Below are 57,671 nucleotides of genomic sequence, written 5' to 3' on the forward strand. Positions count from 1 at the left end.
TGTCGGCCGCGTTTGCCGGTCGGCGCAGCATCCCAGATCATCTCGGGATCGAACCAGATTGTCAGCGAGCCTCGACGCTTGAGCGCTTCATTATAGGCTGGCCAGTTCCTGGTCTTGTAGGTCGGGGGTGTGGGTCTGCTCATGTCGTCCAGCTACCACGCTGGATTCACGACATGAATCCCTCACAGGATTTGTGCAACAGAGCCCCAAGAAGGGGCAGATCGACATCTGCCAATGGCGAGCGCTCTGCCATTGCTGCTTCACCCGTCCCGCCGGGAGTGTCCCGACCTTGTCGTTCAGATCGGTTTCGCCTCAAAGTCATGCCGCGCGTCTCGCCTGTCTGGATCATTCACCTGCAGAGCGTTGGCGGTAAGCACGGGGCCCGCCAATCAACCCTGAGGGTAAAGAGCGCACTCAAGCACGACCTGATAGCGCGAAAATCGCGAAAAAATCCGTGATTCCGTGCGACGTGGTCTCGAAGGCCGCTTGCTTGGAAGGCCAAATTTAAAGCATAAATTAGGGAATTTTTTGACTGACGGCGCCGTGGTTGTGTTTTTTTTCGCGCCTGTTGGAGGACATTCCATTGACGACGATTACCCAGGCTCAGATCGACGAGCTGCGCAGCAGCGCATCCACCGCTCTCTCCGCCCTGAACTCCGCCTATGCCACGCAGGCCCTGGCAGAGACGCTGCCCCTGATCGGCACCAGTCTTGGCGGATCCGCCAATGATGCGACGCAGGTTGTGGGCGATGTGCGCACGGCGCTGCTGGCGGCACTCGATACGCTGTCCGGGGCGGCGGATTACACCGCCGCGCAACTCGAGATCGCCGTCACCAACCAGCTGTCGTCGCTGGGGCTGTCGGGCGTCGTGGTCTCGGCCAACGTCAACGGCGATACCGTCACGCTGACGCTGGGCGCGTCGGGCGAGGAAACCGCGTCGATGGCCATTGCCAGCGATCTGGCGATGCCGGGGATCGACATCTCCGTCTCCGGCACGACCGAGGTCGCCGCTGCCGCAGCGCTGGCCCTGACGCTGGGTGTCGATACCTCCGGGTTCTTCATCGAAACCGCGACCTCGGGCCTTGACCTGTCGCTGGGGACGACCTCGGTCAGCTACGGGGCGACCGCCTCGCTGGGCATCCTGAACTACTCCGTCGCGGATGCGGGCACCGACCTGACGCTGGACTTCGACGTCAACCTGATCGACCCGAACAACGACGGCAAGCTGCGCCTGTCCGAGCTGGGGCAGGACTTCCTCGACGTGTCGCTGACCGGCGACGCCGATATCGTCATGGACCTGACCGCCGATTTCGGCACGGGCGCCCTGCCCTCGGTCTCGGCCACGCTGGACGTGGACTGGCAGTTCATCTCGGCCGAGGTGAACCCGACCGACCAGAACATCACCTTTGGCGAGCTGCCGACGGTCGTCATGCGCGACGTGACGCTGGACCTTGGCACCTTCCTCGAAAACGTGATCCTGCCGATCTTCGACGCGATCGAACCGCTGATCGAACCGGTCAAGAAGGCGCTGGATGTACTGACGGCCGAGATCACCTTCCTCAAGTACTTCCCCGATTGGCAGACCTGGCTGGATTTCAACGACGACGGCACGGTCAACCTGCTGGACCTCGTCGAGCTGGCCGCGCCGAATATCGACCTGCAACCGCTCTATGATTTCATCGACCTGGCGCAGGATGTGGTGGATTGGGCCGCCTTCCTGTCGGACGCCAACCTCGGCGAGGCCGGGCTGAATTTTGGCGACCACGAGCTGTCCACCGGGCAGGACATGCGCGCGCTGGCGTTCAAGCTGGCCGATGCCGGGTTCGACCTGCAAGGCACGGCGGACAACCTCGTCGAGGTGGTGGATACCTTGTCCGGAAGCGGCTGGGGCGTCGCGGGGGTGGATGGCACCACCCCGCAGGAGATGCTGCAAGAGATGGTCAACGGCGCGACCTTCTCGCTGCCGATCCTGCAGGACCCGACGCAGGCCCTGTCGCTGCTGCTGGGCGGCGATGCCGATCTGGTGGAAATCTACTTCCCCAAGGTCGGGTTCGGCATCAGCAACGACAGCATCATCAACCTGCCGATCTTTCCCTTCGTCACCGTCAATATCGGCGGCGAGATCGGGGCGGATTTCGACCTGGCCTTTGGCTATGGCACGCGCGGCCTGACGCAGCCGGGCGCGACGCTGCTGGATGCGCTGAACGGTCTCTACATCATCGACGGCACCGGGCCGGAGGTGTCTGTCCGCGCCTCCGTGGATCTTGGCGTCTCGCTCGACGCCTATTTCGCCAGCCTCTACGGCGGCGGGCACATCACCGGGACGATCAACCTCGATATCGCCGATGACATCCAGTCGGAACAGGGGCGGCTGTACTACGACGAATTCCTCGTGGCGGTGACCTCGAACCCGTTCAGCGTCTTCGATGCCTCGGGCTCGATCACGGCGGGGTTCAAGGTGGCGGCGAAGATCCTCGGCGGCGACGTGGGCCGTCTGGAGACGCCGGAATTCACCCTGTCGAACTTCAACTTCTCGGGCCGGTCGGAACTGTCCTCAACTGCGGCGCCGCTGGGCCTTGCGGTGCTGTCGGGCAGCACCCTGACGCTGAACGTGGGCGCGCTGGCGGGCAACCGTCTGGTGGGCGCGGCCACGGACGGCGCCGAAATCGTGCTGGTCACCGATGCTGGCGGCGGCATGATCTCTGTCACGGTGGACGGCTACACGGAACTCTTTGCCGCCCCGACGCTGGTCGTGGCCGATGGCGGGGCCGAGGCCGACCAGATCATCTGGAGCGAGACCCTGGCGCTGGCGGCCTCCATCGCGGGCGGTGACGGCGACGACATGCTGGCGGGCGGCGCGGCGGCGGACACGCTGGACGGCGGCGACGGAGCCGATACGCTGTTCGGGCGCGACGGCGCTGACGTGCTGCTGGGCGGTCTGGGCGACGACCTGTTCTACGGCGGCGCGGGCGGCGACACCATCGACGGCGGCGGTGGCGAGGACATGGTAACCTATGTCCTGTCGGAGGCGGCAGTGAACGTCGACCTGACGGCGGGCACCGGCACGGGTGGCGAGGCCGAGGGCGACGACCTGACCTCCATCGAGGTGCTTCAGGGGTCGAACCATGACGACACGCTTTCGGGCAGCGCGGCGAACGAGATGTTCATCGGCCTCGTGGGCAACGACGAGGTGTTCGGCGCGGGCGGCGACGACGTGCTGCTGGGATCCGAAGGCGACGATACGCTCGACGGCGGCGAAGGCGCGGACATCCTGGTCGGGGCCACGGGCAACGACATCTACTACGTGGATAACGTGGGCGACGTGGTGGACGAGGACCGCTACGGCGAGATCGGCACCGGCGGCGACGGCGGCGTGGACGAGGTCCGCGCGGCGATCAGCTGGTCCATCGCCACGGGCACCCAAGCCAGCCAGATCGAGAACCTGACGCTGATCGGCGCGGCCATTTCCGGCACCGGCAACGACAAGGCCAACGTGCTGACCGCGAACCAGCTGGGGCTGGAGGATGGCTCACTGTTCGGCGGTGGCGGGAACGACACGCTGATCGGGTCCGAGGCCGGGGAATACATGGACGGTCAGGCCGGGGCGGACAGCATGACCGGCTTTGGCGGCGACGACCAATATGTCGTGGACCATGTGGGCGACGAGGTGATCGAGGTCGCAGGCGGCGGCAACGATGTGCTCTATTCAAAACTGCAAAGCTTTGCGTTGGACGCTTCGCAGGACATCGAGGTTCTGCTGGTCGATCTGTCGGTGACGGACGGCGACCTGACCGGCAACCAGCTGGACCAGACGCTGTTCGGCGCGCTGGGCGATGACACGCTCGAAGGCAAGGGCGGGGCCGATGCCTTCATCGGCGGTCAGGGCCGCGACCGGGTGACCTATCGCAGCTCGGCGGCCGCCGTGGCCATCGACCTGACGCTCGCCACGCAGGCGGGCGGCGAGGCCGAGGGCGACAGCTACAACAGCATCGAGGAAATCGAAGGCACGGGTTTCGACGACACCCTGACGGGCGATGCAAACGACAACGAGTTCTTTGGCCTTGCAGGCAACGACACGCTGTTCGGCGCAGAGGGCAGCGACACGCTGTGGGGCGGCACCGGGGCGGACAGCCTTGATGGCGGCGCGGGCGTGGACACGCTGGTGGGCGGTGACGGCGACGACACTTATGTGGTCGACAACGCCTTGGAACAGGTGACGGAACTCGGCACCGGCACCGATCTGGTCGAGGCCTGGGTGGACTGGACGCTGGACACGCCCAGCCAGCAGCAGGTCGAAAACCTGTCGCTGTTCGGCGATGCGCGCGTCGGCACGGGCAACGCCTTGGCGAACATCCTGACGGGGACCGCCGGCAATGACCGCCTGAACGGCCTGGCGGGCGCGGACACCATGAACGGCGGCGACGGCGATGACACCTATGTCGTCGACAACGCGCTGGACCTGGTGCAGGACAGCGACGGCCATGACCTGATCGAGCTTCTGTCGGCGGGCACCAATACCTTTGACATGGCCGCGCAGGCCCCCGGCGTCGAGGACCTGACCGTCACCGACAACGCGCGGGCCGTGACGATCACCGGCAACGCGCTGGACAACGTCATCACCGGCAACGGCTACGGCGACACCATCAGCGGCGGGTTTGGCAACGACACGATCATCGCAGGCGCGGGCGGGTCCGAGAACCTCAGCGGCGACGAGGGCGACGACGACCTGCGCATGACGCTGGCCTCGCGCGGGACGCATTACATCCACGGTGGCGACGGCGCCGCCGACATCATGCGCATGGACTGGTCCACCGCGACCAGCGCGATCACCTACAACGTGACGTCGACGACCACCTACTACCGTGTCTACGAGGCCTATGCCTACACCTACGCCTATTTCGACGGCATCGAGTCCTTTGACCTGCGCGGCGGCACGGGCGGCGATTCCCTGTATGGCGCGGCGCTGGACGACACGCTGCACGGCGGCGCGGGCCATGACCGGCTCTATGCCTATGCCGGGGCGGTGAATGCCTCGGGCGGCAGCGGGCATGACCTTGTCGTCAGCACCCTGCTGACCGCCGCAGGAGCGGACCTCGGCCTCGATTTCTCGCTGCGCCTGATCGACACGCAGGCGGGCACCGTGACCACCAACGCAGGCACCGCCATCGAAAGCCACTGGGAAGGGATCGAGCAGATCCAACTGACCACCGGCGCGGGCAATGACCTGCTGGATACGCGCGGCGTCGTCTCTTACAGCACCTATTTCAGCGCGTCGAACCGGTTCGACGCGGGCGCGGGCGACGACACCTATGCTACCGATTTCCTCGCGCTGGGCAGCGCGAATTTCATCGCGGGCGAAGGCTATGACACGCTGATCCTCGACTGGGGCGATGCCACGGGGGCGGTGGATTACAACGCCACCTCGTCCTACTACCGGACCTACAAGAACGGCTACAACTGGATCTACCAGAGCTTCTCGGACATCGAGGAAATCGACATCACCACCGGCGCGGGGGCCGACCTCGTCTATGCCGTGGGCGGGCGCGACCGGTTCGTCACCCAAGGTGGCAACGACCAGATCTTTGGCACCGACAAGGGCGACACGATCCTCGCGGGGGACGGCCACGACTGGGCCGACGTCGACCTGCGCTTTGACGCCACGGCGGGCGAAACCGACCCGGCCGAGGATATCGTGCTGGTACTGGCCGACACCCAGACCGACGCTGCGGTGTTCTTTGCAGGCACCGAGCACGAGACCCACGTGCAGGGGCTGGAGCAGATGACCCTGCGCACCGGCGCGGGCAATGACACCTTCGACACGCGCGGGGTGTGGTCCTACAGCAGCTACTGGGGGCGCTCGAACCTCTTCGACGCGGGCGCGGGCGACGACACCTATGCCACCGACCGCCGCGCGCTGGGCAGCGCGAACTTCGTCGCGGGCGAAGGCTACGACAAGCTGATCCTCGACTGGTCCACCGCCACGCAAGCCGTGGATTACAACAGCACCAATTCCTACTACCGCACCTATTACGAGGGCTACAACTGGATCTACCAGAGCTTCTCGGACATCGAGGAACTGGATATCGAGACCGGCTCGGGCGCTGACAGCGTCGAAGCGGTCGGTGGGCGCGACCGTTTCGTGACGCAGGGCGGTCACGACCGCATCTTTGGTGCGGACAAGGGCGACACCATCCTCGCGGGCGACGGCCACGACTGGGTGAGCCTCGATTTGTCCTTCGATACGGCGGCGGGCGAGGTCGAGATCGTCGAGGACATCGTGGTCGACGTGCTGGCCCTTCAGACCGACACGGCGGTCTACTTCGAAGGCACCGCGTATGAGACCCACCTGCAAGGCATCGAGCAGATCAACCTGACCACTGGCGCGGGCAACGATACCTTTGACGCGCGGGGCGTGGCGTCCAGCAGGACCTATTGGAATTACTCCAACCGCTTTGACGCGGGCGACGGCGACGACCGCTACCTGACCGACCACCGCGCGCGCGGGGCGGCGAACTTCCTTGCCGGGGCGGGCTATGACCGCCTGACCATCGACTGGAGCGGCACCGACCAAAGCACGGAGCTGCTGGGAGGCGGCGCCTACTACCGCACCTACATCAGCGGTTACGATTACATCTACCAGTACTTCTCGGACATCGAGGAGTTGGACATCACCACCGGCAATGGCGCGGATGACGTCTGGGCCGTGGGCGGGCGCGACCGCTTTGTTACCAATGGCGGCGACGACCGCATCCATGATGCGGACAAGGGCGACACCATCCTCGCGGGCGAGGGCCACGACTGGGTGCGCCTCGACCTGCGCTTTGATCCGGCCACCGAAACCGAGGTGGTCGAGGACATTATCGTCGACCTGTCCGACCTGCAAACCAATACGGCGACCTTCTTTGCCGGGACGGAGTACGAGACCAAGTTGCAGGGCATCGAACAGGCGCACCTGTGGACCGGATCGGGCGATGACGTCTACGACACGCGGGGCGTCTATTCGACCGTGTCGCGCTTCAACTACTCGCAGTATTTCGACGCGGCCGACGGCGACGACCAGTACCTGACCGACCACCTGTCGCGCGGCAACGCGTTCTTTGCGGCGGGCGACGGCTACGACAAGCTGACCATCGACTGGAGCGGGACAGACCAGTCGACCGAACTGTTCACCCCCTCGGGCAGCGCGCAGTATTACCGCACGCATATCAGCGGCTACGGTTACATCTACGTCCGCTTCACCGATATCGAGGAACTGGACATCAAGACCGGCAACGGCGGCGATGACGTCTGGGCCGTGGGCGGGCGTGACCGGTTCGAAACCCAAGGCGGCAACGACCGCATCCATGGCGCCGACAAGGGCGATACGATCCTTGCGGGCGACGGCCACGACTGGGTCAGTCTGGACCTGACCTTCGACGCGGCGGCGGGCGAGGTCGAGATCGTCGAGGACATCGTGGTCGACCTCTCGGCGCTGCAATCGGGCACCGCGACCTTCTTTGCCGGGACCGAGTTCGAGACGCAGTTGCAGGGGATCGAGCAGGCGCATCTGTACACCGGGTCGGGCAATGACGTGTACGACGCGCAGGGCGTGTTTTCCTACGTCGGGTACTTTGGCTACTCCCACTACTTCGACGCGGGCGATGGCGACGACGCATACCTTGGCGACCACCTGTCGCGCGGGACCTCGTGGTTCGTGGCGGGCGACGGCTATGACAAGCTGACACTGGACTGGAGCGCCACGGGAAGCAGCACAGAGTTCTACAGCAACGCGACAAACACTTGGTATCGCACGCATATCAGCGGCTACGGCTACATCTACCAGTACTTCTCGGACATCGAGGAGCTGGACCTCACCACCTCGGACGCGGGCGACGATGTCTGGGCCGTGGGCGGGCGCGATCGGTTCGTCACCAACGGCGGCAATGACCGCATCCACGGCGTCGACAAGGGCGACACGATCCTCGCGGGCGACGGCCACGACTGGGTGCAGCTGGACCTGCGCTTCGACGCGGCGGCGGGCGAGGTCGACCCGGTCGAGGATATCGTGGTCAATCTCTCTGCATTGCAGTCGGAAACAGCGACCTTCTACGCCGGGACCGAGTTTGAGACCCAGTTGCAGGGCATCGAGCAGGCGCATCTGTACACCGGCGCGGGCAATGACACCTACGACACACGGGGCGTGTTTTCCTACGTCGGGTACTTTGGCTATTCCCACTATTTCGACGCGGGCGAGGGCGACGACCGTTACCTGTCGGACCACCTGTCGCGCGGGACCTCGTGGTTCGTGGCGGGTGACGGCTATGACCGTCTGACGCTGGACTGGAGCGGCTCGGGCAGCGCCACGACCCTGCACACCAGCGGGTCCAGCACCGGCTACCGCACGCATATCAGCGGCTACGATTACATCTACACCTATTTCTCGGATATCGAGGAGCTGGACCTCACCACCTCGGACTCGGGCGATGACGTCTGGGGCATCGGCGGGCGCGACCGCTTTGTCACCAACGGCGGCCATGACAAGATCCACTCCGTCGACAAGGGCGACACGATCCACGGCGGCGACGGGCGCGACTGGGTGCAGCTGGACCTGACCTTTGGCGCAGGGGAAACCGAGGTGGTCGAGGATATCCTCGTCGACCTCTTGGCCTTGCAGTCCACCACTTCGACCTATTTCTCGGGCACCGAATTCGAAACCGAGCTGTCCGGGATCGAGCAGATCCATCTGTATACCGGGTCGGGCGACGATACGCTGGACGTGCGCGGCGTCTATTCGCACCAGACGACGTTGGGCTATGCCAACTACTTCTCGGCCGGGGACGGTGATGACGCCTACCTGACCGACCTGAACGCCATCGGCAACGCGACCTTTGCCGCCGGGGCGGGCTATGACCGGCTGACGATCGACTGGTCCGGGGCCTATTCAGCGGTCACCAACATGAGCGCGACCAGCTACCGGACGCACATCAGCGGCTACGACTACATCTACCAGTATTTCTCGGACGTCGAGGAACTGGACATCCGGTCGGGCGCAGGGGGCGACACCCTGGTGGCGCTGGGCGGACGCGACCGGTTCGACACGGGTGCGGGCCACGACCGCGTCGAAGGCGCGGACAAGGGCGACACCGTGCTGCTGGGCACCGGGCAGGACTGGGCTTCGCTTGACCTGCGCTTCGACCCGGCGACCGAGACCGACCCGGCAGAGGACATCACCATCGTCCTCGCCGAACTTCAAGGCACCGAGGGCGTGTTCTTTGCCGGAACCGCGGACGAGACCCGGCTGGAAGGCGCGGAACAGCTGTGGCTGTACACCGGGGCGGGCAACGACACCTTCGATGCGCGCGGCGTCTATTCGCACACCAACACGACGGGCAAGTACAACTACTTCCTCTCGGACGCGGGCGACGACAGCTTTGCCACCGACCTGAACTACGTCGGCAACGCCTATTTCTACGCGGGCGAAGGCACCGATACACTGATTATGGACTGGAGCGCGGCGAGCAACGGGATCTCGCGCGGGTCTACCTCGGGCGGCACCCCCTATTACCGCGTCATCCATGCCAGCGACTACCGCTACATGTATTACACCGATGTGGAACGCTTTGACCTGACGGGCGGCAGCAGTCACGACGATCTCGTGGGCGCAGCCCTGAACGACACCCTGTCCGGCGGCGCGGGCAACGACACGCTGACCGCAGGCGACGGCGACGACCTGGCCATCGGTGGCGCGGGCAATGACCGCATCCTGCTGGGGCTGGGCAACGACACGGCGACCGGCGGCGCAGGCAACGACTCGATCTACGGATCGACCGGCGCGGACGATAACGTCGCCACTTATGCCGACGATGCCTCGGAGATCTTTGTCTTTGACCTTGGCGGCGGCGTGTTCGAGGTACGCACCGCCACCGAAGGCACCGACCGGCTGGAGAACATCCAGACGCTGCGGGTCGGCACCGATGGCACCGCGACCGACCACGCCATCGCCGATCTGGTAAACCGCGCGCCGCAAATGCCGGACCACTCGGAGCCGCCCACCGCGACGCTGGTCGAGGGCCTCGGCGGCGTGGTCTTTACCGCGCTGGCCGTCGATCCCGATGGCCACGCGATCACCTACAGCCTGTCCGGCCCGGACGCGGCACTGTTCACCATCGACCCCGCGACCGGAGAGATCGCCTATGCGGGCGACATCCTCGCGGCCCTGCCGCTCAGCGCGGCGGGCACGCTGGACTACAGCCTGACGGTGACCGCCTCGGACGGCTATGCCAGCGACAGCCATCCGCTGACGGTGAACGGCGTGCTGAACGGCGCGCCCACCGCTGTGGATGATACCGCGAGCCTGCGGCAGGACACGGCGCTGACCATCGACGTGCTGGCCAACGACACGGATCCGAACGGAACCGCGCTGGTGCTCGACGGCTTTGGCCAGGGCAGCAACGGCACGGTCACCCAAGAGGGCGACCAACTGGTCTACACGCCCGATGCGGGCTTTGTCGGCACGGACAGTTTCACCTACGACGTGGCCGATCCGCAGGGCTTGCGCGACAGCGCCACCGTCACGGTGACCGTGAACCGCGTGGTGCAGCAGCTCGACGGCGAAGGCGCAGCCAGCCAGTTCGTCTGGCAGGCGCGCAGCTTCGTCTACACGCCGGACGGTGCGCTGGTCGAGATCGAGACCCTGTTCGACACCGGTCGCCTGCGCACGCAGACCTTCGCGGACAGCCTACCCACCAGCACCCACGCCGAGGATCTGACCGATCTCTACAGCTGGGACACCATCACCGAAACCTTCGACGCCACGGGTGCGCTGGCCTCGCGCAGGCTGGTCTTTGACGATGGCATAACGTCAGAGCTGACCTTCACCGCCGGCGTCCTGACCAGCACCACGACGCGGGACACGCTGGATGCTTATGATTGGGACAGCTGGACGCTGGTGCTCGACGCCACCGGGGCGCGCAGCAGCTTTGTCACCGTGCAGGACAGCGGTGTGACGCTGACGCAGACCTTCGCCGCCGGGGTTCTCGCCAGCTCGGTCTCGACCGACCCGCTGGATGCGGAGGACTGGACCAGCATCACCGAAACCTACGATGCCACGGGCACGGTCCAGCAGCGGACGCAGGTCTTCGACGACGGGCGCATTGCCGAGACGACATACCTGAACGGTATCCAAAGCGCCTATGCCGTCACCGATCCCGACGACGTCATGCCCTGGCAGCAGATGTCCCGCAATTACGACACGAGCGGCGCGCCGGTGCAGTTCCAGACCAGCTACGACGACGGTCGCATCTGGACCAAGAGCTTTGTCGATGGCGTCGTCTCGACGGTGGAAACCCTCGATCCCGACAACGCCCATCCGTGGACCAGCATGAGCGACAGCTACGATGCGAGCGGCACGCTGCTGACCCGGCAGACCGTCTACGATGACGGACGCACCGCGCTGACCAGCTACTCCGGCGGAACGCGCACGGCCTTCCGGCTGGAGGACGCGGGCGACGCCTACGACTGGACCAGCACGGACCTCAGCTATGATGCCAGCGGCGCTCTGGTGCAGTCGGCGACGCTCTATGATGACGGGCGGACCTTCACCACCAGCTTCACCGCCGGCGTCCGGTCGTCCATCGTCCAGCTGGACCCCGAAAACGCCGCGCCCTGGACCAGCATCACCGACAGCTTCGACGCCTCGGGGACGGTGATCTCGCGGCAGGAGGTCTTTGACAACGGCAGCACCGCAACGACCACCTATGTGGGCGGGCAGATCGCCAGCTACGTGGCCACGGATCACGATGACGCCTTCGACTGGCAGACGCAGACGCGCAGCTACGATGCAGGCGGCCTGCCGACCCAGTTCGAGACCGTCTTTGACGATGGTCGCATCCGGACGCAAACCTACGTGGACGGTGCGCTGAGCGAGGTGTCCTTTACCGATCCGGACGATGCCTACACATGGAGCAGCTACACCGACAATTATGACGCGGCGGGTGACCGGGTGTCGCGTCATCTGATCTTTGACGATGGCAGCGACCTGTTCCTGACCTACTGAGAACGGGGACCGAGAACATAAAAGCCATAGGGCGGGGTCACCATGGCGTGGCCCCGCCCTTTTCCATTTCCGGGTTCGCTGCCGACCACAAGCCACCGTCCCTTGAACGCCATCCTTGAACCCGGCCCGCCATATGGGGATTCCCCCCCATACAGCCAAAAGGCCTGAACCGGCATCCTGACTGCAACACAAACGCTTGCAGCCAGGAGCCCGCCATGACCTTTCACACCGCCCTCCCCTCCATCGCCGAGGCCCGGACCGCCACCTTTGCCGCTTTGGGCGAGGCCGTGGCGCTGCTGTCCGAAAGCCCGCTGCACCGCGACCGCTCCATCGGCCAGATCGCCGCGCTGATCCTGCCGCCGCTGATGGAGGGGCAGCTGCGCCTGTGGCATCGCGGTGGGCGTCCGGTGGCGCTGGCCACCTGGGCCTGGCTGGACGCCGAGACCGAGGCCCGCGTGCTGCTGCGCGACCACCTGCCCGGCGCGGACGAATGGTCCGGCGGGCCGAACCCCGTCATCATCGATTTCGTCGCGCCCTTTGGCGATGCCTTTGCCGTGGCCCGAGACCTGAAGCGCACGGTCTTCCCGGATCGCGCCATGTCCTCGGTGCGCCGCGATGCCTCCGGCCGCCGACTGCGCATCGTGCAGCACCCGGGCCGCGACGCCCTTGGCCGCCCGGTCAAGGCCAGCGCCATCGCCGCCTGACCCCTTCCCCCACTGATTTCACCCAAATTCATCAGGAGACAGACCCATGGGTTCCACCAGCATTCACCAGACCTTCAAGCTCTACGGCCTTTACGGCGACAAGAACGCCGGCGACGGCAATGACAAGCTTTACGGGTACTCCGCCATACAGAACAAGCTCTGGGGCGGCTCGGGCAACGACTATATCGAGGGCTGGGCGCCAAAGAACTACCTCTATGGCGGCACCGGCAACGACACGGTCAAAGCCTACGGGGCGACCAACTACGTTTACGGCGACAGCGGGTCGGACAAGCTGTACGGCTACGGTGCCTACAACCGGCTCGACGGCGGGTCGGGCAACGACACGGTAAAGGGTTACGGCGCGCAGAACGACCTCTACGGCGGCAGCGGCACGGACTACCTGTATGGCCACGGTGCGTCGAACAAGATGCGCGGCGGCACGGGAACCGACAATTTGTATGGTTATGGCGGCTACAACGACATGGACGGCGAGTCGGGCAACGACGTGGTCAAGGGTTACGGCCTGAAGAACGTCCTGAAGGGCGGCAGCGGCGATGACCGCCTGTACGGCCACGGCGCGTGGAACGACATGCGCGGCGGCGCGGATCAGGACAAGCTCTACGGCTACGGCGCGTATAACAGGATGGACGGAGAGTCCGGCAACGATACGCTCGACGGTCAGGGCGCGGTGAACGACATGTATGGCGGCACCGGCAACGACGCGCTCTATGGCAAGGGTGCCTACAACAACATGCACGGCGAGGACGGCGACGACCGCTTGTACGCCATCGGCGCGCGCTCGGATGTCTACGGCGAGGCGGGCAACGACACGGTCGAGGCCAGCGGCGCGTCCAACATGGTGCGTGGCGGCGCGGGCAATGACCTGCTCAAGGGCAGCGGGTTGCACAACGACCTGCACGGCGACGAAGGCAACGACGAAATCATCGCCGAAGGCGGGGCCAGCTGGGGCCACGGCGGCGCGGGCGACGACACGCTGCGCGCCGAGGGTGGCGTCAACGTGCTGCACGGCGACGACGGCCACGACCTGTTGGAGGCGACCGGCGGCGTCAACGTCCTGCACGGAGACTCGGGCGACGACGTGATCCTCTCGCTCGGCGGGGTGAACGTGCTTTGGGGTGGCGACGGTCAGGACACCATCGAGGCGCGCGGCGCGTCCAACATCGCCTTTGGTGGCGCGGGCCATGACGTGCTCGAAGGCTACGGCCTGCACAACGAGCTGAACGGCGACGAAGGCGACGACGTGATCCTCGCCGTGGGCGGGGCCAGCTTTGGCGACGGCGGCGCGGGCAACGACACGGTGCGCGCCATCGGCGGCGTAAACGTGCTGCACGGCAATGACGGCGACGACGTGATCGAGGCGGCAGGCGGTACGAACGTGGTCTTTGGCGACGCGGGCGACGACGACATGGTGGCCCTGGGCGGCATCAACACCATGTTCGGCGGCGCGGGCGCGGACCGGATGTTCGCGGCCGGCGCGGGCTCCATCCAGTCCGGGGGCGAGGATGACGACGTGATGGGCGCCACCGGGGCCAACAGCCTGCAATTCGGCAACGCGGGCGACGACCTGCTGTTCGGCGCGGGCCAGAACGTCGGCCAGTTCGGCGGCGACGGGCAGGACGTGCTGGTCGGCATCGGCGGCGTGAACCTGCAACACGGCGGCTCGGGCGATGACACGCTCTTTGCCGTGGGTGGCCTGAACATACAGATCGGCGGCGACGGTGACGACCTTCTGGTGGCGGGCGGCATGAACAACATCCAGTTCGGAGACCACCTCTGGAGCGCCCTGCCCTCCGACCTCGACATCAGTGCCTTCGAGACGGTTCTGGAAACCTTCGACGACTGGTTCGATGCCGAAGGCGGCGGCACCAACGTCATGATCGGAGGCGGTGTCGGCAATGTGCAGTTCGGCGGCGCGGGCACCGACTATGCCTTTGGTGCGGGAGCGGCGGTGGTTCAGATGATGGGTCAGGGCAATGACGTCATGATCGGAGGCGGGCTGGGCGTCATGCAGTACGGCGACGCCGGGAACGACATCTTGGTCGGCGGCGGACAGGGCATTGCGCAGTTCGGCGCTGATGGCAACGACATCATGGTCTCGGTCGCCAAGGTGCTGGCGGAGAACGTCAAGACCGCCGTCTCGTTCCAGTACGGCGGCGCGGGCACCGATGTGATGCTGGGCCTCAGCCTTGGCGGGGACGTGTCGTGGTCGCTGTCGCGGTCGGCCCCGGACGGCGAGGCCTCGTACAAGGTGACGGGCCCGCAGGACCTGACCGTCACGGCACAGCTGGGCGGCGAAGGCGCGGACCTGATGGTCGCAGCGGGTCCGGGCACGATCCTGCACGGCGGAGCAGGCAATGACGTGGCGCTGGGCCTGACCACGGGCAATTCGCTGGTGATGGGCGGCGCGGGTGACGACCTGATCGTGACGGCGGGCGATGCCGAGGACCTCATGGGCCTCGCCATGGCGGTCCGCAAACGTGAGGCTGTCAGCAATCCCGACCAGCCGATCCTGAGCCTTGGTCTTGGCAACTACTACGCCGGAGGGGACGGGGCCGACGTTATCATGGACGCGGGCGCCATGCTCGACCTGATGATCCATGACGTGCTGACCGACATCGCACCGGTGCAGGAGGCGCGGGCGGCGCTGGCCGGACTGCTGGAGGCGCTCGGCGTGTTGACCGGACCGCTGGCCGAGATGATGGCCTCCATGCCGGACTGGCTGCCGGACATTGCCTTGTCAGAGGTGATCGAGGGCGCGGAGGTCAAGCCGACCCTCGTCATGGGCGGCGCGGGAAACGACCTGCTGAACGGCGACGGCCTGCTGTCCGGAGAGGCGGGCGACGATATCTACAGTGTCTGGCAGGGACACAGCTACACTATCGCCGAGCGTGCCAGCGACGGGGTGCAGTCCTTCCTTGAGCAATTCGGCGTCACCCTGCCGGGTCTGGACGACCTTACCCAGGCACCCGACGGCGAGGACATGATCGAGTTGCGCACCCGCGAGATCCTGCCGCTCGACGCCGATGACTTTGTCTTTTACGCGGAAGGCGACAGGCTGGAGATCGTGCTGGACGCAGAGACCAGCATCACCGTGCACGGCATGGACGAGGTCGGGACGGCGGTGGAAACCCTGCGCATCGTGCAGGGCGCGGACAGCTTCGAATTCGACCTCGATGCGATTTACGCGGCAGCGCAGGGCCTCGAGAACGGGCTGACGGATGTGGACGCAACCCATGTGGTCGCCGCGCAGGACGCCTCGGACCGGCTGATGGCGCATATGGGCAACATGGCCGAGGTTCTGCAGGCCTTTGGGGCCGATCAGGGCCAGCAGGCGGCGGACGACATCGCCCTCGCGGCCGCCCATGGCAGCGGCGGACAGGCTGAAGTCGCCCCGGAGTATCTGTTTGGCTGAACCGGGCCATACACCGGGCTGAGGGGGCGTTGCCCTCTCGGCTTATGTGTCGTGGCATGCTGTGCATGACAGGTGGGGGCTCTGCCCCCACACCCCCGAGGGTATTTGGATCAAGATGAAGGGAAAGGGGGCGGTGGTCCTTTTGCTGCGTGCGGAGGGGGCAAGCGCCGGGGCCCTTCGGATCGGAAGGTCAGGCCCTGCCGCCCTCGCTGGACAGCATCATCGGGCTGACCCCCATGCTTTCCAGCGCCGCTTCCCATTTGTCGGCGTCTGCAAGATCGAAGATCAGCCGCGGCGTGGCTTCGCAGACCAGCCAGGCATTCTCGGCGATTTCGTTTTCCAGCTGACCGGCGCCCCACCCCGCGTAGCCCAGCATCATCAGCCAGCGGTCGGGACCTTCGCCGCGCCCGAGGTCTTCGAGGATGTCGAGAGTGGCGGTCATGCGCAAATCGGGAGTGACTTCCAGCGTTGTGACCACCGAGGCGTAATCCGGCGAGTGAAGCACGAAGCCGCGCCCCATCTCGACCGGGCCGCCAAAGCGCACGCGCTGGCGGGACAGGCCCGCCGTGTTGTCGATGTTCAGCTGTCCCAGCAGCGCGCCCATATCGATGTCCTGGGAGGGTTTGTTGATGATGAGCCCCATCGCCCCCTCGTCGGAGTGATCGCAGAGGAAGACCACGCTCCATTCGAAACGCGGATCGCCCATGCCCGGCATCGCGATCAGCAGATGCCCCGTCAGGTTGGTCGTTCCGTCGTCCGGTCTTTGCGTCATTCTTTGTGTCCTGCTCATTGGTCCAACAATGCGCCAGCCCCGGCGCATGTGCAAGAACGTGACCGTAGGGTGCCGGGGGACAACCCCATGTTGGCCTTCTCACTGCAAGGTGACTTCCATTTCAGCGCGTTCCGGCCCATTTCCTTGGATATGAAAAAGCTGCTTGCCGCCCTTCTGCTGAGTCTCCCCACCGTTGCCGCCGCCGAGGATTTCGACGGCATGGTCCGTGCCACCCTGCTGCCCGGATGGCGCTTGCCCAATGGCGACCACATGGCGGCCCTGCATCTGGAGCTTGCCGACGGCTGGAAGACCTACTGGCGCAGTCCGGGCGATGCGGGCATTCCGCCCAGCTTCGACTGGCGTGCCTCGACCAACCTGCAGGGCGTGGCGGTCAGTTGGCCCAGCCCCGACGTGTTCTGGCAATCGGGGATGCGCTCGGTCGGCTACAAGCACGAGGTCACCCTGCCGCTGCGGCTGCGGTTGCAGAACGGCAAGCAGGACGCGCATCTGGACGGTGTGATCGACATCGGCGTCTGCAATGACGTGTGCCTGCCGCAACGGCTGGCGATCTCGGCGGAATTGCCAGCCGGCAATCGCAAGCCCGACCCGCGCATTGCCGCCGCCATGGCGGATATGCCCTATGATGCCGAGGACGCCGGGATCACCGGGGTGAATTGTACGGTCGGTCCGGCCCCGCGCGGGCTGGGTCTGACGGTTGCGCTGGACCTGCCCGGCGCCACCGGGCGCGAGGAAACGGTGATCGAGTTCCGCGATCCCGACCTGTGGGTGGCCGATCCGCAGACCTCGGTACAGAACGGTCGGCTGGTTGCTCAGACGCGCGTGGCGCACAACAGCCGCGCGGCCTTTGCTCTGGATCGGTCGTCGATGACCATCACGGTCCTGGGTGGCCGGATGCCGGTGGAGATCAAGGGCTGCGATTGACGCCGCCGCGACGGGTCACGCCCGGCGCCTGAGCGCCACGGCCCCCGCCGCCACCGCGTAGAGCACCAGCACCACGACCAGCGCACCGCCAAGGAACAGCCCAAGCGCCGCGCCTGCCGCTCCGCCGCCCAGTGCGGCGGGCAGCGCGCCCGTGACGGCGACCCAGCCCAGCGTCACCGCCAGCCAGCCCAGCACCGCCGCCGTGCCCGCCAGCAGCAGCCCGCGCACAGGGGCGGCGCGGAACCGCCAGCCCTTCTTCAGCGCGGCCCAGGCCTGCGTCACGTCATGCTGCACTGCCACCAGCGAGGGCACGACCAGCAGCACCAGCACCATGCCGAACCCCAGTCCATAGACCAGCGTCACCACCGTCGGCTTCAGGAACTGCGCATCGGCCGACCGTTCATACAGCAGCGGCGCCAGCCCGAGCACCGTCGTCGCCGTGGTCAGGAAGACCGCGCGCAGGCGGTCCGCCGCTCCGTCGATGATCGCGGGGATCAGCCCTCGATCCTTGCCGTATTCGTCGATCTGCGTCACCAGCACGATGGAATCGTTGATGATGATCCCGGTCATCCCCAGCAGACCCACCACGGTGAACATGCTCGCCGGAATGTCCCACAGCCAGTGGCCATAGATCGCGCCCACCAGCCCAAAGGGGATGATCGCCATCACCACCAGGGGCCGCGTCCAGCTGGCAAAGACCCAGGCCAGCACGAGGTAGATGCCCAGAAGCACCATCATCAGACCCAGCTGCGCATCGGCAAGGAACCGGTCCTCCTGCTCGCTGAGGCCCGCCATGCGCCAGTCCACCTGCCGGGTGTCGGCGATGCGCGGCAGGATCACTTGCTCCAGCGCGTTGGAAATCTCGGTCGCGCGGGCGGGGTCGTCCTCGGAGATGTCGCCGGTGACCGAGATCAGCCGGATGCCGTTCTCTCGTCGCACCGTACTGAACCCCGTCCGCTGTTCGACCCGCACGATATCCGCCAAGGGGACGTATTCGCCCGTGGGCGTCCGCAGCATCATGCGTTCTATGAAATCCGCCGTCAGCTCGCCCTCGGGCAGTTCCACGCGGATCTCGGCCGACCGCGGCCCGACCGGAAAACTCGCCGCTTCGATCCCGCCCAGGCGGTTGCGCAGCACGCGCCCCAGCCCGTCGATGTCAAAGCCCAGCGCCTGCCCCTGCGGCGTCAGTTCGAGGATCAGCTCGGCCTTGTCGTAGGCGAGGTTGTCCTCCACCGCCGAGACCTCGGGGAATTGCGCCACGGCGGCTTTCAGGTCCTCGGCAGCGCCCTTCAGCGTCTCGGCATCGGCGCCGTAAAACTGCACGTCCAGAGCATCGCCCCCCGGCCCGCCGCGCCAACTGCGGAAGGAGATTTCCTCCACCAGCGGGTGCTTATTCACGCGTTCCTGCAATTCGCCCACAAAGGCGAAGGACGAATAGGGCCGATCGTCTGCCGGGATCAGTTCGATCGAAATCGCCCCCAGCTGGTCGGCATCCTTTGTGTCCGCCCCCGCAAGGCTGCGGCCCGAGTTGCCGCCGATCTGAGCCATGACGTAGTCCAGCGGGTTCGCCCCGTAGCGCTCTTCGTATTCGCGGCCCAGTTCCTCGGTCGACTCCTGCAACAGCCGCATCTGCGCCAGCGTGTCCTCGCGCCCCGCGCCGGGGGCCATGGCGAAGTTGGCGGTGATCGAGCCTTGTTCCGGCGAGTTGAAGAAGCGCCACTGCACCTTGCCGTCGATGAACAGCACCGCCACGCCCGCCAGCGCCACCACGGCCCCGGCCAGCACGACGTACCGCGCGGTGATGACGGCGCGCATGAGCGGGCGGAACAGGGTCTCGCGCAGGTAGCGAAAGCCCCGGTTCACGGTGCGTGAGGCACTGTCGATCCCCATGTCGGACAGGGCGCGCAGTTCCTCGGCGCGCCGCTCCGGTGCCATGCGGGCAAGGCGCAGCACCAGCAGCCCGGCCATGACCGCCGCCAGCACCAATGCGCCCAGCCATGTGGTGCCGATCAGCCAGCCGCGCGCCGCCACGGCCTGCGCGTGCAGTCCGGTGATCCATGCGGGGGACTCGCCCGCGAAGGTCGCCCATGTCCCGTCCAGCACCCCCGGCAGGGACAGCACGGTCAGCAGGATTAGCGCGGCGGCCAGCATGGCCACCAGTGTCTCTCCCACCAGACCGAACCCGGCCCGCCATGCGCGGAACCCCAGAACGGGGCGCGGCTTCAGGGCGTGGGCCATGTGGCTGGGAAGGATAAAGAAGCACTCCACCAGCGAGGCCAGCAGAACCGTGATGACGGTGAAGGGAATGTCCGCGATCATGTCCCCGAAGCGCCCGCCAATGGCCGTCAGGCCGAAAAACGCGATCACGGTGGTCAAGGTGGCCGAGAATACCGGCAAGGACATGCGCCGCGCGGAGGTTTCAGCCGCCTCGTATGGCCCAAGCCCCCGGCGCGCCAGCGAATCCGCATGTTCGCCCACCACGATGGCGTCATCCACCACGATGCCCAGCGTGATGATGAGCGCGAAAAGCGAGATCATGTTGATCGTCAGCCCGCCCACGTACATCAGCGCAATCGCCGCCAAGAGCGAGGTCGGGATGCCCGCCGCCACCCAGAAGGCCGTGCGCGTATTCAGGAACAGGAACAGCAGTGCCACCACCAGCGCGAGGCCGGTCAGCGCGTTCTCCGTCAGGATGTTCAGGCGGCCCGTGATGGCCTCGGACCGGGTGCGGATCAGGTCGATGGTCACGCCCTGCGGCAGGGTCGCCTGATAGGTGCGCGCGACCTCTTCGACTTGGGACTGGATGCCGATGGCATCGCCCTGGTCGCTGCGGTCCACCCGCACGGCAATGGCCGCGTTCGGGCCGACGAAATAGCCCTGTTCGCGGTCCACGCCGTCCTGCCGGACGCGGGCGACGTCGCCGATGGTCAGCTTTGTCCCGTCTGGCTGCGACCGCAAGGCGATGCCCGCGATGTCAGAGGCAGAGCGTTTCTCGATCCCCGTGCGCACCCGCGCGCCTGCGCCCTCGACGTCGCCTGCCGGGTCGGCGTCGACCTCGGCGGCAATGGCGCTGGCGATCTCGGCCATGGTCACATCGTGTTCGATGAGGCTGGCCACCGGGACCTCGACCACGATCTGCGGCGCGGCGATGCCTTGAATCGTCGTACGTGTCACGCCCTCCGCGAACAGCCGCACGGTGAATTCATCGGCAAAGCGCGCCAGTTGGTCCACGCCCACCGGCCCGGTGATGACCACGTCGGTCACCCGGTCACGCCAGCCGCCGCGCCGGACCTCGGGGTCCTCCGCGTCGTCCGGCAGGCCCGTCGCGCCGTCCAGCGCCTGCTGCACCTCGTCGGCGGCGCGGCCCATGTCCCAGCCCGGTTCGAATTCCAGATCGATGCTCGCCCTCCCCTCGCGCGAGGTGGACTCGGACGAGGCCACGCCCTCGACCGTCAGCAGCGCCGGTTCCAGCACCTGCACGATGGCGGCGTCCACGTCCTCGGCCCCGGCGCCCTCCCACGCGACCGAAACGGTCAAATCGTCCACGATGGTATCGGGAAAGAACTGCGCGCGCATGTTCGGGACGGCCAGCAGTCCCGCCGCCAGAAGCATCACGAGGATCAGGTTCGACACCGTCGGATGGCGGGTGAAGTAGCTGAGGATGCCGCCGACCTTCGACATGTCGCGCGCCATCTCAGCCTCCCATCCGCTGTTCGATGCGGGCGACCACCTCGGCCGGGACCTTGTCCTGTTGCAGCTGCGCCAGCACGCGGGTCTTGGCCTCGGCGGGCATACGCTGGTTGCCCTCGACAAAGGCCACGAGCGCCGCGCGGCGTTCGGCGGTCAGTTCGACCATCTCGGGTTCAGGCGCGGGCGCGCCGTCCGGGCGGATCGGCTGCACCTTGATCCCCGCACCCAAAAGCGGCGTGCGTTCCGCCACCACCTCGCGCCCGGCCAGCGCGGAGGCGCGCACCAGCACGTCGTCGCCCTGACGGCGTTCCAGCGTCACGGGGACGACCTCCAGCCGCTGTTCCGTGTCCAGCGCCAGAACTGCCCCGTCCGCGCCCAGCGCGGTGGCCGGCAGGCGGGCGACCCGCTCCAGTGGCGGTTCCTCGATCTCGACCGTGACGAAATCGCCGGGTTTGAAGCCCCGCGCCGCGTCCAGCGTGGCAAACAGCAAGCGCCCCGTCTGCCCCGCCCCGACCGAGGCGCTTTCGCGCGACAGCCGCCCCGTGGCCTTCAGCGATGTGCCGTAAAGGTCCATCACCACAGACACCGGCGCATCACGCAGCCGCCCGGCCTCGTCGATCAGCCGCGCGTATTGCGGGGTGGACACGCGAAAGGCCACCTCCAGCGCCGCCGGGTCCACCAGCTGCGCCAGTTGCTCGTTCGTGGACACGAGCCGCCCGGCCACCACGGTCACATCGGTCAAAGTCCCGGCAAATTCGGCGCGGATCTCGGTGTCGGCGACGCGGCGCTGTGCCTCTTCGCGGGCGATTTCGGCACGGCGGAGCGCCGTGGCGGACTGGTCGATACGCGCCTCGGCGCTGGCCACCGCCTGCCGCTGGTTCAGCACCGACTGCCGTGCCGAGGACAGCGCCAGTTCGGCGGTCTCGACAGCCGCCTCGGTGCCGACGCGGCGAACCAGCAGGTCCTCGGCCCGCTTCAGCGCCTGCGCGCGCAGGGTGACCTGTTCCTCGGCGGCGGTCAGTTCATCGCGGGCGATGTCGATGGCGCGCGCCGCCTCGCGCCCCTCGGCCTGCGCGTCCAGCAGGTCGCTTTCCGCGCGGTCCAAGGCCGCCTGTGCATCCGCCGGGTCGATCCGGCCCAAGAGTTGCCCCGCAGCGACTTGCCCGCCCTCGACAAATTCGGGCGCGAGGTCGATGAGCGCCCCCGAGGCCGCCGCGCGCAGTTCCAGCGTCCGGGTGCTTTGCACCTCGCCAAAGACCGACAGAACCGGGACCGCCGTCTCGGGGGTCACGGTCACGGTGTTCACGCTGAACACGCGTTCCTGAGCCGGGCGCTTGCGCGGCTCGGCGTTCATCTTGGCTTGCACGGACTCGCGCACCATGATGCCCGCCCATGCCAGCAGGCCGAGCGTCAGGGCAAACAGGAAGAGCCCCGTCAGGCTCTTGCGGAAAAAGCGCATGCGTCTCCTCCTCGGGTCCGGCAGCGTCGGTCAGCGTCGGGCGGGTACGGCCCCTCACACATTCCATGTACAGAATGCCCGGCCCCTGCCAAGACTTTACGTCATTATACGCACAGGCGGATCACTTCCGTCGCTTGTGCTCGTCCAGCCTTGGAAAGATTTCGACAAAGTTGCAGGGGCGGTGGCGGTAGTCCAGCTGCCACTTCAGGATCTCGTCCCAAGCATCCTTGCAGGCCCCGGTCGAGCCCGGCAGCGCGAACAAGTAAGTCCCCCCGGCGACACCGCCCGTGGCGCGGCTCTGCACCGCGGATGTGCCTATTTTATTGAAGGAAACCATGGTGAAGACCGTGCCGAAGGCGTCGATCTCCTTCTCGTAGACATCCCTGTGCGCCTCGACGGTCACGTCCCGCCCGGTCAACCCCGTCCCACCGGTGGAGATCACCACATCGACCGCCGGATCGGCGATCCACGCGCGCAGGAGGTCCGCGATCTCGGTCCGCTCGTCCTTCACAATCTTGCGATCTGCGAGGATATGACCCGCCTCGGTCAGCCTTTGCACCAGCGTGTCGCCGGAACGGTCCTCTGCCAGACCGCGCGTGTCGCTGACGGTCAGCACCGCGATGCGGACCGGGATGAATTCCTTGCTCTCGTCGATACGCGACATGTGTGCTCCTTCACAGGCAGGGTTGCGACACCGGCAATCTCGGCACCGACAGCGCGGTGTCAAGCACAGCGCCGAATCCCTCAGACGCCAGCGCGCCCGCGAAGCCCTGCAAACCATGGCCCGGATCGGCGCAGGCCTGCGTCCCGATGTCCCGCTGCCAACGGGTCATTTCCGCTTCGAGAAACGCCTCCACCCCATCGGGGTCCTGCGCGGGCACGCCGTTAACCATTACAAAGCGCGCGATGCGGCGCAGACGCGCCTCCAGCACGGCGCCTTCGGCCTTCGGCGGGGTCCAGGGGCAGTAGCGCCCCATGGCCACCAGTTCGAAATACATCTCGTAAAGACACCCCACCGCACCCAGACCGCTGGAGTCGATGCCGGTATAGCTCACCTCGCCATTCGGCCCGTTGAGGCGGCGCAGCTCGATCCCGCCGGGCATGCTCAGCAGGTCCACCGCGCGCCCGTCGATGTCACCGCCGGGCGCGACCTCGGCCTCCTGCTGTTCAAAGATCGCCGCGTAATCAATCTGTTGTGCGGGCGCTGCCAAGGGCCAAAGCGCCACGGCAGCGATCCATAGCCTCATGCAGCCAACCGCAGCGCCAGCCCGCCGAACAGCGTACCGCAGGCATAGCGCAGGCCCTTCTCGGTCTTTGTCCCACCTTGCAGGTAGGTGCGCAGCTTGCCCGCGAACTGGCCAACGAGGCCATTCACGATAAGCCCGCCAACGCCCATCATCGCGCCAAAGATCATGAACTGCGCCAGCACGTTGCCCGCCGGGTTCACGAACTGCGGCACGAAGGCGAGGACAAACAGGATGAACTTCGGGTTGGTCAGGTTCACAAAGAACCCCTGCCGCGCGGCCTTCAGCGGCGACAGCGTCGGCGCGTTCACCCCGGCCAGCGGCGTGCGAAAGGTCTTGTAGGCGATATAGGCGAGGTAGGCCGCCCCCGCCCAGCGGATCACGTCGAAGGCACCGGGGATCGCGGCGACCAACGCGCCAAGGCCCAGGCCCGCCACCAGCACATGCAGCATCCCCGAGGCCGTCACCCCCGCCGAGGCCGCCCAGCCACAGCGCGGCCCGCCCCGCAGCCCCTGCGCCATGCAGAACAGCATGTCCGGGCCGGGAGCGATGTTCAGCGCCAGTCCGGCGGGCAGGAAGGCAAGCAGCATCACGGGATCGACGATCATGTCTCGGGTCTCACATCAGGGGCGGTCATGCGCCCAGTTTCGCCTTCAGTTCCAAGAGGTCCGCCCAGGCCTCGCGCTTGGCGGCGGGGTTGCGCAGCAGGTAGGCCGGGTGGAACATCGGCAGCGCGGGCTTGCCGCAGGCCTCCGCCCATTGCCCCCTCAGCCGCGTGATGCCCCGTTTGCCCAGCAACGCCTGGCACGAGATATTGCCCACGATCACCAACACGTCCGGTTCCGCCAATGCGATGTGCCGCTCCAGGAACGGCTTCATCATGGCGATTTCCTCGGGCTTCGGATCGCGGTTCTGTGGCGGACGCCACGGCATGACATTGGTGATGTAGACGGATTCGGCCCGGTTCAGCCCGATGGCCGCCAGCATGCGGTCCAGGAGCTGCCCCGCCTTGCCGACAAAGGGTTTGCCCTGCAGGTCCTCGTCGCGCCCCGGCGCTTCGCCCACGATCATCACCCGTGCCCCCGGCACCCCGTCCGAGAACACGAGGTTACGCGCCCCGCGCTTCAACTCGCAATGCTCGAAGGACGCCAGTGCCGCCTTCAGCGAGTCCAGCGTGCCGACGGCCTTGGCCGCCGCTGCCGCCTCGGCGACCGGATCGACCTCGGGTTCCTGAACGATCGGCGCTGCAACACCGGTGCCACCGCGCTTCTTTTGCTCGCGGGCGGCCTTCGCCTCCACCTCGATGGCAAAACGGTCCACCGGCCCCTCCGAGATCACCTCGAAGACGCCCATTTCCATCTGCCATTCCAGCGCCGCGCGGGCGGCGTACCAGTCCAGTCCGGTGTGCATTGCCGATTCCATGAGCACCACCCTACCCCCGCCAGCGGCAAAGGAAAATCACTCCTGCGCGGGTCACGAATGACGGCGGTGTGTCGCCTCCTGCACAAAGGTTGACCACGCCGCACTTGCGGCATCCGCACGCGCTCCGTAAACACGTCTCCGACCAAAGCAGGAGTCCCCATGCGTTTCGACCACCGCCACCTTCTGGGCATCGAACCCCTGCGCCCCGACGAAATCACCACCCTTCTCGACCTCGCGGACAAATACGTGGCGCTCGGCCGCTCGCGCGAGAAGCACGCAATGGCGCTGGCGGGGCTGACGCAGATCAACATGTTCTTCGAGAACTCGACCCGCACGCAGGCCTCGTTCGAGCTGGCGGGCAAACGGCTGGGCGCGGACGTGATGAACATGTCGATGCAGGCGTCCTCGATCAAGAAGGGCGAGACGCTGATCGACACGGCCCTTACGCTGAACGCCATGCACCCCGACCTTCTGGTGGTGCGTCACCCGCATTCCGGCGCGGTCGACCTTCTGGCGCAAAAGGTCAACTGCGCCGTGCTGAACGCCGGTGACGGGCGGCACGAACACCCGACGCAGGCGCTGCTGGACGCGCTGACCATCCGCCGCGCCAAGGGCCGCCTGCACCGCCTGACCATCGCCATCTGCGGCGACGTGGCCCACTCCCGCGTGGCCCGGTCCAACCTGCTGCTGCTGCACAAGATGGAAAACCGCATCCGCCTCGTCGGCCCCGCCACGCTGATGCCCTCAGGGATCAACGAATTCGGCGCCGAGGTCTACGAGGACATGCGCGAAGGCCTGAAGGACGCAGACGTCGTCATGATGCTCCGCCTGCAAAAGGAACGCATGGACGGCGGCTTCATCCCCTCCGAGCGCGAATATTACCACCGCTACGGGCTGGACGCCGAGAAGCTGTCCCATGCCAAGGATGACGCCATCGTCATGCACCCGGGCCCCATGAACCGCGGGGTCGAGATCGACGGCACCATCGCCGACGACATCAACCGCTCGGTGATCCAGGACCAGGTGGAAATGGGTGTCGCGGTGCGCATGGCCGCCATGGACCTGCTGGCCCGCAACCTGCGCGCCAACCCGAAACAGCTCAGCGCCTGATGTCCGCGACGGGGCGCACCGCGCGCACCGTATCATTCGCCCAAACCCTTTTCGACGAGAGGCCCCATGACCCAGGTCCAGATCAACGGTTCCGACACCAGCACGGTGCACCTGCTCCACATCGACCTGCCTGCGCGCGCCATCGAACGGTTCACCACCATGGCCGGCACCGGCGAGTGGCCGTTGAAATACGGGCTGGGCGCGACAAAGCTCTCCCCCGCCTTCGTCGAAACGGTGGATCTGCGCGACCTCGGCAACATGTCCCTCTCGCAGTACCTGTCCGAGGCCTACGACCTGCCGCCCAAGGCACTGGGTTCCGACCGCGCCCGCGTCGACGGGCTGGACGGCCACGTGGTCATCCTGCCGCCACAAGCCTTCGAAAACACCTCGCAGGAGTTGCACGTCAACACGCCGCTCAGCTACATCGGCGGCTGGTCCGCCGCCGGGGCCAAAGGCCGCTCCGCCAGCATCCGCTCGTCCGGCGCCAAAGGCCAGGGCAGCGGCGGTGCCCCCGCCGCCATGGGCAGCCTGTCGAAACCGATCATACTCGCCCTGATCGGCCTCGCTGTTTTCGTCGCCGCGGTGCTGGCCCTCGTGCTGTGAGCGCGGGCAGCGACCTCAAACACCTGCTCGACCCGTCCGAGCGCGTCCTCTGGACGGGCCACCCCGATGTCCGCATCACACGACAGGATGTCAGCCTGCCCCGGATACTGATCGGCATCCTCGTCACCGGCTTTGCCCTCTTCTGGATCCGCATGGCCCTCTTCCTGACAGAGGGCATCCGCGAGGCCCCCGTTCAACTCTTCCCACTTTTCGGACTGATCTTCGTGGCGATCGGGCTTTACAACATGGGTCTGCATGTCTTCTGGGACAGCTTTCGCCGCTCCCGCACCGTCTACGTGCTGACCGACCGCCGCGCCTTCATCATCACCAGCCTGCCGCTGCAAAGCCGCCGCCTGAAGGACCACAGCATCGGCGAACTGACCCGCGAGCAGCACGGCGAAGGGCTGGGGTCCGTCTGGTTCGCGGAACGGGTGTCACGCCACAAGAGAACCACCACACGCACACCGGTAGGCTTCGAACGCATCCCCGACGCGCCCGAGGTGCACCGCATGATGCAACAAGCGCGACAGGACCGCTCATGACCTTCACCCCCGACCGCGCCACCTACATCAAAACCCACTGGACCATGGCGGCCATCGCCATGGCTGCGGGCATGCTGGTGCTTTGGCTCATGGGAAACCTGCATGTCTGGACCGGCGCCGTGGGTGGCCTCGCAGCGGTTGTCCTGCGAGGGTGGTTCCTCATGGACGAAACCCTGACGCAAAGCTGGACCTTGACGGACACCCACCTCGATGGCCCGCATGACCGCACGATCCCCCTGACCGACATCGCCAAGGCCCGCGCCATCGGCAGCGCAGTGCAGGTCATCACCCGCGACGGCCACAAGCACCTGGTGAAATTCCAGCGCGACCCCCAAGCCACCGCAAACACCATCAACGCGGCGCTCCCACGAGCGCTGTAAAGTTTGAGTATTTGAGCCAAGAAGAAACCCAAAGCGCACCGCATCTGCTTCTTTGGTTTCACAAATACCCTCGGGGGGGTCCCCGCAGGGGACGGGGGCAGAGCCCCCCTCGCACCGAAGGTGCTGACCCTGTGGCGCGCGCAGCGCGCCGCCTTTGGTTCACGCGGGTTTCCCAGCCGCAAAATATGCCGTAGAGCATGTGCAAACCGTTCAAGAGCCGCTCGTCATGCCCCAGACCCTTTTTCTCAACGCCCGCCTGATCGACCCCGAAGGCGACAGCGACACGCTCGGCGCGCTGCTTGTCGTCGATGGCCGGATCACCGGCATCGCGGCGCAGACCTCGGACATCGAAGCCTTGAAAGCAGCCATGACGGACTCCGCCGACATGGTGGACTGTGGCGGCAAGTGCCTCGCGCCCGGCATTGTCGATATCGGCGTCAAGGTGGGCGAACCCGGCGAGCGGCACAAGGAATCCTACGGCACAGCCGGACAGGCCGCCGCTGCGGGGGGCGTGACCACCATGGTCACCCGCCCCGACACGCTGCCGCCCATCGACTCGCCGGAAACGCTCGATTTCATCCGCCGCCGTGCGAAGGACGAGGCCAAGGTCCACGTCCTGCCCATGGCCGCCCTGACCAAGGGCCGCGTAGGCCGCGAGATGACCGAGATCGGCTTTCTGATGGACGCGGGGGCCGTGGCCTTTACCGATGGCACCCATGTGGTCACCGATACCAAGGTGCTGAGCCGCGCCATGACCTACGCCCGCTCTCTGGGTGCGCTGGTGATCGGCCACCCGCAGGACCCCGGCCTGTCCAAGGGCGCGGTGGCGACCTCGGGCAAGTTCGCCTCGCTGCGCGGGTTGCCCGCCGTGTCGCCCATGGCGGAGCGCATGGGGCTGGACCGTGACATCGCCTTGGTCGAGATGACCGGCGTGAAGTACCACGCAGACCAGATCACCTGCGCCCGTGCCCTGCCCGCGCTGGAACGGGCCAAGGCGAACGGCTTCGACGTCACCGCAGGCACCTCGATGCATCATCTGACGCTGAACGAGATGGACCTGGCCGACTACCGCACCTTCTTCAAGGTCACGCCGCCGCTGCGATCGGAGGACGACCGCAAGGCGCTGGTCGAGGCGGTACGTTCGGGCCTGATCGACATCATCGGCTCCTTCCACACGCCGCAGGACGAGGAATCGAAACGCCTGCCCTTCGAGGAGGCCGCGCCCGGTGCCGTGGGGCTGGAGACCATGCTGCCGGTGCTGCTGCGCCTCACCCATGCCGACGACCTGTCGCTTCCCTGTCTGTTCCGGGCGCTGTCACTGAACCCGGCGAAACGGCTGGGTCTGGACTGCGGGCGGCTGGCGGTGGGTGCGCCTGCCGATCTGGTGCTGTTCGACCCGGACAAGCCCGTGGTGATCGACCGCTTCAAGCTGAAGTCGAAATCCAAGAACACTCCCTTTGACGGAGCCCGCCTGCAGGGCAAGGTGCTGGGCACATGGGTCTCCGGCGCCCGCGTTTACGAGGCCTGACCATGACACTCGCGCTCTGGATCGTTGTTGGCTACCTGCTGGGATCGGTGCCGTTCGGCATCCTCATCACGCGTGCGATGAACCTTGGCGATCTGCGCCAGATCGGGTCGGGCAACATCGGTGCAACAAACGTGCTGCGCACCGGCAACAAGGGCGCCGCGCTGGCGACGTTGCTGCTGGACGGCGGCAAGGGCGCGGTGGCGGTCCTGCTGGCGCGGTGGCTGGCGCAGGATGAAAGCGCCGCGCAACTGGCGGGGCTGGCAGCCATGGCGGGGCACTGTTTCCCGGTCTGGCTGAAGTTCAAGGGCGGCAAGGGCGTGGCGACCTTCCTCGGCACCATGCTGGCGCTGGCCTGGCCCATCGGACTGCTGTGCTGCGCCACATGGCTCGCGGCGTTTTACCTGTCCAAGATCTCTTCGGTCGGGGCCATCGCGGCGGCGGCCTCCGTCGCGCCGTGGACGCTGCTGCTGGGGCGGACCGACCTGACGTTCGTGGCGCTGATGCTGACGTTCATCGTGCTGTATCGCCACCGCGAAAACATCAACCGGCTACGCGAGGGCACCGAGCCGAAGGTGGGCAAGAAGTCCTGAGGGATTTCACCCCGGCTGCGCCGGGGCGACCGGCGCGCACCTGCGGTGCGCGCGAGGGGGCGTTGCCCCCGTCCTACGGCCCCCCCCCAAGGTATTTTCAAACCAAAGAAGCCGGGGACGGCATCCGTTCAGCTTCCCCGCTGCGGGCCAGAAGGTCGGTCACACCATCGGCCACCGCTTGAGGATGCGACAGAACCAGCATGTGGCCTGCGCCATCGACCACGGTTTCCCGTGCATTCGGCAAGCGCGCCAAAAGCCCGGCGTGCACCTGCGCGATGATCGGGACTGTGCGTCCGCCACGGATCAGCTGAACGGGGCAGGACAGCGCCTCCAGACCGCCATGGCGGAGCATCCCGGCGCGGTCGCCCCACAGGCTGGGTTCGGTCGCAAACACGAAGGGCATCTGCGCCGCCATGGTCTGCTGCACCTGCTCGGGGAACTTCGCCCAAGGCACACCGCCCCCCCACAGTCGGTTGAACTCCTCCGCTGTGGCCATGCCGTCACCGGCCTGCGCGATGGCGAAGAAGCCTTCCTCGGCGGCACGGTGATCGGCCTTGACCGGGCCATCGGGCGCGGCAGCAAAGAACACCGGTTCGATCAGGGTCAGCGACCGGATGCGCGTCGGGGCCTCCAGCGCCAGCCGCAAAGCCACGGTCGCGCCAAAGCTGTGGCCCACGAGGTGCATCCCGTCGGACAACAGCGGGCGCACCGCGTCCGTGGCCGCGTCATGGACGTCGACACCTTCGGGAAAACCGGGGCTCTTGCCATGGCCCGGCAGATCAGGCGCCGTAACGTGGACGCCGGGCATGTCGCCGAACACGCCGCGCCACATGCCCGACTGTCCCAGACCACAGTGCAGTGCCAGCACGGGGGTGTCCCCCTGCCCCATCTCGCGAATGAACAGCTCCATCACAACGACCCCGCCAGATGCGCGTCGAGATCTTCCAGCCGGTCACGGCCCCAGAAGCGCTCTCCGTCCTCGCAGACCCAGAAGGGCGCACCGAAGACGCCTGCGTCCACCGCCTCTTCGAGGTTGTGCGCATAGGTTTCCGCCCCGGACAGCATCCCCGTGAAGGTCAGCCCACGGTCAAACCCCGCCGCCTCGAGGCAATCGCCGATCACCTCGTCCTGCGAGATGTCCTTCTCCTCGGCCCAGCAAGCCCGCAGGATGTAAAAGATGAGGCCCGCCAGATCGCCCTGCCCGTCCGCCTGATGCGCCTTCTGCGCCGCGATCACGGCGTAGGACGCGGGCGCGGCATTGGCCGGGAAATACAGCGGTTGCGGATTGTACGGCAGGCCGGTCTTCTTCGAGGTGCGGGCCAGTTCCTGCAGGCGGTAGTCCTTGCGCGCCTGAGGCCGCTCCGACAGCGCCACCCCGCCGGTGCGGGCAAACAACGCCGCAATATCGAGCGGTTTGTAGACGAGTTCGACGCCATGCTTTGCGGCGACCTCGGCAGCGCGCGTTCCGGTAAAGTAGCAGTAGGGTGAAATCACCGACAGATAGTAGTCAACCCGCGCCATATGTCGCGCCTCCCTTTCCCGTGCCGCACGTATGCTGGTGCAGCACCCTAGGCCCGTGTTAACGGGTGCGCAACTCGTCACGAATCCGTCATCCTCCCTAGCAAGGACGCTGCCCATGCCCACCGTCATCGAGCCCAAGCTGATCGCCGGAAATGCCAACCGCCCGCTGGCCGAAGCCATCGCCCGCCGCATGTCCCTGTACCGCGGCATGTCCGTGGGACTGGTGGACGCTCGCGTCGAGCGGTTCAACGATCAGGAGATCTTTGTCGAGGTCTACGAGAACGTGCGCGGCGAGGACATGTTCATCATCCAGCCGACGTCGAACCCGGCCAACGACAACCTGATGGAACTTCTCATCATGGCCGACGCGCTGCGCCGGTCGTCGGCGGCGCGTATCACCGCCGTGATCCCCTATTTCGGCTACGCCCGGCAGGACCGCCGCACCAAGGCGCGCACGCCGATTTCGGCCAAGCTGGTCGCCAACATGATGGTCACCGCAGGGATCGAGCGCATCCTGACGCTGGACCTGCACGCGGCGCAAATCCAGGGCTTCTTCGACATCCCGGTGGACAACCTCTATGCCTCGCCGATCTTCGCGCTGGATATCAAGAAACAGTTCGACAACCTCGAGGACGTGCTGGTGATCTCGCCGGACGTGGGCGGCGTCGCGCGGGCGCGTGAACTGGCCAAGCGGATCAACGCGCCGCTGGCCATTGTCGACAAGCGCCGCGAAAAGCCGGGTGAAGTGGCGGAAATGACCGTGATCGGTGACGTGACCGGGAAGAAGTGCATCATCGTCGACGACATGTGCGACACAGCCGGGACGCTCTGCAAGGCGGCGGAGGTCATCATGGACCACGGCGCGACCGAGGTGCACGCCTATATCTCGCACGGTGTCATGTCGGGCCCGGCGGTGGAGCGCATCACCAAGTCCGTGCTGAAGACGCTGGTGTTGACGGATTCGATCCAGCCCACCGGGCCGGTGTCGCAGGCACCGAACATCCGCGTCCTGCCGACCGCACCGATGTTCGCCCAATCGATCCTGAATATCTGGAATGGCACCTCGGTGTCGTCGCTGTTCGAGACCGAAACGCTGGGTCCGATCTACGAAGGCATCCTCTGAGGAAGGCGGGGCGCACACAGCCCCGACTACCAGCTCATCCAGCAAACCAAAGGGGCCTCGCGGCCCCTTTTTCGTTGCATCCGGCCCGAGACCGCAACCGTTCAGTACAGATCCCAGTCGTCCTCGGAGGTGACTTCGCCGATCGCCATCCAGTTCATGCGCACGCGGGCGACCTTTGTATCCGCCCAGGTGCGGAACACCAGTTCGAACCCGCGTTCGGTGACCTTGTCAGCGGTCAGGTCGGCGCGCACATTCGAGCCCTGATCCATGTCCCACAGCGACAGGGCGACATGCACGACGGGACGGCTCTTGAACGGTTCGCTGAACACAACGGGACAACGCCGCTCGCGCGCGCCGCTCCCGGTCCACATCTCGCCGCCATCCATGAAGTCGGAAAAGACTTCCTCGTTACCCTGTTCAACGCCAATGCTTGCGCTGTTGAATTTGCGCATGTCCGCTCTCTCGTCTTTTCCAAGGCTATAGCGGCATTCTATCCCGGAATCACTCCGAAATCGTGACCGCCGCCCCCGGTGCCGCCTCGACCTGCATGACGCCCACAGCGTCCAGCCCACCCAGAACGGCATCCACCGCCACGGTGGCGAGGATGATCCCCATCACCCGACTGATGACACTGGCCCCGGTGCTGCCCAACACCCTTTTGAGACGCGCCGCCAGCAACAACAGCCCGAGGGTCAGCGCCAGGACCGCCGTCAGCAGCAGCCCCGTGACGATCTGGTCCGGGATCGAATGGGCGTGATTGTCGGTCAGGACAACGATGGCCAGCATCGCCCCCGGCGAAGCGATGGAGGGCATCGCCAAGGGAAAGACCGCGCCCGCAAGATGGCTTTTCTCGGCCTCCTCGATCTCGTGCTCGGGCTTGCTCTCGCCAAAGATCATGGTCAGCGCGAAGAGGAACAGAACGATGCCTCCCGCGATCTGGAACGACCCGAAGCGCAGCCCAAGGGCTTCCAGCAGGAACTGGCCCGCGATGAGAAAGCCGATCAGCACACACCAAGCGACCAGAACGGCGCGCACGGCGAATTTCCAATGCAAGGCTGCGGGGACAGCGGCGGTGGCAAAATAGAACACCGGCAGCGTTCCGATGGGATCCACCACGACAAACAGGGTGACGAATTCCCGGACAAGGGCCGTGAGGTCGATGTTGAATTCCATGGCTGTCTCCTGCGGCGCAGGGCTGGCTTACATCAGCCGCGAAAGACGGGAAACTGAGAAACGCGTACCGTGGCATGGCAACGCCTGCAATGCCTCCAAACCTATCGCAAATCACCACACTGGGGCTTCTTCCTGGCCAAAATACCTCGGGGAGTTTGAGGGGCAGCGCCCCTCATCCGCGCCGAGGCGCAGTCTCGGTGTTGCCCTGTCACGCCGCAGGCGTGGCCGCTGGATAACCGGAAACGAAAAACCCCGCCGAGGGGGCGGGGCTTTCCTTGATACGGTCTGAAAACCTCAGAGCGAGGGCTGCATCGGGTCAAGCCCGATATGCGTGCCCACGGCCACCATGTCCTGCAGCAGCTTGGCTGCCTCGTCCACCGGGCCGGGCTCGTTGACGTAAGTTTCCTTGGTCTGCTTGTAGGCCTCGTGGGCTTCGGCAACCAGGGCTTCGTAGGTCTTCTGGTCCACGTCCGCCTTCGGCAGGGCCTTCTCGGCGAGCACGGAAATGCTCTCGCCGATCTCGGCGAAACCGCCGGTCACGACGAACTGCTCGGTCCCCTTGGTGGTTTCCACCGTCAGGATGCCAGGGCGCAGCGTGGTGATGGTCGGCGCGTGGTTCGGCATGGCGGTCATGTCACCATCCGCACCGGGGATCTGCACCGACGTGACCTCGGTCGACAGGAGCTTGCGCTCCGGCGAGACCAGGTCGAACTTCATCGTGTCTGCCATGTGAAACTCCTTCTTCTATCGAGGGGCCAGCAGAGGCCCCCCGAAAGGGTTCGATTTAGGCAGCCTCTGCGGCCATCTTCTCGGCCTTGGCGATCACCTCGTCGATGCCGCCAACCATGTAGAAGGCGCCTTCCGGCAGGTGGTCGTACTCGCCGGCCACAACGGCCTTGAAGGACGAGATGGTGTCCTCGAGCGGAACCTGCACACCGTCGGAGCCGGTGAAGACCTTTGCCACGTCGAACGGCTGCGACAGGAAGCGCTGGATCTTGCGGGCGCGGGCCACGGTCAGCTTGTCCTCTTCGGACAGTTCGTCCATCCCGAGGATGGCGATGATGTCCTGGAGCGACTTGTAGCGCTGCAGGATACCCTGAACGTCACGTGCCACCTGGTAGTGGTCGTCACCCACGATGGACGGGTCCATCAGGCGCGAGGTCGAGTCGAGCGGGTCCACGGCCGGGTAGATACCCAGTTCGGAGATCGCACGCGACAGAACCGTGGTTGCGTCGAGGTGGGCGAAGGTGGTTGCCGGAGCCGGGTCGGTAAGGTCGTCCGCGGGAACGTAGACGGCCTGGATCGAGGTGATCGAACCGTTCTTGGTCGAGGTGATGCGTTCCTGCATGGCGCCCATGTCGGTCGCCAGCGTCGGCTGGTAGCCCACGGCGGAGGGGATACGGCCGAGAAGTGCGGACACCTCGGAACCTGCCTGCGTGAAGCGGAAGATGTTGTCCACGAAGAACAGAACGTCGGTGCCGGACGCGTCGCGGAACTGTTCTGCCAGCGTCAGGCCGGTCAGAGCAACACGTGCACGCGCACCCGGAGGCTCGTTCATCTGACCGTAAACAAGGGCCACCTGAGACTCCGACAGGTTGTCGGGCTTGATGACGTTGGATTCGATCATCTCGTGGTAGAGGTCGTTGCCTTCACGGGTCCGTTCGCCAACACCGGCGAACACGGAGTAGCCCGAGTGCACCTTTGCGATGTTGTTGATGAGTTCCATGATGAGAACGGTCTTGCCCACGCCGGCGCCGCCGAACAGGCCGATCTTGCCGCCCTTCGAGTAGGGTGCCAGCAGGTCGATGACCTTGATGCCGGTCACGAGGACTTCGGACTCGGTGGACTGCTCCGAGAATTCCGGTGCCGGTGCGTGGATCGGGCGGAACTCGGTTGCGTTGAGCGGTGCACCTTCGTCAACGGGCTCGCCGACGACGTTCAGGATGCGGCCCAGGGTTGCGGGGCCCACGGGAACCGAGATCGGCGAACCGGTGTCGGCCACTTCCTGGCCGCGCACCAGACCTTCGGTCGCGTCCATCGCGATGGTGCGAACGGTGTTTTCGCCGAGGTGCTGAGCCACTTCCAGAACCAGCGTCTTGCCCTGGTTCTCGGTGGTCAGCGCGTTCAGAATTGCCGGCAGGTGGTCGCTGAACTGCACGTCGACCACGGCGCCAATCACCTGGGTGATTTTGCCTTGTGCGTTTGCCATAGGTATTACCCTTCCTGGTTCTCAACTTCTGCGAGGACATGCCACGGGCGCATCCCCCTTGGATTAGGTTTCGTGACCGGCATCACCGGTGCGCGTCGCATCTGCGCCGCGGGCCGCACGAGCGCGGCGATCCAGTCAAGCAGACCGAAATGGATCGTCGTGGTCGTCGACCGATAGACACGCCCCGGAAAGAAGCGCGCGAATTTCGCCCGAAAGCGGTCACGAGCATCGAGAAACGCCTCCGCATAGCTTCCCTTCGACTTGTGCCAGACGGCGAAGGGAACGACGTAGGCGTGCCCTCCCATGATCTCTGCGTTGAGGCAGAGATCCGGCCCGTAGAAGTGAAACCCGTCGAGGTCGATCGAACCCACGGGGGCCCGGTCTCTCCTCAGGACGAAGAAGTTCTCGTCGAGCGACTCGACCCGCTCCGGAAGGGAGCCTTTGAAGTCGAGTTTGCCCGGCTTGTGGCTGAGGTAGCGCACGCGGGTGTGCTTGCGCTTGCCGTTGTCGAACAGCGCCGGGCGCTGCCCGGCATTGCCCGCGATCATCCAGCGGTCGTCGTGGGTCTCGAGATGTTCGAGAACGCCCGTCAGCGTCTCGAAATCGTCAAGCGCCTCGACATCGTCGTGGCAGAACACGATGTAACGCCCGCGCGCCTGCGCCAGCGTGGCCCGAAGCCAGCTGAAGCCATCCGCGCGGTTGCCCTCGGAATTGTCGAAGGCAAGAAACTCGGTATTCTGTGCCGTGAACCCGCGCTCCGCAAAGGAGTTCAGGCAGTCGGCGTAACGGTCCCAATCCGCGACGAGGGTGGCAAAGGTGAATTCGACCTCGCAGGTGATCTCGGTCTCCGCGATGCGGAGATTGCCGAACCGGGACAAAAGACCGGCGCGCGTCGCGCCGACCTCCTTGCCATTCCGGTTCATCGCCTGCTGGGTCGAAGACGCCACTTAGAGTGCCTCCGCGCCCGAGATGATCTCGATCAGTTCGTTCGTGATGACGGCCTGACGCGAACGGTTGTACTCGATGGTCAGCTTGTCGATCATATCGCCCGCGTTGCGCGTGGCGTTGTCCATCGCCGACATACGTGCACCCTGTTCGGATGCGCCGTTCTCGAGCAGGGCGGCGAAGATCTGCGTCGCCACTCCACGGGGGAGCAGGTCTGCCAAGATCGACTCTTCGTCCGGCTCGTAGTCGTACAGCGTGGTTGCCTCGGTCGCATCCGCTGCCCCGTCGTACTTGGCGGGGATGATCTGGAGGGCCGTCGGGTCCTGCGAGATCACGGAGTTGAACTTGGCAAAGAAGATCGTCGCCACATCGAATTCGCCAGCGTCGAAACGCCCCAGCACATCGCGGGCGATGTCCTGTGCGTTGCCGTAGCCGATGCGCTTGACCTCGGAGAGGTCGATATGCCCCACGAAGAGGGAGGCATAATCACGCTTCAGCTGCTCGCGGCCCTTCTTGCCGACCGTCAGGATCTTCACGGTTTTACCCGCGCCCCGCAGCTCGGCAATCCGGGTCTTGGCCAGCTTGACGATGTTGGTGTTGAAGCCGCCGCACAGACCGCGCTCGGCGGTCATGACCACCAGCAGATGCACGTCGTCCTTGCCGGTCCCCGCCAGAAGGCGGGGAGCGCTGTCACTTGTTCCGACCGACGCGGCCAACGACGCCATCACACCATTGAAGCGTTCCGCGTAGGGGCGGGCCGCCTCGGCCGCATCCTGGGCGCGGCGCAGTTTTGCTGCCGCGACCATCTGCATGGCCTTGGTGATCTTGCGGGTCGATTTGACCGACGCGATCCTGTTTTTGAGATCCTTGAGGTTGGGCATCGGGCTTTCTCCTTACGAGAAGTCCGCTGCGTATTCAGTCAGAACAGCCCGGATCCTTGCTTCTGCGTCGCCCTTGATCTTGGGATCTTCGTTGGTGATCCACTCGAGCAGGTCGGCGTGCTTGCCACGGACATGCGCCAGCAGGCCCTTTTCGAAGCGACCGACGGCGTTGACCGGAACCTTGTCCAGGTAGCCCATGGTGCCCGCGCAGATGACAACGACGATCTCGGCGTTGGTCAGCGGCGAGTACTGCGGCTGCTTCATCAGCTCGGTCAGGCGCGCGCCACGGTTCAGCAGCTGCTGGGTCGCGGCGTCGAGGTCGGAACCGAACTGCGCGAAGGCAGCCATTTCACGGTACTGCGCCAGCGACAGCTTGATCGGGCCTGCGACCGACTTCATCGAGTTGGTCTGTGCCGACGAACCCACGCGGGACACGGACAGACCGGTGTTCACGGCGGGGCGGATGCCCTGGTAGAACAGTTCGGTCTCGAGGAAGATCTGGCCGTCGGTGATCGAGATCACGTTGGTCGGAATAAACGCCGAAACGTCGCCGCCCTGGGTTTCGATGATCGGCAGAGCGGTCAGCGAGCCGGCACCGTTGTCCTCGTTCAGCTTTGCCGAACGCTCCAGCAGACGCGAGTGGAGGTAGAACACGTCGCCCGGGTATGCTTCGCGGCCCGGCGGACGGCGCAGCAGCAGGGACATCTGGCGGTAGGACACGGCCTGCTTGGACAGGTCATCATAGATGATGAGGGCGTGCTTGCCGCTGTCGCGGAAGTACTCGGCCATTGCGGTTGCAGCGTAAGGTGCGAGGAACTGCATCGGCGCCGGGTCGGACGCGGTTGCGGCCACGACGATCGTGTAGTCGATCGCGCCGGTTTCCTCGAGCTTCTTCACCAGCTGTGCCACGGTCGAACGCTTCTGGCCCACGGCGACGTAGATGCAGTACAGCTTGTCGCTGTCGTCCTTGGCCGCGTCGTTGTACGACTTCTGGTTCAGGATGGCGTCCAGTGCCACGGCGGTCTTGCCGGTCTGACGGTCGCCGATGATGAGTTCGCGCTGGCCGCGGCCGATCGGGATCATGGCGTCGACGGCCTTCAGGCCGGTTGCCATGGGTTCGTGCACGGATTTCCGGGGGATGATGCCCGGTGCCTTTACGTCGGCGATGCGACGCTCGGAGGCGTTCAGCGGGCCCTTGCCGTCCAGCGGGTTGCCGAGGCCGTCGACGACGCGGCCCAGCAGTTCCGGACCGGCGGGCACGTCCACGATGGCGTTCGTGCGCTTGACGGTGTCGCCTTCCTTGATGTCACGGTCGGAGCCGAAGATCACGATACCGACGTTGTCGGTTTCGAGGTTCAGCGCCATGCCCATGATGCCACCCGGGAACTCGACCATCTCGCCGGCCTGGATGTTGTCGAGGCCGTGGACACGGGCGATACCGTCCCCAACGCTCAGCACGCGACCCACTTCGGCAACTTCGGCGTCCTGGCCGAAGTTCTTGATCTGGTCCTTCAGGATCGCGGAAATCTCCGCTGCTTGGATACCCATTTATCCGACCTCTTTCATTGCATTCTGGAGGGAGTTGAGCTTCGAGCGGATCGACGTGTCGATCATCTTGGAGCCCACCTTGACGATAAGACCACCGATGAGGCTTTCATCGACGGTATCTTGAATCTTCACGTCCTTGCCGACGTTCTGCGACAGGGTCTGTGCGAGGTTCGACCGCTGTGCGTCGGTCAGCGCCACGGCCGAGGTCACCTCGGCGGTGACTTCACCCTTCTCTTCGGCGATCAGCGCCGACAGGCGCTTGACCAGCTGCGGCACTACGAAAAGACGGCGCTTCTGGGCCATCAGCCCCAGCGCGTTCTTCATGGCCGGCGTCAGGCCCATGGCATCCGCCACGGCGCTGATCGCGCCCGCCTGCTCGTCGCGCGAGTAGACCGGGTTCACCAGCAGTTCACGCAGGTCTGCACTGTCGGCCAGGGCGGCGTTCAGGTCGTTGAGGTTCGTTTCGAGAGCGGGGAGATCATTGTTCTCCTTTGCGATCTCGAAGACGGCAGTGGCATACCGTTCGGCGATGCCGGAGGAAATCGAGCTGTCAGACACGTCCACCCTTCCGGTTTGAGGCCCCCGTCACGCTCCCGCCGACTGGCGAGGCGTCCGGAGGCGTCTAAAGCGCCCTGATCTGGACCAAGGCAGGTAAATCGCGGCGGATGTAGCAGAGCATCCCTTGTGCCGCAACAGGCTTGGGCGTTTTCGCCGTGGGCGCTAAAGTTAACGATTTCATAAGCTTGCCAAAACTGCGACCATCTGCGCCCAAAGATGATGCAAGAAAAGCGCGCTTTTTTCACGGTTGCGTGACGATTCCCCGGAAAATCGCGTCGTTTCCTTTGGGGAAACTGTCTTGCCGAATCCGGCGCATTGCCGATCCCGACCGTCCGAAACATGTTTTTTTCTTGGCGGTTCACCTCTTCATGCCTAACCTTTTGGTCGAGATAGCGAATCCCGGCTGCCGCAGGGGTTACAACTAAGCCTTTGGGGGGCACCAATTTGCTTTATACATTGCTTGCGCTGCTGGCTGGCAGCGCGTTTATTTCGACATGGTCGACGGACGACACTCCTGATGACGGGGATACCGCCGAAACCTCCGATACAGGCGAGGACACACTATCCACCGGCGACGGCACCGACGTCATTCTGCCGACGCAGGAGGCCGTGACACAGGAAACTGCCACGCCGATCGCCGAAGGCCCGGTGGAGGAAACCGGCCCCTCCAGCATCCCGGTCCCGGTGACCGAGATCACGCCGCAGATGCCCGTTTCGGACAGCGATCCGAACCCGGATCCCAATCCTGATCCGAACCCGGATCCCAATCCCGATCCGAACCCTGATCCGAACCCGGACCCCAATCCCGATCCGAACCCGGACCCCAATCCCGATCCAAACCCAGACCCCAATCCTGATCCGAACCCGGACCCCAACCCCGACTCTGATACCGACGAAGATACCGATGAACCGGTGTCCGACGATATCGTTCTGGAACCGTCCATGGATGGCACGGCGACCACCGTCACCCTGCCCGAGGGCGATACCCGCACGCTGATCCTCGTCAGCTACCTCGACACCGAGGCGGGCCTTACCGGGCTGGAGGAATTCCATCAGACCCTGCTTTATTCCGCGCCCCCGGGCACGGTGCTGCCGAACGAGACCGTGCCCGGCTCTTTCGACGACCCTTCGTCCGGGGGCACGCTGCCGGCGGGCGCCACGCTGGAGGATCTGGAAGACCTCTACGACCTGACGCTGCTGCAATCGGTGGACCTGGGCAGCCGTCTTCAGACCGGGGAATTCGAGGCGGACGCCACGCCGATCTATGACGGCACCGTCATGGACCCGCCCGTCTTCGTGGCAAACTCCCCGATCCAGTACTACGAGATCGAGGCCAATACCGATGGCGACGACCTGCTGAGCATTGATTTCGTCAGCACCACCCCCGCGGGCGAGGAAACCGATGCGGCGCTGAACGCCTTCGACATGCCCGCGTTCCTGCAACTGGGTGATGGCGAGGACGATGTGCCCTTTGGCACCATGCCCGGCGTGACCGGCACCCGCCTTGCCGACGACCTGTCCGGCGATGCGGACGACGCGTTCGTCTCTGCGCTGGCTGGTAACGACAACATCACCACCATTGGCACCGGCTGGGTGCTGGGCGGCGCAGGCGATGACGTGATCGTGGCCCGCGACAGCGATCTGATCCGCGGCGGCTCGGGGAACGACGCCATCACCAGCTACGACGGCCACTCCATTGACGGCGGCACCGGCGACGATACCATCAACAACATCGAAAGCGGCACGGGCTTTGCCACGCTTTCGGGCGGTGACGGCGACGACATCCTCGTGACGGACACCGGCGGCGAGGTGCTGGGCGGTGACGGCAACGACCTGATCTATGCCGCGACCACCCTCGGCCCGGTCCATGCGGAGGGGGGCAACGGCGACGACGACATCGCCGTGACCTCCAGCGGCAGCGTGGCGCTGGGTGGCGCGGGATCGGACGTGTTGCAGACCTCGGGCGATGGCGCGGACATCCTGCTCGACGCCGGGGAGGGCGACGACCTGCTGATGCTGCGATCCTCGGACAGCGAAGCCTTTGGCGGCGACGGCAACGACACCCTGCGCGGGACAGGCACGGGTGGGGTGTTGTACGGCGAGGCGGGCAATGACGTGCTGGAAATCTACGCCACCTCGCAGGGCTATGGTGGCGAGGGCGACGACACCCTTACCGCCTACGGGACGGAAATCTGGGGCGACGCGGGCAACGACGTGCTGACACTGTTCTCCGGCGCCATCGGTCACGGCGGCGACGGCGACGACTCGGTGACGATCTACGAAGAGGGCAGCGTCGACACGGGCGCAGGAAACGACAGCGTGAGTTATGTCGACTTCGGCGCGGACATCGACAACACGGTCGAGATCGACCTTGGCGGCGGCGACGACGTGGTAAGCTTCGACCCGGCCGTGGCGCAGGGGGCAAGCATCGTGCTGGGCTCTGGCGCGGACACGGCGACCATCGGGCTGAACCAGTCGGTCAGCGACCTTGGCACCGACGGCCAGTCGGACGGCGACGCGGACATGGTGACGGTCGAGGTCGTGGACCTCGATCAGGCGCGCGACATGACGCAACGCGACATTGCGCTGGGGGCCGAGGACCTGCTGCACTTTGACTTCGATACCGACCTCGCGGGCGGAACTTTGCTGGTAATCGATCACGAGATGACCGTGAACCTCGACCTCATGTCGGGCAGCGAGCAGCGTATCGAGCAGACGCAGAAGATCTACTACGTCCCCGCCAGCGCCGCCTTCGAAGAGGCCGACCTCGACACGGCGACACTGTACGGTCTGGAACGCGCTTACGGTGCCATCGAGCTGGACAGCCTGCCCGTGGGCAGCTTCCTCAGCCAGACGCAGGGCGGCGTGACCACCGAGGACGACCAGCTGGACAGCATCGCGGTGCCGACCATCACCAGCAACATCACCTTGCTGTCGGGCATCGTGATCGCGGAAAGCGTCTCGCTCGCGGAATAAGCCGGATGGCCCCTGCCGTCAGGCGGTAGGGGCCACCTTCCCCGGCTTCGGAGCCAGCACGCCAAGCGGGTTCGCCACCTTGCGCCGCTCGCCCAGTCCGGCGCGGGTCGGCGGATAGCGTTTGGCCGCCTCGACCATCATCACGCCCCCGGCGGCGATGGGGATCATGCGGCCCAGCTTCTCCCAGAACGGGCCGGTCTTCATCCAGAACCGGCGGCCCGATGGCGGCTGGTACAGCACCGACACGGCGCGTTCCGGAATGAAGTCATGGTGCTTCAACTGCGCCTCCAGCTGGCTCATGGAATAGGGCCGCCCGTAGCCGAACGGCGTCCAGTCCGACCGAGCCCACAGCCCCGTCCGGTTCGGCACGATGAACAGCGCCCGCCCGCCAGGACCCAGCACGCGATACGCCTCGTCCAGCAGATCGGTCGGCCGCTCCGACGTCTCCAGCCCGTGCATCAGGATCAGCCGGTCGACGTGGCCGGTTTCCAGCGGCCAGAGCGTCTCTTCGCACAAAACGCTGACATTCGGCATCCCTTGCGGCCAAGGCATCACCCCCTGCGGACCGGGCATCAGGGCGATGACGCGGCGCGCGTCCTTCAGGTAGGGGCGCAACAAGGGCGCGGCAAAGCCATAGCCCGCCACCGTCTGCCCGTGCACGTCCTCGGGCGACCAGCCGCGCAGGACCTCGTCACGCACGATCCGCTGCGCCGCGCGCCCCAACGCACTGCGGTAATAGAAATCGCGCAACGCCTGTACATCCAGGTGCATTGTGTCAGAGGCCCCGATCGGTCAATCTGTCAGTATCTTGTTTCGCATCTTACAAAGCATTGAAGGAATGACCATGCCTTTGGACATTGTTACCGTTCCCTGCCTCAAGGACAATTACGCCTATATCGTCAACGGCCCCGATGGCATCGCCCTGATCGACGCGCCCGAGGCCAAGCCCCTGATAAACGTGCTGGAACATCGCGGCTGGGTGCCGGACGTCATCATGCTGACCCATCACCACAACGACCACACCGCCGGGGTCGCCGAGCTATGCGAGCAGTACGGTTGCAAGGTCATGGGCCCGGCGGCAGAGGCCGACAAACTGCCCGAGCTGGACATGGCGCTGGAACCGGGGTTTTGCGGCGGCACCGACGACGGTCTGGTCGAAGTCATCGCCGTGCCGGGCCATACCCTTGGCCATGTCGCCTACCACTACCCCGAGGCGGGCGTGATGTTCACCGGCGACAGCCTCATGGCCTTTGGCTGCGGGCGCATCTTCGAAGGCACGCCCGAGATGATGTGGGACAGCCTCCAGACCCTCGCGGCGCTCAACCCCATGGCCATCGTCTGTTCGGGCCACGAATACGGCGCCGCCAACGCGGCCTTTGCCCAGACCATTGAACCGAACAATCCCGCGCTTATATCGCGTGTACACATGATCACCGCGGCGCGTGCAAAGGGCCAGCCCACAGCGCAGGTGCCGCTTTCGATGGAACTCCAGACAAACCCGTTCCTCCGCGCCTCGCAGCCTGCCGTCAAGAAGGCCATCGGCATGGAGGGAGCCTCGGACCTCGAGGTCTTTACCGAGATCCGCGCCCGCAAGGACAAGTTCTGATTGTTCCGCCTCACCGACCCTCGCCCGTGGGCGGGGGTTCGATGATGAACGTATCGGCATTCGGGAATTTCAAGGTCGTATGTGACAACCGCGTGAAAAGAAAAAACTTGAAGCCGGCCATTAATCGACCAAACTTTAACCTAACGGGGCAATGCTGGTCGTACCCGGGACCCGCGCAGACAAGAGGAGCACAAAGTGCCTTCATTCTCGAACACCCTTGAGCAGGCAATCCATTCCGCGCTGGCGCTGGCGAATTCGCGCAGCCACGAGTTCGCGACGTTGGAGCATCTTTTGTTGGCGCTGATCGACGAACCAGATGCCTCGCGCGTGATGAAGGCGTGTTCGGTCGACACCGAGGAACTGCGCACCACGCTGGTGGAATTCATCGACGACGACCTGTCCAACCTCGTGACGGACATCGAAGGGTCCGAAGCCGTGCCCACAGCCGCCTTCCAGCGCGTGATCCAGCGCGCCGCGATCCACGTCCAGTCCTCTGGCCGGACCGAGGTGACCGGGGCCAACGTGCTGGTCGCGATCTTCGCCGAACGTGAATCGAATGCCGCCTATTTCCTGCAAGAGCAGGACATGACCCGCTACGACGCGGTGAACTTCATCGCGCATGGCGTGGCCAAGAACCCCGCCTACGGCGAATCCCGCCCGGTGCAGGGCGCCTCGGATTCCGAGGAGGAGGCCGTGCAGGCCGAAACCTCGTCTTCCTCGGCACCGGACAAGGAATCCGCGCTGGCCAAGTATTGCGTCGATCTGAACGCCAAGGCCGAAGAGGGCGACATCGACCCGCTGATCGGCCGCGATTCCGAGGTCGAGCGCTGCATCCAGGTGCTCTGCCGCCGCCGCAAGAACAACCCGCTGCTGGTGGGTGATCCCGGCGTGGGCAAGACCGCCATCGCCGAGGGTCTCGCGCGCAAGATCATCGCGGGCGAAGTGCCGGAGGTCCTGTCGGAAACCACCATCTACTCGCTCGACATGGGCGCTCTGCTGGCGGGCACCCGCTATCGCGGCGACTTCGAAGAGCGGCTGAAAGCAGTTGTGCAAGAGCTCGAGGATCACCCCGACGCGGTGCTCTTCATCGACGAGATCCACACCGTGATCGGCGCCGGTGCCACCTCCGGCGGGGCCATGGACGCCTCCAACCTGCTGAAGCCCGCGCTTCAGGGCGGCAAGCTGCGCACCATGGGCTCCACCACCTACAAGGAGTTCCGCCAGCACTTCGAGAAGGACCGCGCCCTGTCGCGCCGCTTCCAGAAGATCGACGTGAACGAGCCCTCGGTCGAGGATACCATCAAGATCCTCAAGGGGCTGAAGCCCTACTTCGAGGAGCATCACTCGGTCAAATACACCGGTGACGCGATCAAGACCGCCGTGGAACTGTCGGCGCGCTACATCAACGACCGCAAACTGCCCGACAAGGCCATCGACGTGATCGACGAGGCCGGTGCCGCGCAGCACCTGGTGGCGGCGTCCAAGCGACGCAAGTCCATCGGCACCAAGGAGATCGAGGATGTGGTGGCCAAGATCGCCCGCATCCCGCCGAAGAACGTGTCGAAGGACGATGCCGAGGTGCTGAAGGATCTGGAGGCCACGCTGAAGCGCGTCGTCTTTGGTCAGGACGCGGCGATCACCGCCCTGTCCTCTGCAATCAAGCTGGCCCGCGCCGGCCTGCGCGAACCGGAAAAGCCCATCGGCAACTACCTGTTTGCCGGCCCCACCGGCGTCGGCAAGACCGAGGTGGCCAAGCAACTCGCCGACCAGCTGGGCGTCGAACTGCTGCGCTTCGACATGTCCGAGTACATGGAGAAGCACGCGGTCTCGCGCCTGATCGGTGCGCCTCCGGGCTACGTGGGCTTCGACCAGGGCGGCCAGCTGACCGACGGCGTTGACCAGCATCCGCATTGCGTGCTGCTGCTCGACGAGATCGAGAAGGCGCACCCGGATGTCTTCAACATCCTTCTGCAGGTCATGGACCACGGCACGCTGACCGACCACAACGGCCGCTCGGTGGACTTCCGCAACGTGATCCTCATCATGACCTCGAACGCCGGGGCCGCGGACATGGCAAAGGCCGCCATCGGCTTTGGCCGCGACCGCCGCGAGGGCGAGGATACCGCCGCGATCGAACGTACCTTCACGCCGGAATTCCGCAACCGTCTGGACGCGGTCATCAGCTTCGGCCCGCTGCCGAAGGAGGTCATCCTCCAGGTGGTCGAGAAGTTCGTCCTGCAACTCGAGGCGCAGCTCATGGACCGCAACGTCCATATCGAACTGACCCGCCCCGCTGCGGAATGGCTGGCGGACAAGGGCTACGACGACAAGATGGGCGCGCGTCCGCTGGGCCGCGTGATCCAGGAACACATCAAGAAGCCGCTGGCCGAGGAATTGCTCTTCGGCAAGCTGACCAAGGGCGGCATCGTCAAGGTCTCCGTCAAGGACGGCGAACTGGTGCTGAACCTCGAAGGCCCGGACAAGCCGCGCCTCGGCTCCAAGAAGCCGCCGCTTCTGACTGCCGACTGACCAACACAAGGGCGCCCCATATGGGCGCCCTTTTCACATTCCAGACAGATGGGACGGCGGGCGGGGCGCCTTTGCGCGGCACGCGCAAACAGCGCCGTCCCCGTCCCGACCACCACGATGCGCCTCATCCCCCTTCTCCTGCTCGCCACCCCTGCCTTCGCAGAGCCTCCCCGCCTCGCACTCCCCCTCGCCTGCGAGATCGGCACCGATTGCTATATCGAGGATTACGTCGATAACGACCCCAACCCGGGCCGCCAACGCGACTTTGCCTGCGGCATCAACAGCCGCGATGCGCACAAGGGCACCGACTTCGCGCTGCTCAGCTTCGACGCCCTCGGCACCCCGGTCCTCGCCTCTGCCCCCGGCACCGTCCTGCGCACCCGCGACGCCATGCCCGATGACCGCCTGATGCGCGGTGTCACCGATGCCAAGGCCTGCGGCAACGCCGTGCTGATCGACCACGGCGAGGGCTGGCAAACCCTCTACTGCCACCTGAAACTCGGGTCGGTTTCGGTCCAACCGGGCCAGCAGGTCGAGACCGGCACGCCCCTTGGCCAGGTCGGCCTGTCCGGCCAGACCAACCACCCGCACGTCCACCTCTCGGTCCTGCATGACGGTCAGACCATCGACCCCTTCCGCCCCACGGCCACCGGCACCTGCGGCGAGCCCAGCGACACGCTCTGGCAAAGCCCTCCGCCCTACACGAAAACCGGCCTCGTCACCGCCGGTTTCGCGGACCATGTCCCGACCCTCGACGATGTCCGCGACGGCTCAGCCCGACTGGACGCGGGCGAGACGAGCCAGCCGCTCGTCGTCTACGCCCACGCGGGCTACGCCGAACACGGCGACCTGCTGGAACTGCGCGCCGAAGGCCCGGGCGGCGAACTCTTCGACCATTCCATCGTGCTCAAGGCCCCGCAGGTCAGCACCATGCGCGCCTACGGACGCAAGGCCCCACCCGAAGGCTGGCCGCCGGGCGAGTACCTCGGCGAGGCAACCCTCACCCGCAAGGGTAAAATCATCGCCCACAGGTTCGCACACGTCACCATCCCCTGACGACATGCACACCCGCCAGACCGCGCAGGTCGGGGTTTCACCCCGACTCCCTCTTACTTTTCCGTCAGTTTCAACTCGATCCGGCGGTTCTGCGCCCGCGCCTCCGCCGTATCCGCCGGGTTCACCGGCTGGAACTCCCCAAAGCCGTTCGCCGCCAGCCGGTTCGGCGGGATGCCGTAATTGTCGATCATATCGCGCACCACCGCCCGCGCCCGCGCTTGGCTGAGGTCCCAATTGTCCTCGAACTCGGCGCTGGACCGGATCGGCACGTTGTCCGTATGCCCGTCCACCCGGATGATCCAGTCGATCCCGTCAGGAATATCCTTCGAGATCTGCCGCAAGATGTTCGCCACCTTGGAAATCTCGCGCCGTCCCAGCGGCGACAGATCCGCCGAGCCCTGCTCGAACAGCACTTCCGAGGAAAACACGAACCGATCGCCTTCGATCCGGATGCCATCCCGATCACCAACCACCTGCCGCAGCTTGCCAAAGAACTCTGACCGGTACTTTTCCAGATCCTGCTTCTCGGCTTCCAGCCGCTTGCGCTCCTCTTCTTCAAGGATGCGCCGCTGCCGTTCCTCCTGCGCCACCCGCGCCAAGGCGGCGTTTAACTCGGACCCGAGATTCTGCAACTGAACCTGCGCCGCCGCATCCCGTGCCTGCGCGTCGTCCAGCAGCGCCTGCAACACGCCAAGCTGTTGACGCAACTGGGAAACGTTGCGGTTCAACGCCTCGGCCTTCAGCTCTGCCTGACTGGTGCGCTCCTGGCTTTGCGCCAGCTTCTCGCGCGCCTCGGACAGCAGCACCTGCCGCTGCTCGGCCTCGGACAGTTGCGCGTCCAATTCCTGCTGCGCCAGCTGCTGCTGCGCCAGCGCCGCCGCCAGCCGGTCGCGCGTTTCCTCGACCGTCGTTTCCGCCGTCAGCTTGGCCGCCAGGGCCGCCGCCAGCTGTTCCTCCAAGGCCTTCGCATCCACGCCCGAGGCCTCGGCGCGCAGCGCATCCAATTGCGCCTGCAAGGCCGCCGCCCGTCCGCGCACATCCTCCAAGTCGGTCTGCGCCGTCACCAACTGCCCGCGCACCTCGGTCAAAATCGCGGTCAGGCGCGTGGCCTCCGCCTGCGCTTCGCTGAGCGTCACGCCGCTGTCCGCCGCCCGCCCCTCGGCCACCGCCAGATCGGATGCCAGCGCCGCATTGCGCGCCTGCAAGGCCGCCATCTGCTCCTTCAACGCCTCAGCCTCGGCGATCTGCGCCAAGGCCGAGGCCAGCCGCGCCGACAGGTCCGACATCTGCGAGGCCCGCGTTTCCACATCCGCCTGCGCCGCCGCCAGATCACGGTCCGCGACACCCCGCGCGCGGCGCTCTTCGGCCAGGGTTTCCTCCGCCGCGCGACGCGCCTCCTGCTCGGCGATCAGGTCGCTGCGCAGCGCCGCGAGCCGTTCGTCCGTCGCCTCGCCCGCCGTCTGGGCATCGGCCAGCCGCGCCTCCAGCGCGTCGATGCGCGCCTGCATGTCCGCACCCTTCTGCTGGCCGTCCAGCAGGGCCTCCGCCAGCCGCGCGTTCAGATCGGCCTCAGCCTTGCGCGCTGCCGCCAACAAGGTCAGCGTATCCTCCGCCTCGGCCCGCGCCTTTTCCAGCGACAAGGTCATCGCCGTCAGTTCCGCATCGGCGTTTTTCAGGCGCTCCCGCAGGGCCGCCGCCGCCTCGGATTCCGCCAGCTTCGCAGCTTCTTCCTCGGTCAGCGCCTGTTGCAGGTCAGAGACCTGCGACGACAGCGCCCCCAATTGCTCCGACGCATCGGCATTGCGCGCCCGCAGGTCCGCGATCAATGCCTCCAGCGCTTCGCGCCGCCGTGCCGCCAGCGCAGCCGCCTCGGCCTGCGCATCCAATGCGCCCTGTGCTGTGCCAAGGGACGCCGTCAAATCGTCCCGCTCCACCGTCAGCGCGTCCCGCTCGGCGGTGAGGTCGATGACCTGCCCTTCGGCGGTGTCGCGTTGCAGAATGAGCGCCGCCACCTGCGCCTCGAACTCGGTGATCCTGGCCGAGGCCGCGTCCAGTTCCGCCGCCTGCCTGTCCCGCGTGGCCGACAACGAGGCGATCAGCGCCTGTGCCGCGTCCAGTTCGGTGTTCCGATCCCCAAGCGTCGCCTCGAGCGTGCCCAGTTCAGCGGTCAGTTCCGTGTTCCGGCGCTCCTGCACACCCAGCGCGGCGGCCAGTTGGCTCAGTTCCGACGACAGCGTGTCCAGTTCGGATTCCTGCCCGGTGATCGTCTCGTTCAGCACGAACTGGATCACCATGAAGATCGACAGCACGAAGGTCAGCACCAGCAGCAGGCCGGTCATGGCGTCCACGAAGCCCGGCCAGATATTGGCCTGAAGCCGTGCGCCGGTGCGTCGCGACAGGGCCATCTACTCGGCCTTCGCCCGCGTGGCGCGCGTCACGTTCAGCGCGCGGGTCAGCGCCGTGATGTCGGTGCGCAGTTCGGCCATGCTTTCCTGCCGCCCGGCGCTGATTTCCTCGAGGATGCGCAGCATCTGCACGTCGATCGACCGCAGGCGCATCCGGCTCTCGGCATCCAGACCCTCGTTGGATTCCTTCTCGCGGATCGCCTCGGCCAGCAGTTCCTGCCCCTCGGCCACCCGCGCCAAAGCCTGCGCAGACGGGGCCGTCGCCTCCATCCGTTCGGTCATGCGCTCGATGGAATCGGCCAGTTGCGCCAGCCGCATGTCCACTTCGGAGCGGCTTTGTTCCGCTTCGGCAAAGAGGAACTGCATCCGCTCCATCTGTTCGGCCATCTGGTCCAGAACGATGCCCGCCGCGCCCAGATCGGGGCCTTCGGTATCCGCCGAAAACCCGATGCGCGTGATCGAGGACAGCCATTCTTCCAACTCGCGGTAGAAGCGGTTCTGACCGTGGCCCGCGAACAGCTCCAGCAGGCCCACGACCAGCGAACAGGCCAGACCCAGCAAGGAGGAGGCAAAGGCCACGCCCATCCCGCCCAGCTGCGATTCCAGTCCGGTCATCAGGCGGCCAAAGACCGCGACGCCGCTTTCGCCCTCGCTGGGGGCCAGCGACTGGATCGTCGCCACCAGCGCAGGGACCGTGGTCGCCAGACCGTAGAACGTGCCCAACAGCCCGAGGAAGATCAGCAGCGACACGATGTAGCGCGTGATTTCCCGAGCTTCGTCAATACGTTGCGCAACCGACTCGAGGATCGAGCGCGTCGACGAGGTGTTGATCTGCATCCGCTTGTCGCGGCGCGACCCCAGCAGCGTCGCCAAGGGCGCCAGCAGCGTCGGTGCGGCGACCCGCTGTCCCTGATCGCCGGAGGCCGTGTAGCGTTCGATCCAGCGCACCGACTGCATCAGGCTGAAGACCTGCCAGAAGCAGGCGATCACGCCGATGATGAAGACCAGCAGGATGAAACCATTCAGGTAGGGGTTCGATTCGAACACCGGCAGCACGCTGGGCGCGGCCAGTATCGCGCCAAAAGCGGACAATCCCAGAACGGCCAGCATGGTGATCAGCTGGCGGATGGGATGGCTGAAATGCGGCTCGGCCTCGCGGTCGGGCTGGTCCATAGGGGACACCTGACACCTTGTGTTACTTGGTTAATACCTAAGGGTTTAAGCGCGTTTCGCCAAGAAGTTATGAACATTCCCCGCAGACCTGTTCCCGAAGGCGGGAACCTGTTGCGGATAAGTCAGCGCGCTTCCAGCCCGCGCACCTGCTCTGTCAGCCAGTGCAGGTCCTCGTCGGGGATGCCGATCTCGGCCAGATGGGCGGCGGTGTTGTACAGGTATTCGGTGTTCGGCCCGCGCCCGCCCACGGCCCGCGCGATGATCTCGGCCTGCTCGGGCAAGGTCAGGTGGCAATACTGAACATGTGTCGGATCAATGACATAGGACACGGCCTCGACCCGCCGCCCATCGTGCAGCGCGACCTCCAGCGTCTTTTCCAGGTAGGCGGAGGAGATCAGCTCACGCTCGCGCAAATACGCCAGCGTCTCCTCCTCCGATCCGGGCGCGGCACGCAGCGCCAGCCCGTCGCAGAACGCGCCGCTCTGCGCGTCCAGCGCCAGCACCAGACCCGGTGCCTCCTCGGTGCCGCGATGGTGGATCGAATACATGCAGAAACTGCGGGCATAGCCATGCAGCCGCGCCTGCACCCGTTCCGCCACCGGGAAACCGGGGTTCCACAGCAATGAGGCGTAGCCAAAGACCCAGAGCGACATATCTCTCTCCCCGCGCGCGTTCGGACGGTGTAAACCGACCCCGTGTAAACACGCGCCGCGCATAATGAAAAGGGGTCGGGGGTGAAACGATACGTAGGTCTTGTGCTGGTGGCGGCGGTGCTTTGGGGCGGCTGGTGGATGGTGCAGGCCCACAGCCTGCGCGGCCAGATCGAGGGCTGGTTCGACGCCCGCCGCGCCGAGGGCTGGACCGCCTCCTACGACGACCTCGCGGTGCGCGGCTTCCCCTCGCGACTGGACGTGACGCTGAGCGGCGTGGACATTCGGGACCCCGACCACGGCACCGGCTGGCAGGCGCCCTTCGTGCAGATCCTCGGGCTGACCTACCAGCGCGAGCACCTGATCCTTGCCTTTGCCGACACGCAGCGGCTGATCCTGCCCTCCGGCCCGGTGGACATCGCCTCGGACGGGCTGCGCGCCTCGCTGGTGACGGACGGCGACGCGATCGAGCGCCTGAACATCGAGGCCGAGACCCTGAACATCGCGGGCGGCGCGGCGCTGGCCGGGGTGCTGGCGAACTTCCACCACCTCACCGGCACGGACTATCGCCTTGCCATCGCCGCGCAGGCCGTGGCCACGACGCAAGGCGGCTCGGACGGGCTGAACCTGCAGGCGACGCTGGGGTTTGACCAGCCGTGGACGCTGGACGCGCTGAAGGGCCCGCGCCCGCAGCCCCGCGCGCTGGACCTGACGCAGGCGGCCTACAGCCAGAACGGCCTGCAACTGGGCATGGCCGGCAAGGTCACCGCCGACGCCGAGGGACGTATGGACGGCAGCCTGACCGTGCGCGCGGTGAACTGGCAGGCCATGCTGGATCAGGCCGAACAGGCGGGCACCCTACCGCAGGCGCTGGCCGACACGCTGCGCGACGCCCTGACGCTGGCCGCCGGGCTGAACGGGCGGCGCGACACGCTGGACCTGCCGCTGACCTTCACGCGCGGGGCGGTGTCCTTTGGTGTTCTGCCCCTCGGTCAGGCGCCCCGGCTGTCTTTACCCTGACTTCACAAACGTCAGGCCTACATCGTTTCAGGACTTGCGCTGCGGTGATTACATGCCATATGCATGCAATCTAAACCGTTTCGTTCACTTTTGCCGCCCGGAGCCGCCTGTGACCCGTCTTGCCCTGACCGCCCTGCTGACCCTCGCCGCCCTGCCCGCGCTGGCGCAGGACCCCGCGCCGCAACCGCTCGCCGTGACCGTGGCAACGGTGGAAACCGCCCGCTTCGTACAGCGCGTGCCCATCGCGGGCAACGTCGTTGCCCGGCAAGAGGTGCTCGTCTCACCCGAGGTCTCGGGGCAGAAGGTCGAGGCCTTGCAGGTCGAAGTCGGTGACCCTGTCGACGAAGGCGACGTGCTGGCCCATCTCGACCGCCGCGTGCTGAACCGTCAGCTGGAGTTGCGGGAAAGCGCCCTGACCCGCGCGCAGGCGAACCTCGAACAGGCGCGCAGTCAGGTCACCGCCCAGTCCGCCGCGCTGGATCAGGCCAACGCCGCGCTGGACCGCGCGCAGCAGCTGCGCCAGTCCGGCACCGGCACGCAAGCCACGCTGGATCAGGCGATCTCGGCGCAGGCGTCGGCGCAGGCCGCGCTGCAAACCGCCCGCGACACCGTCACCACCGCCGAAGCACAACTGAACGAGGCCGAGATCAACCGCCAGCTTGCCGCCGAGGACCTCGCCAACACCGTCATCAAATCCCCCGTCACTGGCATCGTCACGGCCCGCAATGCGCAGATCGGATCGGTCGCGGCCACCAGCGGTGAACCGATGTTCCGCATCCTCGCCGGTGGCCTCGTCGACGTGGAAACCGAAGTGATCGAAACGCAGCTGGGCCTCGTGAAACTCGGCGACACCGCCCGGCTGGAGGTCGCCGGGATCGGCGCCCTGCCCGGTCAGGTCCGCCGCGTCGATCCCACCGTGGATGCCACCAGCCGCCTCGGCCTTGTCACCATCGAGCCGGATCAGGCGGACGGCCTGCGCCCCGGCCTCTTTGCGGGCGGCTGGATCATCACCACCGAGCGCGACTCGCTGGGCGTTCCCGTCTCTGCCGTGATCGACCAGACCTCCGGGGCCTATGTCTTTACCGTCACCGATGGCGTGCTGCACCGCCAGCCCGTCACCCCCGGCCTGATCTGGGACGGGCGGCGCGAGATCCTCGACGGGCTGACCGAGGGCGAAACCGTCCTCGCCCGCGCCGCAGGGTTCTTCAGCGACGGCGACACCGTGCGCCCGCTCAGCCCGGACACTGGTCCGGAAACGGGCACAGCTACTGCGCAATCCGCCGCCAGCGAATAAGGACCGCCCGCCATGAACATGTCGACCTGGGCGATCAAAAAGCCCGTCCCGCCCATCGCCCTCTTCCTCGTCCTGATGGTGGTGGGGATCTTCAGCTTCAACAACCTCGCCGTGACCCGGATGCCCAACGTGGACCTTCCGGTGATCTCCGTCAGCACCTCGCTCGCGGGCTCCGGCCCGTCCGAGATCGTCACCCAGATCGTCACCCCCATCGAGGACGAACTGGCCAACGTACAGGGCGTGCGCCACATCACGTCCACCGCCAATGACGGCTCTGCCAGCCTGACCGTGGAATTCGAGATCAACGTCGACACAGATCGCGCGCTGAACGACGTCAAGGACGCGGTGGCCGCCGCCCGTGGCGACCTGCCCGACGCTGCGACCGAGCCGGTGATCCGCCGCGTCGAGGTCATCGGCGGCTCGATCCTGACCTACGCCGTCTCCGGCAACAGCAGCACCATCGAGGAACTGTCGACGCTGGTGGACGACGTGGTCGCCCCCACGCTGCAAGGGGCCAAGGGCGTCGGCAGCGTCGAACGCATCGGCGGCGCCGAGCGCGAGATCGCCGTGGACCTCGACCCCGACCGCCTACTGGCACACGGGCTGACCACCTCCGAGGTCAACGGCCAGTTGCGCGCACAGAACCTCGACGCGGGCGGCGGCGAAGGCCGTCTGGAAGGCCAGCAGATCGCCATCCGCGCGCTTGGCGCGGCGCAGACGCTGGACGATCTGGGGGCCAAGCGCATCCAGCTGCCCTCGGGCGGCACCGTCCGTCTGGACCAGATCGCCCGCATCAGCGACGGCGCGGCGGATCGCGAAAGCTTCGCGCTGCTCGACGGCAAGCCCGTGGTGGCCTTCGGCATCTTCCGCGCGTCCGGTGAATCCGACCTGCTCGCCGCCGACAACGCCCGCGCCGAGCTCGACAAGCTGGCCGCGCAATACCCCGACATCACCTTTACCCAAATCGACGACGCGACGACCTACACGCGCTCGAACTACGACACCGCGATCAACACCCTGCTCGAAGGGGCGGCGCTGACCATCCTCGTGGTCATGCTCTTCCTGCGCGACTGGCGCGCGACCGTGGTGACGCTGGTGGCCCTGCCGCTATCGATCATCCCGACCTTCTTCGTGATGGACATCCTCGGGTTCACCCTGAACACCATCTCCCTGCTGGCCATCACGCTGGTCGTGGGCATCCTCGTCGACGACGCCATCGTCGAGATCGAGAACATCGTCCGCCACATCCAGATGGGCCGCAACGCCTATGACGCCTCGGTCGAGGCGGCGTCGGAAATCGGCACCACCGTCATCGCCATCTCGCTGACCATCGTCGCGGTCTTTGCCCCCGTGGGCGTCATGCCGGGCATCGCGGGCAAGTTCTTCAGGGAGTTCGGGTTAACGGTCGCCGTGGCCGTGTTGTTCTCGCTGCTGGTCGCCCGCCTCATCACGCCGCTCTTTGCCGCGCATTTCATGCGCTCCAAGGAGGGTCAGGGCCACCACGAGGACGGCGCGCTGATGAAGCGCTACCTCAAGATCCTCGGCTGGACCCTGCGCCACCGCCTTGTCACCCTTCTCATCGGCTTCGGCATCTTCGCCGCCTCGCTCTATTCCGCGACGCTGCTGCCGCAGGAATTCGTCCCCGCCTCGGACAGCGGCCGCGCCACCGTGACCGTCGAACTGCCGCCCGGCGCGACCATGGCCGAAACCGAGGCCACCACCCGCGACATCACCGCCCTGCTGGAGCAGGTCCCCGAAATGCGCAGCGTCTTCGTGCAGGGCACCTCCGACACCGAGGCCAAGATCCGCGTCAACTTCGGCGCACGCGAGGACCGCGACCGCAGCGGGCCAGAGATCACCGCCGAGATGGAACACCTGTTGCAGGACGTCCCCGACACCCGCATCTACGTCCTGAACGAGGAAGGCGTGCGTGACGTCGCCATCAACCTGCTGGCCCCGACGCAGGAGGCCGCGCAGGCCGCCGCGCAGCAGATGGCCTCGGGCATGGCCCGCCTCCCGGAACTGCGCGACGTGGCGGTCGAAAGCTCCCTCGCCCGTCCCGAGGTGCAGATCATCCCGCGCCCGCAGCTCGCTGCCGAACTGGGTGTCGATGCGGCCACCATCGCCTCGGCGGTGCGCCTTGCCACCGTGGGCGACAGCGACGCCAACCTCGCGCAATTCGACGCAGGCCCTGTGCAGGTCCCGGTGCGCGTCCGCGTCGAGCAAGCCGCCCGCGACGACCTCGCCCGGCTTCAGGGCCTGCGCCTGCGCACGGCCTCGGGCGCGATGATCCCGCTGGCCGCCGTGACCGACTTCCGCCTTGCCACCGGCCCCTCTACCATCGAACGCTACGACCGCGAATACCGCGTCGAAGTGGGTGGCACCCTCGCCAATGGCTACTTTCTGGGCCAGGCGACCGACGCCATCGACACCCTGCCAGAGGCGCAAACCCTCCCCGAGGGCGCGCGCATCCAGGCCGCCGGCGATGCCGAGACCATGGGCGAGATCTTCGGCGGTTTCGCCGTCGCCATGGCCGCCGGTGTGATGCTGG

39 protein-coding genes and 1 pseudogene (1 of these 40 running past the window's edge) are annotated in these 57,671 nt (G+C 66.0%); 18 read left to right on the forward strand and 22 right to left on the reverse strand.

Annotated features, from left to right (window positions below; all coding sequences use genetic code 11):
• Positions 1–143 (reverse strand): annotated as a pseudogene (locus tag ACP16H_RS10575) (IS5/IS1182 family transposase); the annotation flags it as partial.
• A 440-nt stretch (positions 144–583) separates the two neighbouring features.
• Here ACP16H_RS10575 and ACP16H_RS10580 point away from each other — a divergent pair.
• From ACP16H_RS10580 to ACP16H_RS10590, 3 genes are all read left to right on the forward strand, one after another.
• Positions 584–12,034 carry an Ig-like domain-containing protein gene (locus ACP16H_RS10580; protein ID WP_425072256.1) on the forward strand — a complete coding sequence of 3,817 codons (11,451 nt, stop codon included), beginning with the start codon at positions 584–586 and terminating at the stop codon, positions 12,032–12,034.
• A 215-nt stretch (positions 12,035–12,249) separates the two neighbouring features.
• Positions 12,250–12,738, forward strand: coding sequence for a toxin-activating lysine-acyltransferase (locus ACP16H_RS10585; RefSeq protein WP_425072257.1), 489 nt, complete (start codon positions 12,250–12,252; stop codon positions 12,736–12,738).
• A gap of 46 nt (positions 12,739–12,784) precedes the next feature.
• Positions 12,785–16,171, forward strand: a complete 3,387-nt coding sequence (locus tag ACP16H_RS10590; protein ID WP_425072258.1) for a calcium-binding protein — start codon at positions 12,785–12,787, stop codon at positions 16,169–16,171.
• A 190-nt stretch (positions 16,172–16,361) separates the two neighbouring features.
• Here the strand turns inward: ACP16H_RS10590 and ACP16H_RS10595 are convergent, their stop codons facing one another.
• Positions 16,362–16,943, reverse strand: a complete 582-nt coding sequence (locus ACP16H_RS10595; protein ID WP_425072259.1) for a YqgE/AlgH family protein — start codon at positions 16,941–16,943, stop codon at positions 16,362–16,364.
• Between the two features lie 87 nt (positions 16,944–17,030).
• Between ACP16H_RS10595 and ACP16H_RS10600 the strand changes: the two genes are divergently transcribed.
• Positions 17,031–17,885, forward strand: a complete 855-nt coding sequence (locus tag ACP16H_RS10600; RefSeq protein ID WP_425072260.1) for a protein-disulfide reductase DsbD domain-containing protein — start codon at positions 17,031–17,033, stop codon at positions 17,883–17,885.
• A 15-nt stretch (positions 17,886–17,900) separates the two neighbouring features.
• Here the strand turns inward: ACP16H_RS10600 and ACP16H_RS10605 are convergent, their stop codons facing one another.
• From ACP16H_RS10605 to ACP16H_RS10630, 6 genes are all read right to left on the reverse strand, one after another.
• Entirely contained in the window at positions 17,901–21,578 is a 3,678-nt protein-coding gene (locus tag ACP16H_RS10605) for an efflux RND transporter permease subunit (protein ID WP_425072261.1), read from the reverse strand.
• A gap of 1 nt (position 21,579) precedes the next feature.
• Positions 21,580–23,034: an efflux RND transporter periplasmic adaptor subunit gene (locus ACP16H_RS10610; protein ID WP_425072262.1), complete on the reverse strand. Its 1,455-nt coding sequence runs from the start codon at positions 23,032–23,034 to the stop codon at positions 21,580–21,582.
• Positions 23,035–23,155: 121 nt separating this feature from the next.
• Positions 23,156–23,698 (reverse strand): molybdenum cofactor biosynthesis protein B, encoded by a 543-nt coding sequence (moaB, locus tag ACP16H_RS10615; protein ID WP_425072263.1) that lies wholly within the window; start codon positions 23,696–23,698, stop codon positions 23,156–23,158.
• Between the two features lie 10 nt (positions 23,699–23,708).
• Positions 23,709–24,281 carry a hypothetical protein gene (locus ACP16H_RS10620; protein WP_425072264.1) on the reverse strand — a complete coding sequence of 191 codons (573 nt, stop codon included), beginning with the start codon at positions 24,279–24,281 and terminating at the stop codon, positions 23,709–23,711.
• Positions 24,278–24,886, reverse strand: coding sequence for a LysE family translocator (locus tag ACP16H_RS10625; protein ID WP_425072265.1), 609 nt, complete (start codon positions 24,884–24,886; stop codon positions 24,278–24,280). Before ACP16H_RS10625 ends, ACP16H_RS10620 begins: the two co-directional genes overlap by 4 nt.
• 25 nt (positions 24,887–24,911) lie before the next feature.
• Positions 24,912–25,688, reverse strand: a complete 777-nt coding sequence (locus tag ACP16H_RS10630) for a uracil-DNA glycosylase (RefSeq protein ID WP_425072469.1) — start codon at positions 25,686–25,688, stop codon at positions 24,912–24,914.
• Positions 25,689–25,859: 171 nt separating this feature from the next.
• On the opposite strand from ACP16H_RS10630, the gene ACP16H_RS10635 reads away from it, so the two are divergent.
• From ACP16H_RS10635 to plsY, 6 genes are all read left to right on the forward strand, one after another.
• Positions 25,860–26,810, forward strand: a complete 951-nt coding sequence (locus ACP16H_RS10635) for an aspartate carbamoyltransferase catalytic subunit (protein ID WP_425072266.1) — start codon at positions 25,860–25,862, stop codon at positions 26,808–26,810.
• 66 nt (positions 26,811–26,876) lie between these two features.
• On the forward strand, positions 26,877–27,413 hold the full coding sequence (locus ACP16H_RS10640; RefSeq protein ID WP_425072267.1) for an aspartate carbamoyltransferase catalytic subunit: 537 nt from the start codon (positions 26,877–26,879) through the stop codon (positions 27,411–27,413).
• On the forward strand, positions 27,410–27,955 hold the full coding sequence (locus ACP16H_RS10645) for a hypothetical protein (RefSeq protein WP_425072268.1): 546 nt from the start codon (positions 27,410–27,412) through the stop codon (positions 27,953–27,955). Before ACP16H_RS10640 ends, ACP16H_RS10645 begins: the two co-directional genes overlap by 4 nt.
• Complete coding sequence (locus ACP16H_RS10650; protein ID WP_425072269.1) at positions 27,952–28,335, forward strand: hypothetical protein; 384 nt, start codon at positions 27,952–27,954, stop codon at positions 28,333–28,335. Before ACP16H_RS10645 ends, ACP16H_RS10650 begins: the two co-directional genes overlap by 4 nt.
• 226 nt (positions 28,336–28,561) lie before the next feature.
• Entirely contained in the window at positions 28,562–29,863 is a 1,302-nt protein-coding gene (gene pyrC / locus ACP16H_RS10655; RefSeq protein WP_425072270.1) for a dihydroorotase, read from the forward strand.
• 2 nt (positions 29,864–29,865) lie between these two features.
• On the forward strand, positions 29,866–30,453 hold the full coding sequence (plsY, locus tag ACP16H_RS10660; protein ID WP_425072271.1) for a glycerol-3-phosphate 1-O-acyltransferase PlsY: 588 nt from the start codon (positions 29,866–29,868) through the stop codon (positions 30,451–30,453).
• A gap of 97 nt (positions 30,454–30,550) precedes the next feature.
• Here plsY and ACP16H_RS10665 read toward each other — a convergent pair whose 3' ends face one another.
• Positions 30,551–31,363, reverse strand: coding sequence for an alpha/beta fold hydrolase (locus ACP16H_RS10665; protein WP_425072272.1), 813 nt, complete (start codon positions 31,361–31,363; stop codon positions 30,551–30,553).
• Positions 31,363–31,974 carry a 2-hydroxychromene-2-carboxylate isomerase gene (locus tag ACP16H_RS10670; protein WP_425072273.1) on the reverse strand — a complete coding sequence of 204 codons (612 nt, stop codon included), beginning with the start codon at positions 31,972–31,974 and terminating at the stop codon, positions 31,363–31,365. Before ACP16H_RS10670 ends, ACP16H_RS10665 begins: the two co-directional genes overlap by 1 nt.
• Before the next feature lie 115 nt (positions 31,975–32,089).
• On the opposite strand from ACP16H_RS10670, the gene ACP16H_RS10675 reads away from it, so the two are divergent.
• On the forward strand, positions 32,090–33,097 hold the full coding sequence (locus ACP16H_RS10675) for a ribose-phosphate pyrophosphokinase (protein WP_425072274.1): 1,008 nt from the start codon (positions 32,090–32,092) through the stop codon (positions 33,095–33,097).
• Positions 33,098–33,198: 101 nt separating this feature from the next.
• Here the strand turns inward: ACP16H_RS10675 and ACP16H_RS10680 are convergent, their stop codons facing one another.
• From ACP16H_RS10680 to ACP16H_RS10715, 8 genes are all read right to left on the reverse strand, one after another.
• A complete protein-coding gene (locus tag ACP16H_RS10680) occupies positions 33,199–33,549 on the reverse strand; it encodes an H-type lectin domain-containing protein (protein ID WP_425072275.1) in 351 nt (116 codons plus the stop codon).
• Between the two features lie 49 nt (positions 33,550–33,598).
• Positions 33,599–34,270: a MarC family protein gene (locus ACP16H_RS10685; protein ID WP_425072276.1), complete on the reverse strand. Its 672-nt coding sequence runs from the start codon at positions 34,268–34,270 to the stop codon at positions 33,599–33,601.
• A gap of 294 nt (positions 34,271–34,564) precedes the next feature.
• Positions 34,565–34,999 carry a F0F1 ATP synthase subunit epsilon gene (locus ACP16H_RS10690; RefSeq protein ID WP_425072277.1) on the reverse strand — a complete coding sequence of 145 codons (435 nt, stop codon included), beginning with the start codon at positions 34,997–34,999 and terminating at the stop codon, positions 34,565–34,567.
• Between the two features lie 55 nt (positions 35,000–35,054).
• Entirely contained in the window at positions 35,055–36,479 is a 1,425-nt protein-coding gene (gene atpD, locus ACP16H_RS10695) for a F0F1 ATP synthase subunit beta (RefSeq protein ID WP_425072278.1), read from the reverse strand.
• Between the two features lie 5 nt (positions 36,480–36,484).
• Positions 36,485–37,426, reverse strand: coding sequence for a hypothetical protein (locus tag ACP16H_RS10700; protein ID WP_425072279.1), 942 nt, complete (start codon positions 37,424–37,426; stop codon positions 36,485–36,487).
• Positions 37,427–38,305, reverse strand: a complete 879-nt coding sequence (locus ACP16H_RS10705) for a F0F1 ATP synthase subunit gamma (RefSeq protein WP_425072280.1) — start codon at positions 38,303–38,305, stop codon at positions 37,427–37,429.
• Positions 38,306–38,317: 12 nt separating this feature from the next.
• Positions 38,318–39,853, reverse strand: coding sequence for a F0F1 ATP synthase subunit alpha (gene atpA, locus ACP16H_RS10710; RefSeq protein ID WP_425072281.1), 1,536 nt, complete (start codon positions 39,851–39,853; stop codon positions 38,318–38,320).
• Positions 39,854–40,417 carry a F0F1 ATP synthase subunit delta gene (locus ACP16H_RS10715; protein ID WP_425072282.1) on the reverse strand — a complete coding sequence of 188 codons (564 nt, stop codon included), beginning with the start codon at positions 40,415–40,417 and terminating at the stop codon, positions 39,854–39,856.
• 438 nt (positions 40,418–40,855) lie between these two features.
• On the opposite strand from ACP16H_RS10715, the gene ACP16H_RS10720 reads away from it, so the two are divergent.
• Positions 40,856–43,387 (forward strand): calcium-binding protein, encoded by a 2,532-nt coding sequence (locus ACP16H_RS10720; RefSeq protein ID WP_425072283.1) that lies wholly within the window; start codon positions 40,856–40,858, stop codon positions 43,385–43,387.
• Positions 43,388–43,405: 18 nt separating this feature from the next.
• Here ACP16H_RS10720 and ACP16H_RS10725 read toward each other — a convergent pair whose 3' ends face one another.
• Complete coding sequence (locus ACP16H_RS10725; RefSeq protein ID WP_425072284.1) at positions 43,406–44,158, reverse strand: class I SAM-dependent methyltransferase; 753 nt, start codon at positions 44,156–44,158, stop codon at positions 43,406–43,408.
• Positions 44,159–44,231: 73 nt separating this feature from the next.
• On the opposite strand from ACP16H_RS10725, the gene gloB reads away from it, so the two are divergent.
• From gloB to ACP16H_RS10740, 3 genes are all read left to right on the forward strand, one after another.
• The gene (gene gloB / locus ACP16H_RS10730) at positions 44,232–44,993 is read left to right on the forward strand and encodes a hydroxyacylglutathione hydrolase (RefSeq protein ID WP_425072285.1); all 762 of its coding nucleotides are present in this window, start codon (positions 44,232–44,234) and stop codon (positions 44,991–44,993) included.
• A gap of 195 nt (positions 44,994–45,188) precedes the next feature.
• Entirely contained in the window at positions 45,189–47,522 is a 2,334-nt protein-coding gene (gene clpA, locus ACP16H_RS10735; protein ID WP_425072286.1) for an ATP-dependent Clp protease ATP-binding subunit ClpA, read from the forward strand.
• A 117-nt stretch (positions 47,523–47,639) separates the two neighbouring features.
• A complete protein-coding gene (locus tag ACP16H_RS10740; RefSeq protein ID WP_425072287.1) occupies positions 47,640–48,578 on the forward strand; it encodes a M23 family metallopeptidase in 939 nt (312 codons plus the stop codon).
• A 53-nt stretch (positions 48,579–48,631) separates the two neighbouring features.
• On the opposite strand, the gene ACP16H_RS10745 is transcribed toward ACP16H_RS10740, so the two are convergent.
• From ACP16H_RS10745 to ACP16H_RS10755, 3 genes are all read right to left on the reverse strand, one after another.
• Positions 48,632–50,983: a peptidoglycan -binding protein gene (locus tag ACP16H_RS10745; protein WP_425072288.1), complete on the reverse strand. Its 2,352-nt coding sequence runs from the start codon at positions 50,981–50,983 to the stop codon at positions 48,632–48,634.
• On the reverse strand, positions 50,984–52,156 hold the full coding sequence (locus tag ACP16H_RS10750; protein ID WP_425072289.1) for a biopolymer transporter ExbB: 1,173 nt from the start codon (positions 52,154–52,156) through the stop codon (positions 50,984–50,986).
• Between the two features lie 122 nt (positions 52,157–52,278).
• The gene (locus ACP16H_RS10755) at positions 52,279–52,809 is read right to left on the reverse strand and encodes a gamma-glutamylcyclotransferase (protein WP_425072290.1); all 531 of its coding nucleotides are present in this window, start codon (positions 52,807–52,809) and stop codon (positions 52,279–52,281) included.
• A gap of 81 nt (positions 52,810–52,890) precedes the next feature.
• On the opposite strand from ACP16H_RS10755, the gene ACP16H_RS10760 reads away from it, so the two are divergent.
• The 3 genes from ACP16H_RS10760 to ACP16H_RS10770 all read left to right on the forward strand — a co-directional run.
• Entirely contained in the window at positions 52,891–53,826 is a 936-nt protein-coding gene (locus tag ACP16H_RS10760; protein ID WP_425072291.1) for a DUF2125 domain-containing protein, read from the forward strand.
• A gap of 109 nt (positions 53,827–53,935) precedes the next feature.
• Positions 53,936–55,120 (forward strand): efflux RND transporter periplasmic adaptor subunit, encoded by a 1,185-nt coding sequence (locus ACP16H_RS10765; RefSeq protein WP_425072292.1) that lies wholly within the window; start codon positions 53,936–53,938, stop codon positions 55,118–55,120.
• Positions 55,121–55,132: 12 nt separating this feature from the next.
• Positions 55,133–57,671, forward strand: partial view of an efflux RND transporter permease subunit gene (locus ACP16H_RS10770; protein WP_425072293.1) — the 5' portion only. It continues 512 nt past the right edge of the window; only the first 2,539 of its 3,051 coding nucleotides appear in the window; it begins with the start codon at positions 55,133–55,135; its stop codon lies beyond the right edge, outside the window.

Origin of the sequence: Sagittula sp. S175, assembly GCF_049800975.1 — a bacterium.
GTDB lineage: Bacteria > Pseudomonadota > Alphaproteobacteria > Rhodobacterales > Rhodobacteraceae > Sagittula.

Excerpts from the sequence above, each read along its gene's own strand:
- ACP16H_RS10585 (WP_425072257.1), top strand. The coding sequence starts at position 12,250 with ATGACCTTTCACACCGCCCTCCCCTCCATCGCCGAGGCCCGGACCGCC.
- ACP16H_RS10590 (WP_425072258.1), top strand. The coding sequence starts at position 12,785 with ATGGGTTCCACCAGCATTCACCAGACCTTCAAGCTCTACGGCCTTTAC.
- ACP16H_RS10595 (WP_425072259.1), bottom strand. The coding sequence starts at position 16,943 with ATGACGCAAAGACCGGACGACGGAACGACCAACCTGACGGGGCATCTG.
- ACP16H_RS10600 (WP_425072260.1), top strand. The coding sequence starts at position 17,031 with ATGTTGGCCTTCTCACTGCAAGGTGACTTCCATTTCAGCGCGTTCCGG.
- ACP16H_RS10605 (WP_425072261.1), bottom strand. The coding sequence starts at position 21,578 with ATGGCGCGCGACATGTCGAAGGTCGGCGGCATCCTCAGCTACTTCACC.
- ACP16H_RS10610 (WP_425072262.1), bottom strand. The coding sequence starts at position 23,034 with ATGCGCTTTTTCCGCAAGAGCCTGACGGGGCTCTTCCTGTTTGCCCTG.
- moaB (WP_425072263.1), bottom strand. The coding sequence starts at position 23,698 with ATGTCGCGTATCGACGAGAGCAAGGAATTCATCCCGGTCCGCATCGCG.
- ACP16H_RS10620 (WP_425072264.1), bottom strand. The coding sequence starts at position 24,281 with ATGAGGCTATGGATCGCTGCCGTGGCGCTTTGGCCCTTGGCAGCGCCC.
- ACP16H_RS10625 (WP_425072265.1), bottom strand. The coding sequence starts at position 24,886 with ATGATCGTCGATCCCGTGATGCTGCTTGCCTTCCTGCCCGCCGGACTG.
- ACP16H_RS10630 (WP_425072469.1), bottom strand. The coding sequence starts at position 25,688 with ATGCACACCGGACTGGACTGGTACGCCGCCCGCGCGGCGCTGGAATGG.
- ACP16H_RS10635 (WP_425072266.1), top strand. The coding sequence starts at position 25,860 with ATGCGTTTCGACCACCGCCACCTTCTGGGCATCGAACCCCTGCGCCCC.
- ACP16H_RS10640 (WP_425072267.1), top strand. The coding sequence starts at position 26,877 with ATGACCCAGGTCCAGATCAACGGTTCCGACACCAGCACGGTGCACCTG.
- ACP16H_RS10650 (WP_425072269.1), top strand. The coding sequence starts at position 27,952 with ATGACCTTCACCCCCGACCGCGCCACCTACATCAAAACCCACTGGACC.
- pyrC (WP_425072270.1), top strand. The coding sequence starts at position 28,562 with ATGCCCCAGACCCTTTTTCTCAACGCCCGCCTGATCGACCCCGAAGGC.
- plsY (WP_425072271.1), top strand. The coding sequence starts at position 29,866 with ATGACACTCGCGCTCTGGATCGTTGTTGGCTACCTGCTGGGATCGGTG.
- ACP16H_RS10665 (WP_425072272.1), bottom strand. The coding sequence starts at position 31,363 with ATGGAGCTGTTCATTCGCGAGATGGGGCAGGGGGACACCCCCGTGCTG.
- ACP16H_RS10670 (WP_425072273.1), bottom strand. The coding sequence starts at position 31,974 with ATGGCGCGGGTTGACTACTATCTGTCGGTGATTTCACCCTACTGCTAC.
- ACP16H_RS10675 (WP_425072274.1), top strand. The coding sequence starts at position 32,090 with ATGCCCACCGTCATCGAGCCCAAGCTGATCGCCGGAAATGCCAACCGC.
- ACP16H_RS10680 (WP_425072275.1), bottom strand. The coding sequence starts at position 33,549 with ATGCGCAAATTCAACAGCGCAAGCATTGGCGTTGAACAGGGTAACGAG.
- ACP16H_RS10685 (WP_425072276.1), bottom strand. The coding sequence starts at position 34,270 with ATGGAATTCAACATCGACCTCACGGCCCTTGTCCGGGAATTCGTCACC.
- ACP16H_RS10690 (WP_425072277.1), bottom strand. The coding sequence starts at position 34,999 with ATGGCAGACACGATGAAGTTCGACCTGGTCTCGCCGGAGCGCAAGCTC.
- atpD (WP_425072278.1), bottom strand. The coding sequence starts at position 36,479 with ATGGCAAACGCACAAGGCAAAATCACCCAGGTGATTGGCGCCGTGGTC.
- ACP16H_RS10705 (WP_425072280.1), bottom strand. The coding sequence starts at position 38,305 with ATGCCCAACCTCAAGGATCTCAAAAACAGGATCGCGTCGGTCAAATCG.
- atpA (WP_425072281.1), bottom strand. The coding sequence starts at position 39,853 with ATGGGTATCCAAGCAGCGGAGATTTCCGCGATCCTGAAGGACCAGATC.
- ACP16H_RS10725 (WP_425072284.1), bottom strand. The coding sequence starts at position 44,158 with ATGCACCTGGATGTACAGGCGTTGCGCGATTTCTATTACCGCAGTGCG.
- gloB (WP_425072285.1), top strand. The coding sequence starts at position 44,232 with ATGCCTTTGGACATTGTTACCGTTCCCTGCCTCAAGGACAATTACGCC.
- ACP16H_RS10740 (WP_425072287.1), top strand. The coding sequence starts at position 47,640 with ATGCGCCTCATCCCCCTTCTCCTGCTCGCCACCCCTGCCTTCGCAGAG.
- ACP16H_RS10745 (WP_425072288.1), bottom strand. The coding sequence starts at position 50,983 with ATGGCCCTGTCGCGACGCACCGGCGCACGGCTTCAGGCCAATATCTGG.
- ACP16H_RS10750 (WP_425072289.1), bottom strand. The coding sequence starts at position 52,156 with ATGGACCAGCCCGACCGCGAGGCCGAGCCGCATTTCAGCCATCCCATC.
- ACP16H_RS10755 (WP_425072290.1), bottom strand. The coding sequence starts at position 52,809 with ATGTCGCTCTGGGTCTTTGGCTACGCCTCATTGCTGTGGAACCCCGGT.